The following is a 57,671-nucleotide window of genomic DNA, read 5'->3' as shown; positions in this document are numbered from 1 at the left end:
GTACATTTCGGCGGTATCGATCAACGTCATGCCCTCGTCGATCCCCAATTGCAGGGCCGAAACTTCGGCGCGGTGATGATCGGGATTTTCGCCCATGCGCCAGGTCCCCTGGCCGATGACAGGGACGGGAACACCCGCCAGATCAATGGTACGCATGACAACCTCCTGATGGGTTCAAGACTTAAGAGTGTGGCATTAACTGGACAGCAGGGTTCAATCGAAGGATGGTTACTTCCTGTCAATTCGCCAGGAAGTTTCTGCAATGCTGTTTGTGGTCATGCTCGGGGGCAAGCACCCTCGGGCGAAAATCGAAGTACATGATGTGGTGTTTGCCGCAGCGGACACGTTGCAAGCCTCCTACCCGCAACTACGCGATGGCTGGTTTGGCAGCCCTAAAGGTGTGCATATCGACGGGTGGATGGCAGTAGACGGTGTCGATGGTTGGAAGGTCGAATTCAGCAATCTGGCCCCCGAGGCGCACGCGCACCACCTTTACTTCATCAACCTTGGCGGTTATGAGGCCAATAGCTTTGGTGAGGCACACCATTACTTGCTGGTGGTCGCCCGCAACAAACAAGAAGCCAAGAACAAGGGCAAGCAACAGATGCTGCGCCAATGGTCCCAGGCCCACACCGACGCCGTGATGGACGTTGACGACTGCCTGCCCATCGACCTGGTCGATGGACGTTACATTCACTTGGTGCAAGGCCCGCACCATCCGATCATCCAGCACAACGACTACATCGTGCTGCCTTGAACCCTACCCGAACGGGGTATGGCGCCCACCCGCCACCTGCCTGACAGTGCAATCAGTCCCTGCGCCTGATAACAAGCACAACTAACGGTGGGTCCCCATGCATAAAACCTTGATCGCCCTGTTCAGCGTTGTACTGCTAGCCTCATCCCCGCAGAGCCAGGCCGCCGATGACCCAGGCAATACCTTGCGCATCTACAACTGGGCAGACTACATCGGCGACACCACCCTGGCTGACTTCGAGAAGGCCACGGGTATCAAGGTGATCTACGACACCTACGATTCATACGAGACCGTGCAAGGCAAGTTGCTGTCCGGTCGCTCCGGCTATGACCTGGCGTTGCTCAACGCCTCACTGGTGCCCCTGCTGATCAAGGGCAAGGTGTTCCAACCCCTTAACAAAAGCTTGTTGCCCGACTGGAACAACCTCGACCCCTTGGTGCTCAAGAGCCTGGAGGCCCATGACCCCGGCGTCACCTATTCAGCGCCTTACACCTGGGGCAGCAACGGCGTGACCTACAACGTCGACATGATCAAGGCGCGCATGCCGGACGCCCCCGTCGGCTCCTTGGCGATGATCTTCGATCCCAAGATCGTGTCGCGGTTTGCCGATTGCGGCATTACCTTCATGGACTCCCCCACCGACATGATCCCGCTGGCCCTGACCTACCTCGGCCTAGACCCCAACAGTGCCGCGCCCAAAGACCTCAAGGCCGCCCAGGAAGTGTTGATGGCGGTGCGTCCGTACATTCGAAAATTTGATTCCAGCGGGTTCATCAATGGCCTGGCCAATGGCGACCTGTGCATGGCCACCACCTGGTCCGGCGACTACGCCACCTCCCAAGCGCGAGCAACGGAGGCCGGGGCCAAGGTCAAGCTGGACTACTTCATTCCCAAGGAAGGCTCGCTGATCTGGTTCGATAACTTCTACATTCCCGCCGACGCGCCCCATGTGGCCAATGCCCACAAGTTCATCGAATTCCTGCTGCAACCGAGCACCATGGCTGGGGTCAGCAACACCATTCACTACGCCAACAGCAACCTCGCGTCCAAACCCTTGCTCAGCGCCGATGTCCGCGATAACCCGGCGATCTACCCCGACCCAGCGACCATGCAGCGGCTGTTCACGCAGAAAAGCCAGCCCCAAGCCGCCGTGCGCCTGATCACCCGTACCTGGAATGCCGTCAAGACCGGCAAGTAAACCCAGCCATTGAAGGTAAATGCCATGACTCTGCCAAATCCTGCTTTCTTCGCCCAGTTCGACCACGCCAAGCTGGACGCCGCCGACAAAGCCCACTACATGCACGGTTTCCACATGTTTGACGAACACCGTGAACAAGGTTCGCTGAATATCGCAGCGGGCAACAGCGCCTACATCTACGACACCCATGGCAATCGCTACCTGGATGCGGTCGGTGGCATGTGGTGTACGAATATCGGCCTTGGCCGCGAGGAAATGGCCGAGGCCATCGCCAACCAAGTGCGTCAGTTGGCGTACTCCAACCCGTTCTGCGACATGGCCAACGTCACGGCCATCGAATTGTGCGCCAAGCTCGCCAGCCTGGCCCCCGGCGACCTGGACCATGTGTTCCTCACCACCGGCGGCTCGACTGCGGTGGACACGGCGTACAGGCTGGTGCAGTTCTATCAAAACAGCCGTGGCAAACCGACCAAGAAGCACATCATCTCGCGCTTCAGTGCGTACCACGGCAGTACGTTCCTGACCATGTCCATCGGCAATAAGGCCGCCGACCGCGCGCCAGAATTCGACTTCATGAGCGACCTGTTCCACCACATCTCCTGCCCCAACTATTACCGGGCGCCAGAGGGCATGAGCGAGGCGGATTTCCTCGACTTCCTGGTCAACGAGTTCGAAGACAAGATCCTGACCCTGGGCGCCGATAACGTGGCCGCGTTCTTTGCCGAACCGATCATGGGCTCGGGCGGCGTGATCATTCCGCCCAAGGGTTACCACCGTCGTATGTGGGAAATCTGCCAGCGCCATGACCTGCTCTATGTCGCGGATGAGGTGGTCACCTCGTTCGGGCGCCTGGGTGCATTCTTTGCCTCCGAGGACGTGTTCGGCATGCAGCCCGACATCATCACCACCGCCAAGGGGCTGACTTCCGGCTACCTGCCCTTGGGCGCGTGCATTTTCTCGGAGCGTATCTGGCAAGTGATTGGCGAGCCGGGCAAAGGTCGTTGCTTTACCCATGGGTTTACCTACAGCGGCCATCCGGTCAGTTGCGTGGCAGCCCTGAAAAACATCGAGATCATCGAGCGTGAGAACCTGCTGGCCCATGTGGAAGACGTCGGCGTGTACCTGGAGCAACGCCTGCAAACCCTGGCCGACCTGCCGTTGGTGGGTGACATCCGCTGCCAACGCCTGATGGCCTGCATCGAATTCGTCGCGGATAAACGCAGCAAGGCGCTGTTGCCGGATGCGGTGAACATCGGCGAAAAAATCCACCTGCGTGCCCAGGCCAAGGGTTTGCTGGTGCGGCCCATCGGCCACCTGAACGTGATGTCGCCGCCACTGATCATCACCCATGCCCAAGTGGATGAGGTGGTGGAAACCCTGCGCCAGTGCATCCTCGAAACGGCTGCTGAACTGCGCCAAAGCGGCGAGTATCAGGGCCGATGAGCCAAAGCGCCGAGCCCGTCTCGGCGTTTTTGCCTGGGCACGGGCCGGCGGGTAGACTGGCGGTCATGACCACAGCCCGCCCCTCCCCAACCCTCGACGCACTTGAAGCCTGGCACCAAGCCCTGGCCCAGGCGTTTATCCATGTGGACGAGACGTCGTTTCTCGAACACCTGGCCAGCGCGCTCTGCACGCTTACCCCCATCGAATCGATGATGATCAGCCTGGAGCGCCAGGGCCAGCCGCCGCACCTGCTGTACCAGCAAGGCATTCCCCGCGCTTATCAGGATGAAATCATCCACCGCTACTTTTCCCGGGGTTATCTGCTGGACCCGTTCTGCCTGGCGGTGGACAAGGGCCTGGCCGAGGGTTTCTACCACCTGGCACAGATCGCCCCGGACGACTTCTTCAACAGCGAGTACTACAAGACCTACTACCTGCGCAGTGGCGGCGCCCAGGAGAGTTACTACATCGTCGACCTGTGCCCCCGGAGCAAGATCTCGCTGTGCATGTTCCAGGGCTTGAGCGCCGGGCAGTTCAGCGCTGATCAACTGGCACTGCAGAAATCCACCCAGGCCATGGTGCGTGCCTTGCTACGTCGATTCGGCACCACCGGCGGCCTGGCTAAGGTAATCAGTGACGAGGCGTTTACCCAGACCCAGGCTCATCAACAGATCGAAGCCGCATTCATGGGCTTTGGCAGCGGCGTGCTCACCGTGCGAGAGCGCGAGATTGCCCACTTGATCCTGCGGGGCCATTCGGTAAAGTCCACCGCACAAGTGCTGGGCATTTCACCGGAAACCGTGCGCATGCACCGCAAGAACCTCTACACCAAGCTGGCGATCAACTCCCAGGCCGAGCTGTTCGCGCTGTTCATCGAATGGCTGACCCGCAGCGGCGCCATGGCCCGGGCTTGATCCACTCATGCAATCGGCGGGAACTTTGCCAGGAAATAACCGCCTGAATCCGGTAGGCTCACCCTTTTTACTCAAGGAGTTATTCCCCATGGCCAAAGCCACCGCCCGTCACATCCTCGTTTCCACTGAAGACAAGTGCAACGAACTCAAGGCCCAAATCGAAGGCGGCGCCGATTTCGCAGAAATCGCCAAAGCCAACTCCAGCTGCCCATCCAGCCGCGACGGCGGCAACCTGGGTTCGTTCGGTCCAGGCCAAATGGTTAAAGAATTCGACACCGTCGTATTCAGCGCCCCGGTCAACACCGTACAAGGCCCGGTAAAAACCCAGTTCGGCTACCACCTGCTGGAAGTCACCAGCCGCCAGGACTGATCCCGTCTGCGCTGATGCTGTAAACAACGGCCCGCCTTTTGGTGGGCCGTTGTGCATGTGATGACTGGCGACGCGCAAGCCTATAGCGTACAAATCCCTATTCTTATACACGCGGCGTACAAGGCTGATAATGCGACTGGCTTTTTCTACCCTGTTTAGCTCCACCCTGGCCCTGCTGCTGGCCAGCACCGCCGTGATCGCGGCGCCCCAACCGTACCTGACGGTGTACGGCGAACCGGCCAAGTACCCCGCCGGCTTCAGCCATTTCGACTACGCCAACCCCAATGCCCCCAAGGGTGGCACCCTCAAGCGCTCGGCCATTGAGATCGGGCGTTTTGACCATGTGCTGCCGTACATCGACAAAGGCATCGGTGTATCCCAGGTCGACGGCTGGCTTTATTCGCCCCTGGCCCAACGCTCCCTGGATGAGCCGTATACGGTCTACGGCCTGGTCGCCGAGAAGATGGAGCGCGCCGACGACGGTCTGTCGTTGCGGTTCTACCTCAACCCCAAGGCGCGTTTCGCCGACGGTACGCCCATTACCGCCGAAGACGTGCGCTACAGCTTCGACCTGTTGATGACCCAAGGCCGGCTAGGCTTTCGCACGCTGTTTGCCGACGTCAAGCACGTCGAAGTCGAAGGCGAGCGCCAGGTCCGCTTCGACTTCTCCAGCAATGAAAACCGCACCCTGCCCCTCGACCTCGCCACCCTGCCCGTCCTCCCCGAGCACTGGTGGAAAACCCGTGACTTCGCCAACGGCGGCGGCTACGAAATCCCACTGGGCAGCGGCCCGTACAAAATCAGCAAGATCGACTCCGGCAACACCATCACCTTTACCCGCGACCCTGACTGGTGGGGCAAGGACTTGCCCGTCAGCCGCGGCCTGTACAACTTCAACCACTTAAGCCTGGAGTATTTCGGCGATACCGAAGTAGCGCGCCAGGTTCTGCGGGGTGGCGCATTCGATTTCAACCGCGAGTTTTCTGCCACCGGTTACTCCATCGGCTACAACGGCCCGGCCCTCGACGATGGCCGCCTGCAACGCGACCACTTGGCCAAGGAGATGCCGCAACCGGCCCAGGGGTATGTGTTCAACGTACAAAAACCGATGTTCAAGGACCGCCGCGTGCGCGAGGCACTGGCGATGCTGTGGGACTTCGAATGGGCCAATCGGCAGATGATGCGCACGATGTACATCCGCCAGCAGAGTTTTTTCTCCAACAGCCCGCTGGCCGCCAGCCAACTCCCGACCAAGGAAGAACTGGCGATTCTTGAACCGTTGCGCGGGCAAGTGCCCGACGAGGTATTTACCCAGGTCTTCAAAGCCCCGGTCACCGACGGCAGCGGCATGATCCGCGACAAACAACTGCAAGCCCTGGCCCTGCTGGAAGAGGCGGGCTGGACACCCAAAGGCGACAAGCTGGTCAATGCCGAGGGCGAGCCGCTGGAGTTCACTTTCCTCAATGCCCAGGCCGGCATGGAACGCCTGTTGCTGCCCTACAAGCGCAACCTGGCGCAGATCGGTATCACCCTGAACATCCGCCGCATTGACCCTTCCCAGTACGTTAACCGGATGATGGCGCGCGATTACGACATGATCGTCATCGGCTTTCCCGTCACCACGTCGCCAGGGATGGAGCTTTACAACTACTTCGGTTCGGACGCCGCCTACGACCCTGGCGCCAACAACTACATGGTGCTCAAGGACCCGGCCGTCGACAGCCTGATCAAGGGCTTGGTCAAGGCCAATACCCAGGCGCAGATGCTGACCTACGCCCACGCCCTGGACCGGGTGCTGCAATGGAATTACCTGTGGATTCCCAATTACTACCCGCCGGGCACGTCCGCCGCTTGGTGGAACCGCTTCGGCCGGCCGGCCATCGAGGCGAAGAACGATGAAGCCCTGGAAACCTGGTGGGAAATCAGCCCTGTGCCGTTGACCAATGAACAAATGCAAGCCGAGCTGAAAAAACGCGGAGGGGCGCGCTGATGTTTGCCTATATCGTGCGTCGCCTGCTGCTGATCATCCCGACGCTGGTGATCATCCTGCTGGTGAATTTCGTGATTGTGCAGGCTGCGCCCGGCGGGCCGGTGGAACAAGCCATCGCCCATCTGCAAGGCATCGGCGGCGGTAGCGTCGGCGGTTCTTCCGGTGACGGCATCAGCGGCGGCTCCCGTGCCAGCCGTGGCCTGGACCCCAAGCTGATCAAGGACATCGAAAGACAGTACGGCTTCGACAAGCCCGCGCCGGAACGCCTGTGGCTGATGCTCAAGAACTACGCCCACCTGGATTTCGGCAACAGCTTCTTTCGTGGCAAGAGCGTGATCGACCTGATCCTCGAAAAAATGCCCGTCACCATCTCCCTCGGCCTGTGGGCCACGCTGATTACCTACCTGGTCTCGATTCCCTTGGGGATTCGCAAGGCGGTGCGCCATGGCAGCAGCTTTGACGTATGGAGCAGCACCGCCATCGTCATCGGCTATGCGATGCCGGCGTTCCTGTTTGCGATGTTCCTGATCGTGGTGTTCGCTGGCGGCACATCGTTGAACTGGTTCCCCGTACGCGGGTTGGTGTCGGAAAACTTCGAAGAACTGAGCACCGTGGGCAAGATTGCCGACTACTTCTGGCATCTGGTCTTGCCGGTGACGTCGCTAGTAATTGGCGGATTCGCCACCTTGACCATCCTTACCAAGAACTCGTTCCTCAATGAAATCACCCGCCAATACGTAGTGACCGCACGCGCCAAAGGCCTGAGTGAACGACGGGTGCTGTACGGCCATGTGTTCCGCAATGCCATGCTACTGGTGATCTCCGGCATTCCCCAGGCGTTTATCGCCGTGTTCTTCGCTGGCTCCTTGCTGATCGAGGTGATCTTCTCCCTCGACGGCCTGGGTCGTATGAGCTACGAAGCCGCCCTCTCTCGGGATTATCCGGTGGTGTTCGGCTCGCTGTTTATCTTCACGTTGTTCGGCCTCTTGATAAAACTGATCGGTGACCTCTGCTACACCCTGGTGGACCCGCGTATCGACTTCGCCGCGAGGAACGCCTGATGCTCAATCTGTCTCCTGTTGCACGCCGACGTTTCGAGCGTTTCAAGAAAAACCGTCGTGGCTGGTGGTCACTGTGGCTGTTTATCGGCCTGTTTATCCTGACCCTCGGCGGCGAGTTGATCGCCAACGACAAGCCCTTGGTGCTGAGCTTCAAGAACGAGCTGTATTTCCCGGTGTTCAAGCGCTACACCGAGCAACAGTTCGGCGGCCAGTTGCCCTTCCAGGCCGACTACCGCAGTGACTACGTGCAAAAGCTGATCAAGCAGGACGGAGGCTGGATGCTGTTCCCGCCGATCCCGTTCAGTGAAGACACGCCCAACTACGAACTGACCCGCCCTGCCCCCAGCCCGCCCTCGGCGGTGAACTGGCTGGGCACCGATGACCAATCGCGGGATGTATTGGCGCGGGTGATCTTTGGCGCACGGGTGTCGATCCTGTTTGCCCTGGCGCTCACCGCCATCAGCGCGGCCATCGGCATTGCGGCGGGTGCGTTGCAGGGCTACTACGGCGGTTGGGTCGACCTGATAGGCCAGCGTGTGCTGGAAGTGTGGTCGGGGCTGCCGGTGCTGTACCTGCTGATTATCCTGTCAGGGTTTGTGGAGCCGAACTTCTGGTGGCTGCTGGGGATCATGGCGCTGTTCTCCTGGTTGGCACTGGTGGACGTGGTGCGCGCCGAGTTCCTGCGCGGGCGCAACCTGGAGTACGTCAAGGCCGCACGGGCCTTGGGCCTGGGGGACGCCAAGATCATCCGCCGGCACATCCTGCCCAATGCGATGACTGCCACCTTGAGCTACCTGCCGTTTATCCTGACTGGGGCGATTTCTACGTTGAGCGCCCTGGATTTCCTTGGCTTTGGCATGCCCGCCGGCAGTGCGTCACTGGGCGAGCTAATCGCCCAAGGCAAGCAGAACCTGCAAGCACCGTGGCTGGGCCTGACGGCGTTTTTCACCTTGGCGCTGATCCTGTCGCTGCTGGTATTTATCGGCGAGGCGTTGCGTGATGCCTTCGACCCCCGTTCATGAGTGAATCCGTATGAGCGACAACCTGATCGAGATCCGCGACCTCAGCGTCGCCTTCAGCGGCCAGACTGTGGTGCGCAATTTGAGCCTGGACGTGCGCCCCGGCGAGTGCCTGGCGCTGGTGGGCGAGTCGGGCTCGGGCAAGTCGGTGACGGCCCATTCGATCCTGCAATTGCTGCCCGAGGCCGGCACGCAAACCACCGGTTCCGTGAAGTATCGCGGCCAGGAGCTGGTGGGCGCGTCGGCGGCCACCCTGCAAAAACTGCGCGGCAACCGCATCGCGATGATCTTCCAGGAGCCGATGACCTCCCTGAACCCCTTGCACAGCATCGAAAAACAGATCGGCGAAACCCTGCTGCTGCACAAGGGCCTGGGTGGCAAGGCCGCCCAGGCGCGCATCCTGGAACTGCTGGAACTGGTGGGCATCCAGAAACCCCAGGAGCGGCTCAAGGCCTACCCCCACCAACTCTCCGGCGGGCAACGCCAACGGGTAATGATCGCCATGGCCCTGGCTTGCGAGCCGGAATTGCTGATCGCCGATGAACCCACCACCGCGCTGGACGTGACGGTGCAGCGCAAGATCCTGCTGCTGCTCAAGTCCCTGCAACAACGTTTGGGCATGTCATTGCTGCTGATCAGCCACGACCTCAACCTGGTGCGCAGCATTGCCCAGCGTGTGTGCGTGATGCGCGCTGGCGAGATCGTCGAGCAGGCCGATTGCCAAACGCTGTTCACGGCACCGCAACACCCTTACAGCCGCCTGTTGCTGGACGCGGAGCCGGCGGGCGATGCCCTGTGCAGCGACGCGCGCGAAACGGTGTTGCAGGTGGATAACCTGACCGTGCAATTCCCGCTCAGCGGCGGCTTGTTCCGGCGCAAAACCTATTTGCGTGCCGTGGACGGCATCAGCCTCAGCGTGCAACGCGGCAAGACCTTGGGGATTGTCGGCGAGTCCGGTTCGGGCAAGTCAACGTTGGGCCAGGCGATCCTGCGTTTGCTGGACTCCACCGGCAGCATTCGCTTCCAGGGCGAAGCCCTCGACCCGCTGAACAATCAGCAGATGCGCCCATGGCGCAAGCAGATGCAGGTGGTGTTCCAGGACCCTTACGGCAGCCTCAGCCCGCGCATGTCCGTGCAGCAGATCATCAGCGAGGGCTTGGAAGTGCACGCCCCATGTAGCCTGGCCGACCGCGATGCGCAGGTGATCCAGGTGCTCAAGGACGTGGGCCTCGACCCCGAGAGCCGTCACCGTTACCCCCATGAGTTTTCCGGCGGCCAGCGCCAACGCATCGCCATCGCGCGCGCCCTGGTACTCAAGCCCGCGCTGATGCTGCTGGATGAGCCCACCTCGGCCCTCGACCGCACCGTGCAGAAACAAGTGGTGGCGCTGCTGCGTGAGCTGCAAGAGAAATACGGCCTGACCTACCTGTTTATCAGTCACGACCTGGCAGTGGTGCGTGCGATGGCGCATGACATGATCGTGATCAAGGATGGCAAGGTGGTCGAGGCCGGGGCGAGCCATCAGGTGTTCGACGCACCGCAGCACCCCTACACCCAGGAATTGCTGGCAGCCGCATGCGGGTTGTCGACATGAATACCCGCCTCACGGACTACCAACAGGTTCGCGGCCTGGCCATCCAGTCGCTGTTCGAGATCATCGAGCAGTCCAGCGAAGGCACGGTGATTGTCGACCGCGACGCGAATATCGTGTGGATGAACGAGCGCTACGCCAAGCGCTTCGGCCTCAAAAGCGCCGATGAAGCCATCGGCCAACCCTGCGAGCAGGTGATTTCCAACAGCCTGTTGCGCCAGGTGGTGCGCAACGACCAGCCAATTCTGCTGGATATCCAGGACACGCCCAAGGGCCCGTTGGTGGTGATGCGCCTGCCGATCCACGACGATGCTGGCGCAGTGATCGGCGCGATTGGGTTTGCGCTGTTTGATGAACTGCGCAACCTGTCGCCATTGATCGAGCGTTACCTGAGCATGCAGCAGGAGCTGGCCTCCACTCGCTCGCTGCTGCGCTCGCGCCAGAGCAAGTACAACTTCGCGCATTTTATCGGCACCAGCGCTGCCAGCCTGGAGGTCAAACGTCGTGCGCGGCGTAGCGCGAGTGCCGAATCTCCGGTGTTGTTGCTAGGCGAAACCGGCACCGGCAAGGAGTTGCTGGCCCAGGCGATTCACGGCGCCTCACCTCGAGCGCACAAGGCGTTTGTCAGCATCAACAGTGCAGCCATTCCGGGCGACCTGCTGGAAGCCGAGTTTTTTGGCACCGCGCCGGGCGCGTTTACCGGTGCCGACCGCAAGGGGCGTCCCGGCAAGTTCCAGATTGCCCAAGGCGGTACGCTGTTCCTCGACGAAATTGGCGACATGCCCCTGCCACTGCAAAGCAAGCTGCTGCGGGTGTTGCAAGAAAAGGAATTTGAACCGGTGGGCTCCAACGAGATGCTGCACAGCGATGTGCGGGTGATCGCAGCCACCTCCATGGACCTGGAAGCCGCGATCAAGCGCGGCGAGTTTCGGGCGGATTTGTATTACCGGCTCAACGTGCTGCCGATCCAGGTGCCGCCGTTGCGTGAGCGACTGGAAGATATTCCGGCGTTGAGCGAGGCGATTCTGGAGGAGCTGCGCAGCCAACACGAACTGGACCGTGAAGCCCTGGCGCTGCTGGCACAACACGCCTGGCCAGGGAATATCCGCGAGCTGCGCAATGTACTGGAGCGGGCGGCGTTGTTGAGTGATGACCTGGTGTTGAATGCACAGGAAGTCCGCGCGGCGATTGGGACGTTTACCCCCGTGGAACGCAGTGCCGTGGCGTCGGTAGCCGGTGAAAGTTTCAGCGCGGCGCGGGAGCGGTTTGATCGGCAGCTCATTGCAGCGGCGTTGAGTGAATGCGAGGGGAATGTGGTGGAGGCGGCCAAGCAGCTGGGGCTGGGGCGGTCGACGTTGTATAAGAAGATGGTGGCGTTGGGTATTGCCCCGTCTCCAAATTGAGATTTAGATCTCAATATCAAGATAATCTCATGTGGGAGCGGGCTTGCTCGCGAATGCGGTGCATCAGCCAACATATTTGTGTCTGATGCACCGCATTCGCGAGCAAGCCCGCTCCCACAGTTGATCTTCACTTGTCTCTGATTTGAGACGCCACTCAAGATTTTCGTCCTAAAAACAAAAATTATCCTTATATTTCAGCTATTTAACATCTTGGCACACATCTAGCTATAGCCCCTTCCTACAGCAACACCCCACAAAAATAACAATTCGATCTGGAGACACTCCATGAGTGTAATCATCGCCCTGGCAGCCCTCGCGCTGCTGATGCTGGCTGCCTACCGTGGCTATAGCGTTATCCTGTTTGCCCCCATCGCCGCCCTCGGTGCTGTCCTGCTCACCGACCCATCCGCCGTTGCGCCTGCCTTTACCGGGGTGTTCATGGAGAAGATGGTCGGCTTCATCAAACTGTATTTCCCGGTGTTCCTGCTCGGTGCGGTGTTCGGCAAGCTGATTGAGCTGTCGGGTTTCTCGCGCTCCATCGTTGCCGCTGCGATCCGCCTGCTCGGCACGCGTCAGGCGATGCTGGTGATCGTGCTGGTCTGCGCCCTGCTCACCTACGGCGGCGTGTCGCTGTTTGTGGTGGTGTTTGCGGTGTACCCGTTTGCGGCGGAGATGTTCCGCCAGAGCAATATTCCCAAGCGCCTGATCCCGGCGACCATCGCCCTCGGTGCGTTCTCATTCACCATGGACGCCCTGCCCGGCACGCCGCAGATCCAGAACATCATCCCCAGCACCTTCTTCAACACCACCGCCTGGGCCGCGCCCTGGCTGGGCCTGATCGGCACGATCTTCGTGTTCTGCACCGGCATGCTGTACCTGGCACGCCAGCGCAACAAAGCGCAGCGCGCCGGCGAAGGCTATGGCACGGAGCTTCGCAACGAACCCGAAACCGCTGACAACCTGGCACTGCCCAACCCATGGATCGCGCTGTCGCCGCTGATTCTGGTGGGTGTGATGAACCTGTTGTTCACCCACTGGATTCCGCAGTGGTATGGCAAGACCCACAGCCTCGCCTTGCCAGGCATGAGCGCGCCAGTGACCACCGAAATCGCCAAGCTCACGGCGATCTGGGCGGTGCAGGCGGCGTTGTTGGTGGGCATTGTCATGGTGCTGGTGTTCGGCTGGTCGGCGATCAAAAGCAAGCTCGCCGAAGGCAGCAAAAGCGCGGTAAGCGGTGCGTTGCTGGCGGCGATGAACACCGCGTCGGAATACGGTTTTGGTGCGGTGATCGCCTCGCTGCCGGGCTTTCTGGTGCTGGCGGACTGGCTCAAGGGCATCCCCAACCCACTGGTCAACGAAGCGATTACCGTGACCCTGCTGGCCGGTATCACCGGCTCCGCGTCGGGCGGCATGAGCATTGCCCTGGCGGCCATGTCCGAAAGCTTTATTTCGGCGGCCCATGCGGCCAATATTCCCCTTGAAGTGCTGCACCGCGTCGCGGCCATGGCCAGTGGCGGCATGGACACCCTGCCCCACAACGGCGCGGTGATCACGCTGCTGGCGGTGACCGGCTTGACGCACCGCGAAGCCTACAAGGACATTTTTGGCATCACGATCATCAAGACCCTCGCGGTGTTCGTGGTGATCGGTACTTTCTACGCCACCGGCATTGTGTGAGGTTTCTATGACGACATTGAACGGCAAGACAGCCCTGGTTACCGGCTCTACCAGCGGCATCGGTTTGGGCATTGCGTTGAGCCTGGCAGAGGCCGGCGCCAACCTGATCCTCAACGGCTTCGGTGATGCCAGCGCAGTGATCGCCCAGGTGCAGGCATTCGGCGGCAAGGTCGGCCATCACCCGGCCGACGTCAGCGACCCGGCGCAGATCGCCGACATGATCGCCTACGCCGAACGTGAGTTTGGCGGCGTGGACATCCTGGTGAACAACGCCGGTATCCAACATGTGGCGGCGGTGGAAGACTTCCCGGCGGAGCGCTGGGATTCGATCATCGCGATCAACCTGTCGTCGGTGTTCCACAGCACACGCCTGAGCTTGCCGGGGATGAAAGCCAAGGGCTGGGGACGTATCGTCAATATTGCCTCGGTGCATGGCCAGGTCGGTTCGGTGGGCAAGGCGGCGTATGTCGCGGCCAAGCACGGTGTGATCGGATTGACCAAGGTGGTCGGCCTGGAGACGGCCACCAGCAACGTGACGTGCAACGCGATCTGCCCAGGCTGGGTGTTGACACCACTGGTGCAGAAGCAGATTGATGATCGAGCGGCCAATGGTGTGGATCCGCAGCAGGCGCAGCATGATTTGCTGGCGGAAAAGCAGCCGTCGCTGGAGTTCGTGACGCCGCCGCAGTTGGGTGAGTTGGTGTTGTTCCTGTGCAGCGAAGCAGGCAGCCAGGTGCGCGGTGCCGCGTGGAACATTGATGGCGGCTGGCTGGCCCAATAAACGCAAACCTCGACAACAATGAAGATCTAAGGTGGGAGCGGGCTTGCTCGCGAATGCGCCTTATCAGCCAGCACAACTGGGCCTGGCCCGACGCATTCGCGAGCAAGCCCGCTCCCACATTGGACCTGTGTTGCCCGGCAGACTCAAACAAAAACTCGAGATCTCGCAATGTCCGACATCCTCTGGCGCCCCTCCCCGGCACGCATCGCCAACACGCGCATGGACCAATTCCGCCGCTACATCAACGAACGCTACAGCCTGCAACTCGCCGACTACCCCGCCCTACACCAGTGGAGCATCGACCGGCGCCCCGACTTTTGGCAGGCCATCGTCGCCTTCTTCGACGTGCAATTTCGCAGCCCAGCCAACGCCGTGCTGATTGAAGACGCCGAGATGCCCAGCGCCCAATGGTTCCCCGGCGCCACCCTGAATTTTGCCGAACACTTGCTGCGTCGCCGCGACGATCACCCGGCAGTGGTCGCCATCAGCGAAGACGGCCAGCGCGAACAATTGACCTACGCCGAACTGGCCGCACACGTCGCTGGACTGCAAAAAAGCCTGCGGGCCGCCGGTGTGACCCGCGGCGACCGCGTCGCGGCCTGTATGCCCAACACTTGGCAAACCCTGGTGGGCATGCTCGCCACCACCAGCCTCGGTGCGATCTGGTCGTGCTCATCCCCCGACTTTGGCACCCAAGGCGTGATCGACCGCTTCGGCCAGATCGAGCCCAAGGTGCTGATCACCTGTGCCGGTTACCGTTACGCCGGCAAGGAGATTGACCAAACCGCCAAGCTCAATGAAATCCTCGAACGCTTGCCGTCCCTGGAACAGTTGATCATCGTGCCGTACGCCCGGCCCCAGGCGCAGGTCGAGGACTATCAAACTCCAGCCAACGTCAGCTTGTGGAGCGACTTTTACCAACCCGGTGGCGAGCCGGAATTCGTTGCGGTGCCCTTCGACCACCCGCTGTACATCCTCTACTCCAGCGGCACCACCGGCGTGCCCAAGTGCATCATCCACGGCACCGGTGGCGTATTGCTCACGCACCTGAAGGAACATGGCCTGCATGCCGACCTGGGCCGCGAGGACTGCCTGTTCTACTACACCACCTGCGGTTGGATGATGTGGAACTGGCTGGTCTCGGTACTGGCCATCGGGGCGACGGCAGTGCTGTATGACGGGTCGCCATTTCATCCGGGGCCGGAGCGCCTGATCGATCTGATCGACGCGGAACACATCAGTGTGTTTGGCACCAGCCCCAAGTTCCTCGCCACCCTGGAAAAAGCCGGGTTGCAACCGCGCCTGAGCCATGATCTGGGCAGCCTCAAAGGGCTTATTTCCACCGGATCGCCGCTGTCGCCCCAGAGTTATGACTACGTTTATCGCGAGATCAAGGGCGAGCTGTGCCTGTCCTCCATGTCCGGCGGCACCGATATCGTTTCCTGCTTTGTGATCGGCAACCCGGTGCTGCCGGTACGGCGCGGCGAGATGCAGTGCAAGAGCCTGGCGATGGCCATCGAAGTGTGGGACGACAAGGGCCAGCCCCTGATTGGCGAAAAAGGCGAGTTGGTCTGCACGCGGCATTTTCCGGCCATGCCCATCGGCCTGTGGAACGACCCAGACCAGAAGAAACTGCGCGCCTCGTATTTCAGCCAATTTCCCGGCGTATGGGCCCAAGGCGATTACGCCGAGCAGCGGCCAAACGGCAGCCTGTTGATTCATGGGCGCTCCGACGCCGTACTCAACCCCGGCGGCGTGCGTATCGGTACGGCAGAAATCTATCGTCAGGTAGAAAAAGTGCCGCAAGTCCTAGAAAGCCTGGCCATCGGCCAACGCTGGCAGGATGACGTGCGGGTGGTGCTGTTCGTGCGCCTCAACGAAGGCGTCGCACTGGATGAGGCGCTGGAGCAGCAAATTCGCCAGGTGATCCGCGCCAACACCACGCCGCGCCATGTGCCGGCCAAGATCCTCGCTGTCACCGATATCCCCCGCACCATCAGCGGCAAGATCGTCGAATTGGCGGTGCGTAACGTGGTGCATGGCGAGCCCGTAAAGAACACCGATGCCCTGGCGAACCCGCAGGCGCTGGAGGAATTTCGCAACCGTCCCGAACTGGCCTGAAGATGAAAGGTTTCAGCCCTGACGTACTCATTTGAAGACAAAACGCCAATGCATGCTATTTTTCGGGGGTAGTCAGCCGCTCCCGAGTCACGGGATAATCGGCGTTTGTCATATTTCAAAGCGTTACGCTCAGGGCTTTTTCATGAATGGAACATCCACCGTCAGCGAAGCCGCCGCATTGATTGCGCGGCTGGACTGGGCGCAAAGCCCACTCGGTGAGGCCAACGATTGGCCGCAAAGCCTGCGCACCGCCGTGGATATCGTCATCCACTCACCGATGCCGATGCTGCTGCTGTGGGGCAACGAGCTCACCCAACTCTACAACGATGGCTTTGCGCAACTGGCGGGCAACAAGCACCCCGAGGCCTTGGGCCAGCCTGCGCACCAGACCTGGCCGGAACTACAGAGCTTTACCGCGCCGATCTACGACGCAGTGCTCGCCGGCCAAGTGCGCACTTTCACCGAACAGCGCTTTGTGCTGCAGCGCAATAACCGCGACACAGAAATCTGGCTGGACCTGACCTACAGCCCGATCCGTGATGAAAGCGGCAGTGTGGCCGGGATCCTGGTCACCGCCATCGAAACCAACGAACGTCGCAAAGCCCGGCACAACACCGAGCAACGCCTGCAGCTTGCACTGGCGGCAACGGACGCGGTGGGCACCTGGGATTGGGATATCGGCGAAGACCGCTTTATCGCCGACGCCCACTTCGCCTACCTGCATGGCGTCGACCCGAGCGAGGCCGGCCTGCTGCCCATCAGCGACTACCTGCAAGGCGTACACCCCGAAGACCGGGGCATGGTGGCGCGCAGCATCAAGCACTGCATCACCTTCGGCACCGAATACGCCGAGGAATACCGCCTGCAACAAGCCGATGGCACGGTACGCTGGGTGTTTGCCCGGGGGCGATGCTACAAGGATCACCATGGCCGCCCGGCCCGTTTCCTCGGTGCGGCGCTGGACCTCACCGAGCGCAAGCACACCGAACAAGCCCTGCGCCAGAGCCAGACCGAGCTGCAACTGATCATCAACGCCATGCCGGTGCTGATCGGTTATGTCGACCACGAGCAGCGTTTTCGCCTGAACAACAGCGCGTACCTGGAGTGGTACGGCATGACGCCCCAAGAGCTGTATGGCAAGACCATCCGCGAAGTCCTCGGCGACGAGGTTTACGCCGGGCGCGAAGACAAGATCACGGCGGCGCTCAGGGGCAAGGCCTGCAGTTTCATGACCGTCACCCCACACCGCGATGGACGCCCACGCCACGCGCTGATGAAGTACCTGCCGCGCTTCAGCAATGAAGGTTCGGTGAATGGGTTCTACATCTTTGTGATCGACGAAACCGAGCGCAAGCTCACCGAAGAAGCCCTGCGTCACCTCAACGAAAACCTTGAAGAACGCGTGGCCCAGCGCACCCAGGCACTGGCCGAAGCCAACCAGCGGCTGCAAAACGAAATGTTCGAACGCGAGCGCGCCGAAGACGCCCTGCGCCATGCGCAGAAAATGGAAGCGGTGGGCCAACTCACCGGCGGCATCGCCCATGACTTCAACAACATGCTGACCGGCATCATCGGCAGCCTCGACCTGATGCAGCGATATATTGCCGCCGGGCGCAGTGACGAGATTGGCCGTTTTACCGATGCGGCCGTGTCCTCTGCCCATCGCGCGGCCGCCCTCACCCACCGTTTGCTGGCGTTCTCGCGCCGGCAGTCGCTGGACCGCCGCCCGCTGGATCCGAACCAGTTGGTGATGTCCCTGGAAGACCTGTTTCGCCGCACCAAGGGCGCGCATATCGCCCTCAAGTTGCAACTGGGTCACGATATCTGGCCAGTCAATACCGACGCCAGCCAACTGGAAAATGCCCTGCTCAACCTGGTGATCAACGCGCGCGACGCCATGCCCGACGGCGGCGAGCTGAGGATCGAAACCGCCAACAGCTACCTCGACGGCACGGACATCACCACGCTGGAGCCGGTAAAGGCCGGCGACTACGTGATGCTCGGCGTATGCGACAACGGCACCGGCATGACGCCGAAGATTCTGGCGAAAGCCTTCGACCCGTTTTTCACCACCAAACCCATCGGCCAAGGCACTGGGTTGGGCCTGTCTATGATCTACGGCTTTGCCCAGCAGTCCGGCGGCCACGTGACCATTCACAGCGAACCGGGCCAGGGCGCTTGCGTGCGCCTGTACCTGCCGCGCCTGTATGGCACCGCACTGGAAAGCAGCCTGCCGCAGCATCTGGGCGAAGCGCCATTGGCACTGGCCGGCGAAGCCGTCGTGGTGGTCGAAGATGACCCTGCCGTGCGCATGCTGGTGGTCAATGTGCTCGACGAACTGGGCTACACCGCGCACCAGGCCGCCGATGCGCGTACCGCACTGCCGTTGCTGGAATCGGATTTACGCGTGGACTTGCTGGTAACCGACGTGGGCCTGCCGGGCATGAATGGCCGGCAACTGGCGGAAATCGCCCGCCAGCATCGCCCAGGCCTGAAGGTGTTGTTCATGACCGGCTACGCGGAAAAAGCCGCCGAGCGCCAGGGCTTCCTCGAAGACGGCATGGACATGGTGGCCAAACCATTTTCGATCGACCTGCTGGCCACGAAAATCCGCAGCATGATCAACGTCGACGAATGAGTTCAGGCATAATCGCGCGCCGTCGCACACCTGGTAGAGATCAATGAAAGCCCAAGCCCGTCACATCCTGGTGAAAACCAGTGAAGAAGCCGAACAACTCAAGCAGCGCATCGCCAAGGGCGAAGCCTTTGATGTGTTGGCCAAGAAATACTCCACCTGCCCGTCGGGCAAGCGCGGTGGGGACTTGGGTGAGATTCGGCCGGGGCAGATGGTGGGTGCGATTGATGCGGTGATCTTCAAGAAGCCGCTGCGGGTGGTACATGGGCCGATCAAGAGCAAGTTTGGGTATCACTTGGTGCAGGTGTTTTACCGGGATTAGTGGAGTGGTTTTAGACCGCTTTCGCGAGCAAGCCCGCTCCCACATTCGATCGCATTCTTTCAGTTAAAACGCGGTCAAGTGTGGGAGCGGGCTTGCTCGCGAACCGCCAAAGGCGGCCATTCACCGAGGAATCAAAGCCCCCGCCACCTGAATGACCCGACTCGCCAACTCATGCCCCGCCACGGCAGCCTGCTCAGGCGAGCCCCCCTTGAGCCGACTGGCCAGATAGGCCGCACTGAACGAATCCCCCGCCGCCGTCGTATCCACTACCTTCTCGACCTTCACTGCCGGCACCGAAAAGCGCTCACCCGCATAGCGAATCAAACAGGCATCCGCGCCACGCTTGAGCACCACTTCCTCAATCGCCGGGTACGCCGCAAACACCTGCTCGCTGTCGGTAAAACCGAACAACGCCAACTCGTCATCCTCGGTCAGCAAGGCGATATCGACCTGTGCTATTACCGCGTGATACGCCGCCCGCGCGGCCTCGACGCTGGCCCACAGACGTGGCCGGTAGTTGTTGTCGAACACCACCTTGCTGCCACGCCGGCGAGTTTCGATCAGGGTTTGCAGCAAGCGCTCACGCCCAATTTCCCCCAGCACCGCCAGGGTAATGCCGCTGAAATACACCACGTCATATTCCGGCAGCGAGGCCAGGATGGGTTCGGCGGCAGGCGTGGTGAAGCAGTCGCGCACGGCGGCTTCGTTGCGCCAGTAAAGGAATTTTCGCTCGCCCTTGGCATCGGTCTGGATGCAGTACAAGCCCGGCAAGCGGCCAGCCAGGCGCTGGACCATGCCGAGCCCGAGGCCTTCGTCGATCCATTGTTGGCACATCGCGTCGCTGAAGCTGTCGTCGCCCAGCGCCGTCACGTAGTCGACGTTGCCGATATCGCCCAGCTCGCGGCGCAAGTACACCGCCGCGTTCAAGGTATCGCCGCCGAAGCTTTGGTGCAGGCTGCCGTCGGCGCGGTGTTGCAGTTCGATCATGCATTCGCCGATGAGGGCGACGCGGGGTTGGGTGGTCATGGCTAGCATCTCGGGTGTGGCTGATGGCCTCTTCGCGAGCGAGCCCGCTCCCACAGGGGACCGCATTCTTTCAGATAAAACGCGGTCAATGTGGGAGCGGGCTTGCTCGCGAAGGGAGCGACTCGGTTCAGAAGCAGGTATGCAGACTCTCGATCACCTGCAACTGCTCATCCACCAGGCAACCCACCTGCCATTTGTCGAAGGTCAGGCAAGGGTGCGAAGTCCCAAAGGAAATGATGTCGCCAATACGCAACTCAACCCCCGGTGCCACGGTCATGAACGCATGTTGGTCCATTACGGCCGTGACCTTGCACGCGCCAACGTCATCGCCCTCTGCCGGCAAGATACCCGCCTTGTAGCGCTTGAGCGGCACCGGCAAACCGGCGTCGTAGGCCACGTCGCGCTTGCCCAGGGCGATCACGGCAAAGCCCGGTTCTGGCAGCGATTGCACATGAGCCCAGACTTCCAGCGCCGGGCGCAGGCCTTCGCTCAGGTCGCTGCGGCGGTCGAGCACGCAGCATTGCGCTTCTTTGTAGATACCGTGGTCATGGGCCACGTAGCTGCCCGGACGCAGCACACTGAGGAAGCGGCCCGCGGCGTTTTGCTCCTCGAAAGACTCTGCGATCAGGTCGTACCAGGCCGAACCCGATGCGGTGACGATGGGCTTGGGCAGGTCGAAAGAACCGTTGTTTTGCAGGTCGACCGCCAGGCGCACCAGGCTGGCAGCGAAATCGCGGATACCGCTGATGGCGTGCTCGCCGTGGATCACGCCTTCGTACCCCTCGATACCGGTAAGGGCCAGGGCTGGCTGGGCCTTGATTGCCTTGGCCAGCTCGCGCACTTCCTGCTCGCTGCGGCAGCCACAACGCCCGCCAACAACGCCGTACTCGATCATCACGTTGAGGCGCAGGCCACGGGCAGCGAAGAACAGGCCCAGGTCGGCAACGTTGTCCGGGTGATCGACCATGCAGTGGAAATCAAAATCCTTGTCGGCCAGCAGGTCGGCAATCAACGCCATGTTGGGCGCGCCCACCAGTTGGTTGGCCATCAGTACGCGGCGCACGCCACCGGCATAGGCTGCGCGGGTCTGCACGGCATTGGCCAGGGTGATGCCCCAGGCGCCAGCGGCGAGTTGGCGCTGAAACAGCGCCGGCATCATGCTGGTCTTGCCATGGGGCGCCAGTTCGGCGCCACTGTGGCTGACGAAGTCCTGCATCCAGCGAATGTTGTGTTCCAGGGCGTCGCGGTGCAGCACCAGGGCCGGCAGGCTGACGTCGCGGACCAGGTGGGCACCGATGGCAGCGGCGCCCTTTTCAACGGCATTGATGGCAGACATGAAATGCTCCTATTCGTTAATGCGACGGGCCAGGTTGTTGGCGCTTTCGATCAACACCCGGCGATAGTCGTTGTAGTGTTTGATGGCATCGGCCCGAGGGGCGACGATGCACAACGTCGCAATGCTGATGCCTTGCCCGTCCCGCACCGGGGCGGCAAAGCAATGGGTAAAGGTGTCGGCCACGCTGTCGAAGGAAAAGAAGCCATCGAGGGTGGCCTGACGGATTTGCGCCAGGAAGGTGTCCAGCGGCAAACGCTGGCCGTCCGGCAGGATGAAGTCGTCATGATCGATCAGGTCAATGATCTGCTGATCGCTCAAGTGCCCCAGCAGCAGGCGCCCGGAGGCGGTCCAAGGGATCGGCGCGTTTTCACCGATGTCCGAGGAAATACGGAAATGCCGCTCACCCTCGCGCATCAGCGCCACCGTGTATTTGCGCCCGTTGAGCAGGCACATCTGCGCGGTTTCGTGGGTCTGGCTGACGATCTCCTGCAAGGCGTGGTCGGCCTCACGGGTCAGATCAAAATGGCGCAAATGCGCTTGTCCGAGAAAATACAGTTGGCGGCCAAGGTAGACGTGACCATCCTTGCCCACGGTTTCCAGGATGCGTCGCTCCAGCAGAGACGCGACCAATTCGTAGACAGTGGACTTGGGGCTGCCGATGCCGCTGGCAATATCATTCGGGCGCAAGGGCTGGCCGATTTCCTTGAGAAAATCGAGGATATCGAACGCACGGTCCAGTCCTTTGGCGCGGCGCTTGATGGTGTCTTCGGTCATGGCAGTTTCGGTCCCGTTCAAAATATTGCTAACAACACAAATCCCCTGTGGGAGCGGGCTTGCTCGCGAATGCGGTGGTTCAGTGACAAGTGCATTCACTGACAGGCCGCATTCGCGAGCAAGCCCGCTCCCACATTTGATCTGCGCTGATCTCAAGAGTGGGGCATTTAGCCTTTTTTCTTGTAGGCCACGCAATCAATCTCCACCTTGCAATCCACCATCATGTTGGCCTGCACACAGGCGCGTGCCGGGGCGTGTTCCGGGGTGAAGTATTCGCCGAACACCTTGTTGAAACTCCAGAAATCCCGCGGGTCTTCCAGCCATACGCCCACGCGCACCACGTCTTTCAATTCGTAGCCAGCCTCCTCAAGGATCGCGACCACGTTGCGCATGGTCTGGCGGGTTTGCTCGACGATGCCACCGCTGATGATTTCACCGTCCACCGCTGGCACCTGGCCCGAGACGTAGAGCCAGCCGTCCGCTTCCACCGCACGGGCGAAAGGACGAGGCTGGCCGCCGCCGGCGGTGCTGCCGGTGCCGTAACGAGTAATGCTCATAAAATGTGCTCCTGATTAAAAACGAATGTTCTTCAAAAATTCCGCCAGGCGCGGCGATTGCGGGCGTTCGAAGATATCCTTCGAGGTGCCCTGCTCTTCAATGCGGCCCTGGTTCATGAATACGATCTTGTCCGAGACTTCATAGGCAAAGCGCATTTCGTGGGTGACCAGCAACATGGTCATGCCCTCCTCTGCCAGCCCCTTGATCACGCTGAGCACTTCGCCCACCAGCTCCGGGTCGAGGGCCGAGGTGACTTCGTCAAACAGCATCAGGCTGGGGTTCATCGCAATGGCGCGGGCAATCGCCACGCGCTGTTGCTGGCCACCGGAAAGCTGCCCGGGGAAGTGGTTGCGACGCTCCAGCAGGCCGACGCGCTCCAGCCATTTTTCTGCCAGGGCCACGGCTTCGTCCTTGCCCATCTTCTTGACCTTGAGCAGGCCGAGGGTGACGTTTTGCAAGGCAGTCAGGTGCGGAAACAGGTTGAATTGCTGGAACGCCATGCCGGTCATTGCGCGGTGCTGGGCAATCACCCGCTCAGGATGGCGCACACGCTTGCCGGCGACTTCGCTGTAGCCGATGGACTCGCCATCCAGCGTGATCTGGCCACCCTGGAATTCTTCCAGCAAGTTGACGCACCGCAGCAAGGTGGTCTTGCCCGAGCCGCTGGAGCCGATCAACGTCACCACGTTGCCGCGCTGCATGGACAGGTCGACGCCCTTGAGCACTTCGACCTCGCCATACTGTTTACGCAGGCCACGGATGTTCAGCAGCGGTTGGTTGGTTTGAGGTTGGTTCATGGCAAGGCCACCCGCTTTTCAATGTAGCGCCCGAATAACTCGATGGCGTAGTTGATGACAAAGAACAGAAAACCCGCGAACAGGTAGAACTCCAGCGTCATGAACGTGCGCGCGATGACTTGCTGGGTACTGAGCAGCAACTCGGCTACGCCGATTACCGACAACAAGGTCGAGGCCTTGACGATTTCCGTGGAGGAATTGACCCAGGTCGGCAGGATCTGGCGCAACGCCTGGGGCAGCAGCACATAGCCGAGGGACTGGTAGAACGTCAGGCCGATCGCCTTGCCCGCTTCCAGTTGCCCACGGGGAATGGCTTGCAGCGCACCGCGCACGATTTCCGACACGTGTGAGCCACAGAACAATGTAAGCCCGACCGCACCGGCCTGGAACGCAGTGATCTGCCAACCGAGTGCCGGCAGCATGTAGAAACACGCCAGCACCAGCACAAACACCGGTGTGCCACGGATCAGATCGACATACAGGCGAAACGGTGCACGCATCCAGAACTTGCCGTAGGTCAGGATCAACCCGGCGACAATGCCGATCAGGGTGCCGAAGATAATCGCCAGCGCAGAGACATAAACACTGGCTTGAAAGCCCGCCCACAGGGTATCCCGGGCGATCCACAACTCATGCAGCCAGCTTGGGGACTCGTACATGAAAGCCCTCCTTAACGACGGATCGCCAGACGCTGTTCCAGGTAACGGAGCAGCATGGCAATGAGGTAACAGGCAGCCACGTAGAGCGCCGTCGTGACCAGCCAGGTTTCAATCACCCGGTAGCTTTCGACGTTGATCTTGCGGGCGTAATAGGTCAGCTCCGGTACCGCAATCGCAGCAGCCAGCGAGGTGTCCTTGAACAGCGAAATGAAGTTGTTCGACAGCGCGGGCAGCACGTTGCGCAGCATCACCGGTACGGTGATGTAGGCGCGGATACGCCATTCGCCCAAGCCGATGGCCAACCCGGCTTCACGCAAACCCTTGGGAATATTCAACAGCCCGGCGCGGAATACTTCGGTCAGATAGGCACCGGCGTACAACGACAGGGTGATGATGAACGAAGGGATTTTGTCGAGACGAATCCCAAGGCTCGGCAACGCAAAGTAGATCAACAGGATCAGCACGAGGATCGGCGTATTGCGGATCACCGTCACGTACACCGAAGCGAAGATTCGCAACGCGCGGTGCTTGGACAGCATGGCAAACGCCATCATCAAACCGATAACGCAGCCGATGGCGATCGACAACAGCGCCAGCTCTAGGCCCAGGCCGAGCCCCGCCAGCAAGCTGGGGAAGTCGCGCCACACGGCGGCAAAGTTCAACTGATAGTTCATGGTCGGCAGTACCTGAATGAGGCGCCGTCGGCGGCGCCCCAGCGTTTACGATTTACTTGAACTCAACCGGGAAGCCGATGGCCGGCTCCGGCAGGTCCACGCCAAACCATTGCTTGAACGAGGCCTTGTAAGTCGGGAACTCCACACCGGTCATGGCTTCATGCAGGGCGGTGTTGACGAAGTTCAACCAGTCCTGGTCGCCACGCTTGACCGCGCACGCGTAGGTCTGTGGGCTCCACGCGTAGGTCGGGCTGCGGTAGCGGCCAGGGTTCTGCACCATCAGGTACTTGACCGAGGACTGGTCGGTGGCAGCCGCATCGGCGCGACCGGAGTTCACGGCCTGGTACATCAGGTCGACGCTGTCGTACTGGTCGACCTTGGCTTTGGGCAGCGCCTGGTGCACCAGCTCTTCGGCATACACGTTTTGCAGCACGGCCACGGTCACGCCGTCGCCGGCGGCTTGCAGGTCTTCGATCTCTTTGTATTTGCTGTTGTTCGGCAGCAGCAGGCCCACGCCTTCGCGGTAGTACGGCAGGGTGAACGCGACCTGCTGTGCACGGCTGGCGGTGACGGTAATGAACTGGCAACTCATGTCGACCTTGTCGGTCAGCAGGTTGGGAATCCGTGCGTCGGAAGACTGCACCACAAACTCGACTTTGCTCGGGTCGTTGAACAAGCCCTTGGCCACAATTCGGCCGATGTCGATATCAAAACCTTGCAACTTGCCATCCGCTCCCTGGAAGTGCCACGGCGCATTGGTACTGCCTGTACCCACGATCAGGTGCCCACGCTTGAGCACATCATCGAGCTTGCTGTCCGCCGCCTGCACTACGCTTGCGAGGGAAGCCGATGCGGCGAAGAGAAAAACACACGCTTTAAACACGGAAGGTCGGTGATGCATGACAAGCACTCCAGGAGTTGTGTATTCCGCTATACCGGAACTTAGTATGTAACAACGGAATAAACAGCAGAAAGTGTGCCACACGCCGTAACAGAAAAATATGATCGAAATAAAATGCTTATAAATCAGATACATAGAGTGTCATGGCGAGTACGGCGTTACGCCAGCACGAGAATTCACATTGCTACCCAAGGCCCCACACTGGGGTGACAGGCCCCACCCGAGTGCGCCACAACGGCGTAACCGCGCACCATTGCAGTGCGCTCGCGGCGTGGAAAAATCCCCATGCTGGACTAGCCTTGGCACATCCCTGCCGACAAGGACCGTGCCACGATGAAGTGTCGACTCACTCTGCTAGTACTCTGCTTTCTGGTCGCCGGCAGCGCCACCGCCAGCAACGACCGCCGCGATTGCAAGGAAGAACTGCGCAAGCTCCACGACGTCTTGAGCACCAACTACACCGGCCAGAACCACCACGGCTACCGCAAGGCCAAGGCCTCCCGGGACAATGAGGAATACAAGAAATGCGCGAACCAGGCGCGCAAGGAACGCGAACGACTGGAACGCGACACCGACCTGTGAAGGTTGACAGTAGACGGCTGCGATACCCCAGCTTAGCGTTGGCAAAAACCCGCGACGCATAAGGGAGATCTCCATGGGGATTGCCACAGCCACCATTGCCAATACCGAACAGTTTCAACGGTTACTGAAGACGCCACACCCGGTGTTCCTGCTGTTTGTCTCAGAGCATTGCCCCGCTTGTGCCGATGCCGGCCCCTTGTTCGAATTGATCGCCAGTAAATACCCATGGGTGGTGAGCCTGGTGCTCGATTGCGCAGAAACCCCCAGGCACCCCGAAGTAACAGGCACGCCGACTTTGCTCGTCTACCTGGACGGCGTGCTGATGGAAAAACTCAAGGGGTTCGGCCCCGAAGAGGGTCAAGCGCAATTGGTCGAACAAACCTTCAAGCGCTATACCAAGGCCCGTCAACCGACAAAACCACGCCTTGCACGCCCCTGACCACGGTCTACGCTGCTCATAGCAGTCTCAGCCGAACCAGGGTCAGCAATGCTCAAGACCATTGAAGCCGAAGTCCTGAAGAAACACCCCTCGCCCGCCTTGCAACGTGAGTTCGCCCAGCATGATTTCGAGCGACTCAAGCCGTTCTGCCTGCTGGTCTATGGCGCGAGTATCAGTATCTGGCTGGCGTTCAACCTGATCGTCAGTTTTCCCGGGCAGCAGGGTTTTACCTTCTACTCGATGATCTTTCTCAGCGTCTTGGTGATCAACCTGCTGGTACTGGCCTTCAACCGGCGCGTGCGCTACTTCCAATGGATCAACCTGGCCTTTGTCAGCATTATCGCGACCGGCATTCGCTTGGTGATCGAAGGTTTGCCGATGGTCCTGCACCCCGGCTGGCTGATTCTCGGTGCCTCGACCATCCTTTACAGCGCCTCGGTACTGCCGCTGAGCCGCTGGTCCTTCGTGACCGCGCTGCTGATCACTTGGGGGGTGCTGAACCCGTTCTACCTGACCGAGACCTCGCTGCTGGAAGTCAAAGGCACCATGGTGCTCTTCTACGCAGTCTTCCTGAGCGCACTCACCCTCTACAGCTTCTTGAAGCTGCGCCAACTCAAGTTGAGCAACTACATCATGGCCAAGCTGCTGCTGGAGCAGGCCTACGTCGACCCGCTGACCGAGATCCCTAACCGCCGTTCTTTCATGACCAGCGCCGGACAGAAGCTCGACCATCAGCCACGCACCCATGACCATTACCTGGCAATGATCGACATCGACAATTTCAAGAAAGTGAACGACGTGTATGGCCACGATATTGGCGACGAAGTGCTTAAACGCGTGGCCCAAGACATCAAGGGCGTGATGGTCGACTTTGACTACGCCCGCCTGGGCGGCGAAGAGTTCGGGATCTATCTGGCAGGAGTGCGACACGACGACGTCGAGCAGTTGGCGGCCCTGCTCTGTCGCCGCGTGCGTGAAGAACCCAGCCAACACCCGGTGACCATCAGCATCGGATTGGCCCGGGTGGAGGATGGTGAAACCTTGAACCAGGCGATGATCAAGGCAGACCAGGCGCTGTATGAGTCAAAGCACACGGGCAAGGACCGTTTTACGTTTCACGTGCCATGAACACCTGAGTCACCCGGCGCTCTTCGACAGCCGCGACCGTCAGGCGCCATCCTTCATGCACCAGGCTGTCGCCCACCACCGGCAGGCGGTCCAACAGGCTCATCACCAGGCCGGCCAGGGTCTGGTAGTCCTCGGTGGCCACCGCCTGGAAGCCAGTGCGCTGGCGGACCTGGTTGAGGTTCAAGGCGCCATTGACGCGGAACCCCTGCCCCTCCTCGACGATGTCTGGCCCCTCGATTTCGCTGGCGTCAGGCAGCTCACCGGCGATGGACTCAAGAATGTCGGTCATGCTCAACACGCCCATGAAGTCGCCGAACTCGTTGATCACGAACGCGATGTGGGTCGATTCCTGACGCATCTGCTCAAGGGCATTGAGCACCGAGAAGCTGTCGAGCAGGTTGATCGCCCGACGCGCCAGATGCTCAAGGTTGGGCTCGTTGCCGGCCAGGTATTCCTTGAGCAGTTCCTTCTTGTGCACAAAGCCCAGCGGCTCATCCACCGCGCCGTTGCGGATCAGTGGCAGACGCGAGTAGGACGAATGCATCAGCTTCAGGCGAATGCTCTCGGGGTCGTCGGCCAGGTCGATGTAGTCAACCTTGGCGCGTGGCTTCATCAAGCTGCGAATCGGTCGCTCGGCCAATTGCAGTACACCGCTGATCATCACGCGCTCGCGACGGTCGAACAGCGGGCCTTGCACGGCGTCCGGTTCGCCCAACAGGTCGGCAACGTCTTCGCCCACCTCTTCCACTGCCAGGCTGCGGCCGCCCAGCAAGCGCATCACTGCGTGAGCAGTTCGCTCTCGGATCGGCAACGTGCCCTGCGCCGATTTCTTGCGACGAGCGCGGGCAATCTGGTTGAACACTTCGATCAGAATCGAGAAACCAATGGCCGCGTACAGGTAGCCCTTCGGAATATGGAAACCCAGGCCTTCGGCGGTCAGGGCAAAACCAATCATCATCAGGAAGCCCAGGCACAGCATGATCACTGTGGGGTGCGCGTTGACGAAACGGGTCAACGGCTTGCTCGCGACAATCATCAAGCCAATGGAAATGATCACAGCGATCATCATCACTGCCAGTTCATCCACCATGCCCACGGCGGTGATCACCGCGTCCAGGGAGAACACGGCGTCGAGCACTACGATCTGCGCCACGATCGGCCAGAACATCGCATAGGCCGCATTGCCAGTGCGCTGGGCCACATGGCCTTCCAGGCGTTCGTGCAATTCCATGGTGGCCTTGAACAACAGGAACACACCACCAAACAGCATGATCAGGTCACGGCCGGAGAAACTCTTGTCGAACACTTCGAACAGCGGCTGGGTGAGGGTCACCAACCAGGAAATACTCGCGAGCAAGCCCAGACGCATCAGCAACGCCAGGGACAAGCCGATCAAGCGCGCACGGTCGCGCTGCTCAGGTGGCAATTTGTCCGCAAGAATCGCGATAAACACCAGGTTGTCGATGCCCAGCACCAGTTCCAGCACAATCAAGGTCAACAGGCCGAGCCAGGCCGTTGGATCCGCTAACCATTCCATTTATTGAGTCTCTTCAGTCGATTTTCAGAATGCCGGGCACGGCAAGGCGCGGTCAGTGGACCGGTACAAGGCTAGCAGTCGGAATACGGGATGTTTCAGAGAGAACGGCGGCAGTGGGTGTCTTGGGGAAAGACGACTGGGAGGCTCCGAGAGGGTGTTCATGCAAGTCCTGCAATGAGAAAAGGACTTGAATCGTACAGTCGAAACAGAAAATGCCCACAGCGCAAAACTATTACAAGATCTGTAAACCGTAGCATAACGAATCGATCATATGATCAGACAGTGAAATTAATAACAGAGAGAAACCAACAAAATTCGTGCCATACGCACAGAGAAAATCCACAAAACCCTTTAATTTGCCTATTTTCAAGTTTTACGCAAAATGATTTGACTGATCAGATTTTCATTTGATAAACATATGTTCACGACAAGGCAATGAATGAACGACTGACTACAACAATAAATGGGGTGCTCATCATGAAACTTGGTACGACCTTCGCCGCCGCTGCGGCCCTCTCCCTGCTTGCCAGCAGCATCGCCCTGGCCGCCGATGGCAAGACCTACAAGGTCGGCGCCGCGGTCTACGGCCTCAAGGGCCAGTTCATGCAGAACTGGGTGCGTGAACTCAAGGAACACCCTGCCGTAAAAGACGGCACCGTGCAGTTGACGGTGTTCGATGGCAACTACGACGCGCTGACCCAGAACAACCAGATCGAAAACATGGTGACCCAGCACTACGATGCCATCCTGTTCGTGCCCATCGACACCAAGGCCGGCGTCGGCACGGTGAAGCAAGCCATGAGCAACGACGTAGTCGTGATCGCGTCGAACACCAAGGTCGCCGCCCCCTCGGTGCCCTACGTGGGCAACGACGACGTCGAAGGCGGTCGCCTGCAGGCCCAGGCCATGGTCGACAAGCTCAATGGCAAGGGCAATGTGGTGATCATCCAGGGCCCAATTGGCCAGTCGGCACAGATCGACCGCGAAAAAGGCGAGCTCGAAGTCTTGAGCAAACACCCCGACATCAAGATCATCGAGAAAAAGACCGCCAACTGGGACCGCGCCCAAGCCATGACGCTGACTGAAGACTGGCTGAATGCCCACCCTAAAGGCATCAACGGCGTCATCGCACAAAACGACGACATGGCCCTCGGCGCCGTACAGGCGCTCAAGTCCCACGGATTGACCTCCAAGGACGTGCCCGTCACGTCCATCGATGGCATGCCGGATGCGATCCAGGCGGCCAAGAAAGACGAAGTCACGACCTTCCTGCAAGACGCCCAGGCCCAGTCCCAGGGCGCATTGGACGTAGCCTTGCGCGCCTTGGCCGGTGACGACTACAAACCCAAGTCAGTGATCTGGGAACGCTACGCCAAGGACGTTAAATGGGGCGACGGCACCGCGAAGAACTACATCCTGCCTTGGGTACCGGTGACCAATGCGAATGCCGACGCGCTGTACAAGCAAGTCAGCGGCGCCAAGTAACCCACTGCCGGTTGATCGCTCCCCTCGCGCGGGAGCGATCCGTTCATTCTTGTTGTGAGGTCTGCCATGTCCACCGTCACCGAACGCCCGCAAGAACAACTGCTCCCCACCATTCCGAAAACCATGCAGGCTGTCGTCTGTTACGGCCCGGAAGACTATCGACTGGAAACCGTCGACGTGCCCACACCCGGCCCCGAGGAGATCCTCACCAAAGTCGAGCTGTGCGGTATCTGCATGGGTGACATCAAGACCTATCGCGGCGCCCCCTCGTTCTGGGGCGATGCCGAGCAACCGCGCTACGTGAAACCGCCGATGATCCCCGGCCACGAGTTCGTGTGCCGCGTGGTTGCCCTTGGCCCCGGCGCGGAAAAGCGCGGCGTAAAGGTCGGCGACCGCGTCATCTCCGAACAGATCGTGCCGTGCTGGGGCTGCCGCTTCTGCAACCACGGCCAATACTGGATGTGCCAAAAGCACGACTTGTATGGGTTCCAGAACAATGTGCAGGGCGCCATGGCCCAGTACATGATCTTCACCAAGGAAGGCATCATCCATAAAGTGCCGGATTCGATCGCGCCTGACGAAGCGATTCTGATCGAACCCCTGGCCTGCTCGCTGCATGCCGCCGAACGCGCCAACGTGGACTTCGACGACGTGGTGGTAGTCGCCGGCGCCGGTACGTTGGGCCTGGGGATCATCGGCGCAGTGCGCATGCGCAACCCGAAGAAACTCATCGTGCTGGACATGAAGCCCGAACGCACCGCCCTCGCCCTGCGCATTGGCGCCGATGAAGTGTGGAACCCGGCCGAAGTGGACGTGTTGGCGAAGATTCGCGAAATCACCGACGGATACGGTTGCGACATCTACATCGAAGCCACAGGTCATCACAAGGCGGTCAACCAGGGCCTGGCGATGCTGCGCAAGCTGGGGCGATTCGTCGAGTTCAGTGTGTTCAATGACGAGGCCACGGTGGACTGGTCGATCATTGGCGACCGCAAGGAGCTGGATGTACTCGGCTCGCACCTGGGGCCTTACATGTACCCGCGCGCCATCGACTTTATCGGTAACCGCAAGATCGACATGCGCGACGTGGTCACCCACAAGTTCGCCCTGGCAGACTTCAAGGAAGCGTTTGCGGTGATGGAGCGTGGCGACAAGTCGCTCAAGGTTGTGCTTGAGCCCTGACCTGCTGGATATACCGCGCCACCGCCGGCGCTTTCTCAAAGCGCCGGTGAATCAACGAAAGCCAGGATGACGCCTCGTTGTCTTGCACAGTGCGGTACACCACCCCCGGCAAACTCACATGCCCCACCACCGACGCCGGTACCAACGCAACGCCCTGCCCCAATGACACCAGCGCCACCACTGCCACCAAGCCACCTGGCTGCGGGCCAAGACGTGGCGCAAATCCACCCTGGGCCGCCACCTGCAAGGTGCCGCTGATCTGCTCCGGCAAAATGAACGTCTCGTTTTGCAAATGCTCGCAACGAATGGCTTTCAAGCCCAGCAGCCACGAATCCTGGGGCAAGGCCAGCACGAACCCTTCGCTGTCCAGGCGTACCGCTTCTACTCCCTCCGGCAAGGTCATCGGCGAGCGGATATAGCCGATGTCACAGCGCCCATCCGCCACTGCGCCTGGCAACGTGGCCATCGCGCATTCGCGCACGTTCACGCTGACATCGGGAAAGGCTTGGCAAAACGACTGCATTTGGCGCTGCAACACCCCGGAGTACACCGCCGAGGCCACATAGCCCACTTCGATATGGCCGATCTCGCCACGCCCGGCACGCTGGGCATTGCGCTGGGCACATTCGAACTGGCGCACGGTGGCCTCCGCCTCGATCAACAGCGCGGCGCCAGCCTCGGTCAGGCTCACCTCGCGCTGCTGGCGAATGAACAGGCGCGTGCCCAGGCTGGCTTCCATGTCCTGGATTTGCCGGCTCAAAGTTGGCGGGGCAATACCCAATTGCTCCGCAGCGCGGGTGAAGTTGCGCTGCCGGGCGACGGCAAGGAAGTAGCGAAAATGACGGATTTCCATCTCAGGATTAGCTCAAAGGTAATGAAGTGCTTCGGCTCGACTAACAAAGACACCGCTAGTCACGCGTAAGCTGGGCTGACTAGAACAGTAGAGAGCCCTTGCGATGTCCGTCAACTGCGTTCCACCTATTGCCCTGTGGGTAATCCAGTCATGAGCCGCGTCAGCCCACGCCTCACCTTGCTGACCGCGTCCGGCGTCTGCTCGCTGATCGTGCTCGACACCAATATTGTCGCCGTGACCCTGCCGAGTATCGCTCGCGACCTGGGGGCAAACTTCGCCGACATCGAGTGGGTGGTCAGTGCTTACATGTTGGCATTCGCCGCCTTGCTACTGCCTGCCGGAAGCATCGCCGACCGCTTCGGACGCAAGAAAACCCTGGTCTGGGGGCTGAGCATTTTCATCCTCGCGTCCCTGGGCTGTGGCGCAGCGCCCACTGCACTATTTCTGGACATCGCCCGCGCCATCAAAGGCGTTGGCGCGGCGTTGCTGCTGACATCCGCGCTGGCATCCATCGGCCATACCTTCCACGACGAGGTCGAACGGGCCAAGGCCTGGGCCTTCTGGGGCGCCTGCATGGGCGTGGCCATGACCGCCGCGCCGACCCTGGGTGGGCTGATCACTCAATACCTGGGCTGGCGCTGGATCTTCTACCTCAACTTGCCTGTCGGCTTGGTGCTGATGGGCCTGGTGCTGCGTGCTATCCCGGAATCCCGCGATGCCCAATCGGCCAGGCTCGACCCTTGGGGCAGCCTGGCCTTCAGCGCCAGCCTGTTGTGCCTGATCTGGGGTTTGATCGAGGCCAACCGCATCGGCTGGAATAACCCGCTGACCTACGCGCGACTTATCGGCGGCGCGGCATTGCTGGGTGTATTTGTCGTCGTCGAGCGCGTGCAGCAACGGCCAATGGTCGACCTGCAACTGTTCCGCCATCCGCGCTTTATCGGCGCCCTGTTGGGGATGTTTGCCTACGCCGGTTGCGCCCAGGTGATGATGACGCTGCTGCCGTTTTACCTGCAGAACGGCCTGGGCTTTTCCGCGATTGCCTCCGGCTTGGGCATGTTGCCGTTTGCCTTGACCATGCTGATCTGCCCGCGTATCGGCGCACGCCTGGCAGGACACTTTGCACCCGCGACGATGATGGCTGCCGGCTTGACACTCGTGGGCTGCGGCAATCTATTGAGCGCCTGGGCAGTGCACATCGGTGGCTATTTACCGTTTGCCTTGGCAATAGCCGTTACCGGCGCCGGCGCGGGATTGCTCAATGGCGACACCCAGAAAAACATCATGGCCTGCGTACCACGGGATCGGGCGGGGATGGCGTCTGGCATGAGCACCACGATGCGATTCAGCGCAATCATGTTGGCGATTGGGGTGTATGGCGCCTTGCTGAGCAGCCATAGCGAGCAACTGTTGAGCGCGAGCATTGACGGGCAGTGGCAGGCGCAGGTGGCCGGGATCGCGTCACGCGTGGTGGCCGGGGATATGCCAGCGGCCATGGGCTTGCTGCCGGAAGCGGCGCGAGCAGTGGTTCAGCCGTTGGCACGGCAGGCGTTTGTAGGTGGGTTTGGCGGGGTGTTGTGGGTGGCGGGGTTGTTGGGCTTGCTGGGGGCGTTGGTGGTGGGGATGTTGATGAGGAAGCCAATTCCCGCTGTTCAGCAACCTTCATTGCTGACGCGATAGTCGATACACCATACAAACCAATGTGGGAGCGGGCTTGCTCGCGAAATCGCTAAATCAGTCTCACACGTATCGACTGAAACACCGCTTTCGCGAGCAAGCCCGCTCCCACAAGGGATCAGTTACCAGAAGCGCTGCTGGGTCAAACGGCTCCACCAGGTCAACAGCACCCGATCCACCGACCCACTGGCCGCCAGCCCTACGCGCTCCTGCAAGCTCTTGCGCTCGGCGTAGTGCAGGTGGAACACCTCGGCGGTCTTGGCCTTGGTGGCCAGGTACTCGTCGCTGGTTTGCAGTTCGTCCACCAGTTGCTTATCCAGCGCTGCAACACCCAGCCACACTTCTCCGGTCGCGACTTCATCAATCGCCAGTTGCGGACGGTAGCGCGACACGAAGTTCTTGAACAGTTGGTGGGTGATGTCCAAGTCTTCCTGGAACTTCTCGCGGCCCTTCTCGGTGTTTTCGCCAAACACCGTGAGGGTGCGCTTGTATTCGCCGGCCGTCAGCACTTCAAAGTCGATGTCGTGCTTTTTCAGCAGGCGGTTGACGTTGGGCAACTGCGCCACCACGCCGATGGAGCCGAGGATGGCAAACGGCGCGCTGATGATCTTCTCACCGATGCACGCCATCATGTAGCCACCGCTGGCCGCGACCTTGTCGATGCACACGGTCAAGGGCACGCCTGCTTGGCGGATACGCGCCAGTTGCGAAGACGCCAGGCCGTAGCTGTGGACCATGCCACCGCCGCTTTCCAGGCGCAGTACCACTTCGTCCTTCGGCGTGGCCAGGCTCAGCAGCGCGGTGATTTCATGGCGCAGGCTCTCGGTGGCCGAGGCTTTGATATCGCCGTCGAAATCCAGCACGAACACCCGAGGTTTGGCCTCGGCCTTCTGCTTGCCCTTCTTCTTTTCGGCCTTGCCTTCGGACTTGCGCAGGGCTTTGAGTTGGTCCTTGTCGAGCAAGGTCGACTCCAGGCGCTCGCGCAGGCCCTTGTAGAAATCGTTGAGCTTGCTGACCTGCAATTGGCCGGCGGACTTGCGACGACCTTTGCTGCGCAAGGCCGCGAAGCTGATCAGTACCACCAGAATAGCGACCACCAGGGTGACGGTCTTCGCCAGAAAGCTCGCGTATTCGGCCAAAAAATCCATGTTGCTCCTTACAAGTGCAGTGCGCCAAGCGCGGATTGCCCCAGCATACCGGCGGCACCGCGTTGGAGCCAGCGGTCAAACCGCCAGCAAGCAGCGCTCCAACGAGCTTTTAAAACAAGCGTATGTTTTTTCATTGACAGCTCGCAGGCATCCTCATAACCTCGCCAGACTTTCAACGTACCGGGAAAACGGACGTGGGCAGCATCTATCTGATTCGACATGGCCAAGCCTCCTTCGGTGCAGACGACTACGACGTGCTGTCGCCCGTTGGCGTGGAACAAGCCCAAGTGCTGGGTCGCCACCTGGCGGACATGGGCCTGGTGTTCGACCGTTGCGTGGCCGGCGACCTGCGCCGCCAGCAGCACACCGCCACGGCGGCCTTCGATCAGTACAGCGCCCTCGGACTGCCGGTACCGGCGCTGGAAACCGACAGCGCGTTCAACGAATTCGATGCCGACGCGATCATCCGCGCCCTGCTCCCCGACCTGCTCAACAGCGAACCCGATGCCCTGGAGATCCTGCGCAATGCCGCGCAGAACCGCAGCGAATTCCAGCGTATCTTCGCCTTGATCATCGAACGCTGGCTGGCGGGCACCTATGATCCGCCGGGCCTGGAAAGCTGGCTGGGATTTGTCGAGCGTGTTCAGGGTGGCTTGCAACGCATCCTTGAAGCCGCGGACAACACGCAGAAAATCGCGGTGTTCACCTCCGGCGGCACCATCACTGCCCTGCTCCACCTGATTACCCAGATGCCTGCCGCGCAGGCGTTCGAACTGAACTGGCAAATTGTTAACACCTCGCTCAACCAGCTGAAATTCCGCGGTCGCGAGGTGGCACTGGCTTCCTTCAACAGTCATGCCCACTTGCAACTGTTGAAGGCGCCGCAGCTCATCACGTTCCGATGAACTGCGGCCAACCGTGACCCCAAGGTCACTGGACTCTACCCTAAAGGATCGAAACCATGACTGACGTAGCCAAAGCTGTAGAAGCAATGAAAGCCAAATTCAACCCAGCCGCTGCCGACGGCCTGGACCTGGTGTTCGGTTTCCGTATCGACGACACCCAGAACTTCTCGCTGGTGGTGAAAAACAACACCTGCGAACTGCTGGAAGGTGAAAACCCAGACGCCCAGGTGACCTTGGTGACCGACGGCGAAACCATGGAAGGCATCGTCAGCGGCGAGACCAACGGCATGCAGGCCTTCATGAGCGGCAAACTGCGCACCGAAGGCGACATGATGCTGGCGATGAAGCTGAGCGAGCTGTTCCCAGCTTGATTGACAGCTGATCCTGAATCCCGTCTTTCGAGGCGGGATTTTTTTTGCCCCGAATATTGAAGCCTGTAGTGAGCGGGCTTGCCCCGCGCTGGGTGGCGCAGCCGCCCCAACCGAGTCACCGCGGTGTTTCAGTTAAACCGAGGTGCCCGGGTTTAGGGCGGCTTCGCCACCCAGCGCGGGGCAAGCCCGCTCACTACAAGTTTCGCTGGCAATTCGACGGATTGAATCCGCTTAGGTCATGCGGTTTTGGGTTGCAGTAATAATGCGACCAACGCACTCCACCCCGTCTGATGCGATGCCCCCAACCCACGCCCGGTGTCCCCATGAAAATACTCATGGAACAGCACCAGATCGCGGCTCGCCGGGTCGGCCTCCAACTGTGCATACCCCGCCATCGACGGTCGCAGGCCATTCTCATCCCGCAGAAACAACCCGGTCAGTCGCTGACTGAGGCTGTCAGCCACCTCTTCAAGAGACGACAGATACCCACTGCCTGTCGGGTACTCCACCGAGAAATTGTCCGCGTAGTAGCGGTGAAACTCGCGCAGCGATTCAATCAGCATGTAGTTCACCGGCATCCACAACGGCCCGCGCCAATTGGAGTTGCCGCCGTACAGGCGTGAGTCGGATTCGCCGGGTTGGTAGCTGGCACACAAGGTGTTGCCGTTCATCTTCAACGCCAACGGCTGCTCGGCGAAAGCCTTGGACAGTGAGCGCACGCCAAACGTCGACAGGAACTCACGGTCATCCAGCATGCGCCGCAGCAGGTCCTTGGTACGCTCACCCCGCAGCAGCGCCAGCAACAGCCGATTGCCCTGCCCCGGTTCGTTCCAGCGTGAGACCAGTTTGGCCAGGTCGGGCCGGTGCTTCATGAAACCCAATAGACGTTCGCGCAAACCCTCCAGGCCTTCATGCTCGCGCTGCTCCAGCACCAACACGGCGAACAGCGGCATCAGCCCGACGATGGAGCGTAGACGGACCGGTTCGTTTTGCCCGTCGGGGCGGTGCAGCACGTCGTAGAAAAACAGGTCCTGCTCGTCCCACAAGCCTTCGGCGCTGTCGTCCACCCGGTTGATGGCCCCGGCGATATACAAGAAGTGTTCAAAAAACTTCACCCCGATATCGACGTAGACCGGATTGCGCTTGGCCAGCTCCAAAGCAATACGCATCAAGTCCAGCGCGTACGCCGCCACCCATGCTGTTCCGTCCGCCTGGTCGAGCTGATAGCCCTCAGGCAACGTGGCTGAGCGGTCGAACAGGGCGATATTGTCTAACCCGAGGAACCCACCCTGGAACAGGTTGCGCCCCTCGGCGTCCTTGCGGTTGACCCACCAGGAAAAATTCAGCAGCAGCTTGTGGAAGATCCGTTCAAGAAAATCCATATCGCCTACGCCGTTCAGCGCCTTGTCCTGCTGATACACCCGCCAACTGGCCCACGCATGCACCGGCGGGTTGGCGTCATCGAAACGCCACTCATAAGCCGGCAACTGGCCATTGGGGTGCATGAAGCGATCCTTCACCAGCAATAGCAATTGCTGCTTGGCGTACCCCGGATCGATCAACGCAAACGCCACCGCCTGAAAGCCCTGGTCCCACGAGGCGTACCACGGGTACTCCCAGGTGTCTGGCATCGAGAGAATGTCGAAGTTGGACAGGTGCCGCCAATGGGTATTGCGAATATGCAGGCGCTCGGGCGGTGGTGCCGGTTGGGCCGGGTCGCCGTCGAGCCATTGGTTCACGTCGAAATAGTAGAGCTGCTTGGACCACAGCAACCCGGCCAGGGCCTGGCGCTGTACGTTGCGTGCGTCCGCATCGACCAGGTTGTGTTGCAGTGCGGCGTAGAAGTCCTCGGTTTCCTGGCGGCGTTGTTCGAACAACTTGCGTGCGTTGACCTCCGGCGCGTCCACGGGCGCGAAACGCAGGTACAGGGTTTTGCTTTCCAGGCCTGCCAGTTCAAGGATAAACCGCGCAGCGACCTTGGTGCCGTGGTCCCGGCGAATTGCTCCCTCGCACCCATCCACCACGTAATCGTTGATCCCATCCTTGAACGGTCCCGGTGCCGCTTGCCCATCGAGCAATGGATAGTTGCTGTCGTTTTCACAGAACAGCCATTGCCCTCCCTCCTGACCCCAGGCACTGAGGTAACGATCAGGTAACTCATGATGCCGGGCCAGCACGGACTCGCCCTCCATGCTCAGTTGCGGCCTGGGCGCATCAGCGGTCCAACTCCAGTCATTGCGCGCCCACAATTGAGGCAGCACCTGCAGGCGCGTTGGCTGGTCCGAACGGTTGTGCACGGTGATCCGCATGAAAATATCGTCGGGCTGGTGCTTGGCGTATTCGACGCTGACATCGCAATAGCGGTTGTCTTCGAACACTCCGGTATCGAGGATCTCGTACTCGGCGTCGGCCAACCCACGGCGGGCGTTTTCGTTGATCAGGTCGGCGTAGGGGAATGCGGCATGGGGGTATTTGTAGAGCATGCGCATGTAGGCATGGCTCGGTACGCCATCGACGAAAAAGTACAGTTCCTTGACGTCTTCACCGTGGTTGCCCTCGGCGTTGTTCAGGCCGAACAGGCGTTCCTTGAGGATGGTGTCACGCTCGTTCCACAGAGCCAGGCCCAGGCACCAGCGTTGCGCCTTGTCACTGAAACCAGCCAAGCCATCCTCGCCCCAACGGTAGGCGCGGCTGCGGGCATGTTCATGGGGGAAGTAAGCCCAGGCATCGCCATCGGCGCTGTAGTCTTCGCGCACCGTGCCCCATTGGCGTTCACTTAGGTATGGGCCCCACTCACGCCAACGCTCGGCTTCTTGGGTTGCCAGGCGTTGGCCTTCAATCGTGTCGAGAATTCGGGTTACGGGCGTGGCCGTCATTGGGTCCTCCATCTCCTACAAAGAGAGGAGCAGTGTAGAACCCATCCACGCCCGTGTGCACATGAAGGTTTAGAAGATTGCGTAGGTGTAGTTGAAGATCAGGCGCGTTTGATCCTGGTCCGCGGTGCCGGTGTTTTTACCGTGATACGTACCCGTACGCAGGGTGGTACCGAAGCCTTTCAGAGGACCGGCTTGCACGACATAGTCCAGGCGGAAGTCGGTTTCGTTTTCTTTCTGGTCAGGGCCACCGGCCACAGCCGACTTGATGTCCTTGCCGTCCAGATACGCCACGGATGCTTTCAAGCCTGGAACGTAGGCCTTGAAGTCATACGCGTACTGGCCAAAGTTGACCTGCTCGCCCGCACGGGAGAACTGGCCCACCACCGCATCGGTGAACAGGTAGAAGTCGCTGCCCCCTGCGCCCTGTGCATGGGGATCCGCAAGGCTGCCCTGGTTGACCCAGACGAAGCCGCCATCGCCGCCCACACCGATATGGCCGAGCATCAAGCTGCTGCCGCCCAATTGGTAAGTGAAGGCCGCACTGTAGGTTTTGTTGTCGACTTCGCCGGCGTGCTTGGCATAACCACCGTTGTTGTTGAACTTGTAACCGGTTTCGCCGTTCTGGCCGTCGCTGGTGCTGTCGAAGTAGCGCAGGTCGGTCTTGAACGACTGGTCATTGCCCAACGGCAGTACGTGGACCAGGCCGACGTAGTTCTGTTTGTAGAAGTCCTCAAGGTTGGCGTAGTAGTACTGCAACGTCAGGTTCTTCGCGATGGCGTTGTCGGAAGAGCCAAAAGGTTTGTAGTCCACACCACCAAACTTGAAGCTGTTGCTGTCGCGGGTGCCGCCGGCAACGCTCAAGCCGGTGGAGTTGCTCGACGCACGGCCCTGGGCATGGTTCAGCTCACCACCGGTGAAGGTGACGTTGGGAATGTCATTCGACGTCAGGATGCCGCCATCAAAGGTTTGCGGCGCCACGCGGCTGTCGTTGGACACCAGGATTGGCAGTACCGGCGCCAAGCCGCCACCGACGTGCAACTCGGTTTGGGAGATACGGAACTTCACGTTGCCTGCAGCACGGCCGAAGGAATCGGCAGGTTCGGTGCCGTTGTTCTTGGTCGGGAAGAAGCTGTTGCCGTTACCCGACAGGCCTGCGCCTGCGGTGTGGCCGTCGCCACCGTCAAGGCGCAAGGCACCGAACGCCATCACGTCGAAACCGACGCCAAGGGTGCCTTGGGTGTAGCCGGACTTGTAGTCAAAACGCAGCGCTGTTGCGGTTTCGCGCAGGTCGTTGTTGGTGCCCGAACGGTTGTCGGCGCTGTAGTACATGGTCCGTGAACTGACGGACGCATGGCTGTCTTCAAGGAAACCGCTGTGACCGGTGCCCGTGCCCAGTGAGCCAAGCCCGAAGTCGTCCGCATAAACTTGTTGTGCAAGAACGGCGGCGGTGATGGATAACGCCAGTGTAGAAATTTTCATTAACGACGGCCCCTAAACATTTTTTTATGTGTGCGATGTGCAAAACGGCGTTTTCATCCCTGCGAACGTGACGATTCTTTCATGCCGGGTGGGGCCGACTCCGTGAAGAATTAGTTAGGAAAACCGCCGGAAAATGAAATTTTCAAAAGGCCGTTTTTTGTCATATTCACGTCATCTCATTCATTTGCAGAATGAAGTCCTGAAGATTCTTCGTTTGCACGCACACCGCCAGCCCAACAAAATCCTGGCATCGGCTATTTCACCGCCCTTGCTATCAGGAATTTTTCTATGCCAACCGCCGCACATATCAGCCCAGACGAGATCCGCAAGGGCTTTTCCAAGGCCATGTCCGATATGTACCGAGATGAAGTTCCACTCTACGGCGCGTTGATGGAGCTGGTAGCCGAGACCAATACCCGCGTGCTCGATAGCGAACCGGGCCTGGCTCAGCAGCTGCAACGCACCGGCGAAATCCAGCGCCTGGACCTCGAACGCCACGGTGCCATCCGCCTGGGCACGCCTTATGAGCTGACCACCATTGGCCGCCTGTTTGCGGTGATGGGCATGCAGCCGGTGGGCTATTACGACCTGACCCCAGCGGGTGTGCCGGTGCACTCCACGGCCTTTCGCGCCGTGCATGAGCGTGCGCTGCAAACCAGCCCGTTTCGCGTGTTCACCTCATTGCTGCGCCTGGAACTGATCGAAAACCCAGACCTGCGCGCCTTTGCCGAAACCGCCCTGGCCAAGCGCGCAATCTTCACCCCCGGCGCCCTGGCGCTGATCGAACAGGCTGAGAACGATGGTGGCCTCAACGCCACCGACGCCGATGAATTCATCCGCCAAGCCCTGGAAACCTTTCGCTGGCACCACACCGCCACCGTCACCAGCGCCCAGTACCAGCAACTCAGCGACCAGCATCGCCTGATCGCCGACGTGGTGGCCTTCAAGGGCCCACATATCAATCACCTGACTCCGCGCACCCTGGACATCGACCAGGTCCAGGCCGCCATGCCCGGCAAAGGCATCACCCCCAAGGCCGTGATCGAAGGCCCGCCGCGCCGCCACTGCCCGATCCTGCTACGCCAGACCAGCTTCAAGGCGCTCGACGAGCCCATCGCCTTCACCGATGCCAAAGGCAGCCACAGCGCACGCTTCGGTGAAATCGAACAGCGCGGCGTGGCGCTCACGCCTAAAGGCCGTGCGCTGTACGACCAACTGCTGAACGCCGCGCGCGACGAACTGGGCGCCTTCCCCAATGAGGGCAACGCCGCGCGCTATATGCAGTTGATGGAGCAACACTTCCAGGCCTTCCCGGACGATCACGCACAGATGCGCGAACAGGGCCTGGCGTACTTCCGCTATTTCCCCACCCAACAAGGCTTGGCGGCACGCGGCACAGCCGCTCAACCGCGCACGCTGGACGCACTGATCGCTGCAGGGCATGTGGAGGTGGAACCGTTGGTGTACGAAGATTTCCTGCCGGTAAGTGCAGCGGGGATCTTCCAGTCAAACCTGGGGGAGGCGGCGCAGAGCCACTACGCGGCCAATTCGAACCAGGCCGAGTTCGAAAAGGCGCTGGGCCGCCGGACGATTGATGAACTCAAGCTGTATGAGCAGACGCAACAGCGCTCGATGGATGAATGCACCCAAGCGCTGCTGGCATAAAAGAAGGTGCCCGCCCGGCTCACCAGCGCAATCCTTGCGCCGCAACAGTCCCCAGAGCCGGGTGGACGGTGGGCATCATAGGGAGCGAATCGAACGCTGTCCCTTAGACAATTCTGAACAAATATGACCAGATGCCGGAACGTTGGCTCAACCCAACTGCTCCACAATCTTGTCTTTGACCAACAGCCGCTTTTTCTTCAGTTTCTCCACATCCTCATCACTGGCGCTTGCCGATTCCGCCTTCAACACCTCCCCGTCGGCGGCGTCGTACTGAGTGAGCAGTGAGTCCAGGCGTTTGTCGCTCGCCCTGCGTTCGTGAACGACTTCCTTGCTCAACCCCAAGTCCTGATACAGGTCGTGTTTCACTGGCATGACGTACCTCCGCATGTTGATCAATGGCCTACGCCCTTGAAGCTAGACCATTGCGAGGGGTCTTGTCATGTCCGAGGTCAATACGCTCCGTTCGTCGCTGCGTGCGCGTTGGGATCAAACCTTTACCCCGCCCTGCCCTCCACTCTAGATAGACACCTGAGGGAGACCGGTTTCATGACTCACGCCGCCACCGCAGTCGACACCCAATGCATCAACACGATCCGCACCTTGGCGATGGACGCCGTGCAGAAGGCCAACTCGGGCCACCCCGGTACGCCCATGGGCTTGGCGCCGGTGGGGTATACGTTGTGGAGCCGGTTCCTGCGTTACCACCCCGAACATCCCGACTGGCCCAACCGCGACCGCTTTGTGTTATCGGTGGGGCATGCCTCGATGTTGTTGTACTCGCTGCTGCATCTGGCCGGTGTGGTTGAAATTGACGCCCACGGCAAGCGCTCGGGCCTGCCGGCGATCAGCCTGGACGATATCAAGCAGTTCCGGCAGATGGGTTCCAAGACCCCCGGCCACCCTGAATACCGCATGACCACCGGCGTGGAAACCACCACCGGTCCCCTCGGCCAGGGCTGCGCCAACAGTGTGGGCATGGCCATGGCCGGGCGCTGGCTGGGGGAACGCTTCAACCGTGACGGCCAGGTGCTGTTCGACTACAACGTCTACACCCTGTGCGGTGACGGCGACATGATGGAAGGCATCAGCAGTGAAGCGGCGTCCATGGCCGGACATTTGAAGCTGGATAACCTGTGCTGGATTTACGACAACAACACCATCAGCATCGAAGGCCACACCGAACTGGCCTTCAGCGAGGATGTGATCAAGCGCTTCCAGGCGTATGGCTGGCACACGTTGCATGTCACGGATGCCAACGATCTGGCTGCGTTGAGTACGGCCCTGGAAACCTTCAAGACCAACACCGGCGCGCCCACCCTGATCGTGGTCGACAGCGTGATCGGCTACGGTTCGCCCCACAAGCACAACACCGCCGCAGCCCATGGCGAGCCGTTGGGTGATGAAGAAATTCGCCTGACCAAGGCCGCCTATGGCTGGCCTGAGGACTCCAGCTTCCTGGTACCTGATGAAGCGCGCACGGTACTGCGCGACGCGCTACTCACGCGTGCCGAGCCGCTGTATCAACAATGGAACCAGACCCTGGCGAACCTCGACCCACAACGGGCGGATGAACTGCAGCGGATGCGCGCCGGGGAAATGCCTGAGCAGTGGCAGGCCCATCTGCCTAGCTTTGCCGCAGATGCCAAGGGCATCGCCAGCCGCGCGTCTGGTGGCGAAGTGCTGAATGCCTTTGCGCAACACATCCCCTGGCTGCTGGGCGGCTCGGCGGACTTGTCGCCCTCGACCAAGACCAATCTGACGTTCGACGGTGCCGGGCGTTTCAGTGCCGAGGACTACAGCGGCCGCAATCTGCATTTCGGCATCCGCGAACACGCCATGGGGGCGATTGCCAACGGCATGGCGTTGTCTTACCTGCGGCCTTACACCTCGACGTTCCTGGTATTCAGCGACTACATGAAACCGCCGATCCGCCTGGCAGCCATCATGGAATTGCCGGTGGTGTTCGTGTTCACCCATGACTCGATCGGCGTAGGTGAAGATGGCCCGACGCACCAGCCGATCGAGCAACTGACCCAATTGCGCGCCACGCCGGGGTTGTTGACCCTGCGCCCCGGCGACGCGAATGAAACCCTGGAGCTGTGGAAGGTGGCGCTCGCGCAAACCCATCGGCCCAGTTGCGTGGTGTTGTCGCGCCAGGCACTGCCGACGCTGGATCGAACGAAGTACGCGGCGGCGTCGGGGGCAGCCAAGGGGGCGTATGTGTTGGCCGGCGCGGATAAGCCGCAGGTGATTCTGTTGGCAACAGGCAGTGAAGTCAGCCTCGCAGTGGCGGCCTATGAGCAATTGAAAAACGAAGGGGTTGCCGCGCAAGTGGTTTCAATGCCGAGCTGGGAGCTGTTTGAAGACCAGGACCAGGCCTATCGCGACAGCGTTTTACCGCCAACGGTTACGGCGCGGGTTGTGGTGGAACAGGCGGGTCCCTTGGGTTGGGACCGGTATGTGGGACAGACAGGAGCCAAGGTGGTGATGAACAGCTTTGGCGCGTCGGCGCCGTTGGCCAAGTTGCAGGAGAAGTTTGGCTTTACCTTGGAGAATGTGGTGAAACAGGCCAAAGCGCAGATCCAACTGACCCAACACTGATCAAAATGTGGGAGCAGACTTGCTCGCGAATGCTGTAGTTCAGTACCAGATGCAGTGACTGACACCCTGCATTCGCGAGCAAGCCCGCTCCCACCTTTGATCTGCATTGTCTGTTAGATAAGCTCGCGGGCCAGGAAGGGTGCGGTGCAGCTGGCTTTGCTTTTGGCGACTTTCTGCGGCTTGCCGCAAACAACGACCTTGCCCCCCAAGTCCCCCGCCCCCGGGCCGATATCGATCACCCAATCACTCTGCGCCACTACGCGCATTTCATGCTCGACCACAACCACCGTATGCCCAGCCTCCACCAAGTGATTCAACTGGCTTAGCAAACGATCCACGTCCCGTGGATGCAAGCCGGTGGTTGGCTCATCCAGCACATACAAGGTGGCGCCCCGCGCATTGCGTTGCAGTTCAGTGGCGAGCTTGATGCGCTGCGCTTCACCGCCGGACAACTCTGTAGCCGGTTGACCCAAGCGCAGATACCCCAAGCCGATATCCCGCAGCACCTGCAATGAGCGCAGCACCCCAGGCTGCTCGGCGAACACCTCGACTGCCTGCTCCACCGTCAATCCCAGCACTTGGGCAATGTTCAAGCCTTGCCATTTGATCGCCAGAGTTTCGGGGTTGTAGCGCGCACCGTGACAGGTTGGGCATGGCGCATACACGCTGGGCATGAACAGCAGCTCGACGCTGACAAAACCTTCGCCTTCACAGTTGGGGCAACGGCCCTTGGCGACGTTGAAGGAGAACTGCCCGGCGTCGTAGTGACGTTTCTTGGCCGCCGGCGTGGCCGCAAACAGTTTGCGTACGTTGTCGAACAACCCTGTGTAGGTCGCCAGGTTGGAACGAGGCGTGCGGCCGATGGGCTTCTGGTCCACTTGCACCAGGCGTCGGACGTGCTCCAGCCCGGCACTGATTCGCCCGCCGCTGGTTTGCGGTGCGTCATCTTCCAGGCTCGGTTCTTCGTCGATTTCCAGCACGCGCCCCAGGCCACTGCCGACCAGTTCCAGCAGTGCCTGGCTGACCAGGCTGGACTTGCCGGAACCTGAAATCCCGGTCACCGACGTGAAGCAACCCAACGGGAAATCCACGCTCAAGTCCTTGAGGTTATTGCGGGTCACGCCTTCCAACTTCAACCAGCCGCTGGGCTCGCGACGCAACGGGTTCGACACACGCTTCTCGGCAAACAAATACTCGCGGGTCTGTGACGTTTCAATCTGCGCCAAACCGGCCGGCGGCCCGCTGTACAACACTTGCCCACCGTGCTCGCCGGCCGCCGGGCCGACATCGATCAGCCAGTCGGCGCGGCGCATGGTTTCCAGGTCATGCTCCACCACAAACAACGAATTGCCTGCCGCTTTCAGACGATCCAACGCGCTAAACAGCGCCTCACCATCGGCGGGGTGCAAGCCTGCGGAGGGTTCGTCCAGCACGTAGATCACGCCGAACAACTGCGAGCCCAATTGCGTGGCCAACCGCAGTCGCTGCAACTCTCCGGACGACAAGGTCGGTGTACTGCGCTCAAGGGACAGGTAGCCCAAGCCCAATTCGGTCAAGGTGCTGACGCGCTCCAACAAGTCCTGGGCAATACGCTGTGCAGCCAAGCGTTTTTCCACCGACAGTTTCATCTTGTCCTGCCCCGCCGCCACCGGGCGCAGCAATTCAGCCAGCTGTGCCAGCGACAGTTGCGACAACTCACCAATGTCCACCCCGGCAAACTTCACCGACAGCGCAGCCTTGTTCAGGCGCTTGCCCGCGCACGACGGGCAGGCGCTGCCCTGCATGAACTGCGACACGCGCTTTTTCATCAGCGCACTTTGGGTGTGGGTGAAGGTATGCAAGACATAACGCCGTGCGCCCATGAACGTGCCCTGGTAGCTCGGCTCCAGCTTGCGTTTCAACGCATCGCGGGTTTGTTCCGGAGTAAAGCCCGCATACACCGGTGCAGTCGGTGTTTCTTCGGTGAACAGGATCCAGTCGCGCTGCTTTTTCGGCAGGTCGCGCCACGGAATGTCTACGTCATAACCCAAGGTCACCAAGATGTCGCGTTGGTTCTGGCCTTGCCACGCCAGCGGCCAGGACGCCACCGCGCGCTGGCGGATGGTCAGCGAGGGGTCGGGCACCATCAGCGCTTCGGTCACTTCATACACACGTCCCAGGCCATGACACTGGGGGCAGGCGCCTTGTGGCAGGTTGGGCGAAAAGTCCTCGGCATACAGCATCGCCTGCCCCGGCGGGTAACTGCCAGCACGGGAATACAGCATGCGGATCAGGCTCGACAAGGTGGTAACACTGCCCACCGACGAGCGCGCACTCGGCGTGCCGCGCTGCTGTTGCAGGGCCACGGCGGGGGGAAGGCCTTCGATGGAATCCACGTCCGGCACGCCGACCTGATCAATCAGCCGCCGCGCATACGGCGCCACCGACTCGAAATACCGCCGCTGCGCCTCGGCATACACCGTGGAAAACGCCAGGGACGACTTGCCCGAACCCGACACCCCAGTGAACACCACCAGGGCATCGCGGGGAATGTCCACATCGACGTTGCGCAGGTTGTGTTCGCGGGCGCCACGCACCCGCACGAAACCGAGGTGTTGGGGGATGTTGCGCTGTGAAGTCATGGTCAACCTTATCGAGCGGTGAGCACACTGCGCACCCGATGCGTCAGGGCTTCGGGGCTATAGGGTTTGCTCAGCAGATGAATATCAGGGCTCAGCAGGTGATTGCTGGAAAGAATGTCGCGGGTGTGGCCGGAGGTGAACAGCACCGCCACCGGCGGCTGTTGCGCGCGAGCCCAATCGGCCAGGTCGGTACTCTTGAGGCGGCCAGGCATGACCACATCGGTAAAAATCAGGTCGGGCTGCAAGCCGCCTTGCAGCGCCAGCATGGCGCGGTCGCCGTCTTCGGCGGTGAGTACGGTGTAACCCGATTGTTCCAGCAACTCGACGACGGTCAGGCGCACACCTTCGTTGTCTTCCACCACCAGGATGGTTTCCTGTCCGCCGCTGTGGGGCACCTGGTCGATCGGCACGTCGAGGCTCTCCGGCTCCAGGCTGTGGGGGAAATACATCTGCACCACCGAGCCTTTGCCCTCCTCGCTCCACATTTCCACATGCCCGCCGCTCTGGCGCACAAAACCAAACACCATGCTCAGGCCCAGGCCGGTGCCGTGGCCTTCGCGCTTGGTGGTGAAAAACGGTTCAAACGCGCGCTTGAGGATTGATGGCGGCATGCCGACGCCGGTGTCCGTTACCGCCAGGCGCACGTACTCGCCGGGTTTGATGCTTTTACCCGCGCAATCGGCGGGGTTGAGGATAATGTTTTCGCCGGTAATTCGAATCACGCCCTCGCCCTTCATGGCGTCACGGGCATTGATCGCCAGGTTGAGCAGCGCGTTTTCCAGTTGGTTGCGGTCGACGTTGATGCACCAGGAGTCCTGGGGCAGTTGCACGTCGATATGGATGGTTTCGCCCAGCGCCCGTTGCAACAGCTCGCCCAGGCCCGCGTAGATGCGCTGCGGGTTGTAGACGGCAGGAGACAACGGTTGGCGCCGGGCAAACGCGAGCAGTTGCGACGACAGCTTGGCGCCGCGTTCCACTGCTGCAATGGCGGCGGCGACACGCCGCTGTACCTGGGCGTTGTCCGGCTCATGACGGGCCAGCAGGTGCAGGTTACCGGCGATCACTTGCAGCAGGTTATTGAAGTCGTGGGCCACGCCACCGGTGAGGCCGCCAATGGCTTCCAGCTTCTGCGACTGGCGCAACTGGTCCTCGGCGGCGGAGCGTGCTTGCACCTCGGCGGCTACCCTCTGCTCCAGGTTATGGGTCAATTCCTGGCGCAGGCGTTCTGAGTGAACGTGTTCAGTGGTTTCCACCACAATTGCCAACACACCGGCCGGCTGCTGGTTATCGCCAGCGACCGGGCTGTAGTAGAGGTCCAGCCACACATTCTCCGGTTTGCCATTGCGCAACAGCACCAGGTCCTTGTTGTTGAACAACAGAGTGCCGCCCGCCAGGCAGGTGTCCACCACATGCCGATTGAAATCGGCCACTTCCGGCCAACCCAACTCCACCGGCGTGCCCAGCAAATAGGGGTGCCGACCACCCGCAAAAACTGAATAACTGTCGTTGTAGATCATGTAGCCCAACCGCCCCCACAGCATCACCATCGGTACAGGTGATGCCAACATCATCTGCACGGTGCACGCCAGGCTGGTGGACCAGCGGTCGATGGGGCCCAGGTCAGTGGCCGACCAATCGAACGCGCGGATCCGCTGGGCCATTTCACCGGCCCAGCCTTCACAGCCGTGGGGGTTGGATAAGAATTGCATCGTTGGGCTCTGCGCAAAGGGAAGACGGTCGCAAAATTTGGAGCGCACCACGGGCGGATGGTTTCATCCGATATAACTTAGGGGGTTACGGGCGCTGACGCCACTGGCCTCAGTGAAAATCCCGGCTGCGCACATTAATCCCTTCCAGCAGCGGCGTAAGGTCGGTAAGACGCCCCGCGATCAGGTGCCGCACCTCGCCCACCGCCTCCCAGCGCCCGTCCACTTTCAGCAACCGCGAGCCTACCAGCGCCTGGCGCTGGCGTTCGGCCAGGTCGCGCCAGACCACCACATTGAGGTTACCGAATTCATCTTCCAGGGTGACAAAGGTCACGCCGCTGGCAGTGCCCGGACGCTGACGGCCGGTGACCAAGCCCACGATGCTGACAGTGCGCCCATGCTCCACCGCCATCAACTCAAGAGAGCTGCGGCAACGTCGTTTACGCAGCTCGGCGCGCAACAACGCCAGCGGGTGTGGGCCAAGGGTGGTACCGACCGTAGCGTAGTCTGCCTGCAGGTCTTCGCCCACCGTCGGTACCGGCAGCTCCACCACCGCTTCATCGGGGCTGGGCAAGCCGGCAAACAACCCAAGTTGCTTGTGCACCCCCGCCACTTCCCAGCGCGCCCTGTGCCGGTTGCCGGCCAACGCACGCAAGGCGCCCGAATCTGCCAATAACGCTTGAGCGCGAGCATCCAGCCCGGCGCGTTCATCCAGGTCGGCGATGTCGCTGAATACCTGGCGCTGGCGCGCCGTTTCGATGCGCCGCCCATCCTCCTCGCGAAACCCCGAGATCATGCGCAAGCCCATGCGGATGGCCGGTTGCGCACCGTCGATGGGTTCCAGGCTGCAATCCCAGTCGCTGGCCAGCACGTCCACCGGGCGGATCTGCAGTTTGTGGCGCCGCGCATCCTGCAGAATCTGATCCGGGCTGTAGAAACCCATGGGCCAGCTGTTGATCAGCGCGCAGGCGAAGGCCGCCGGTTCATGGCACTTGAGCCAGCAACTGGCGTAGGTCAGCAAGGCGAAACTGGCAGCGTGGGATTCGGGAAAACCGTAGCTGCCAAAGCCTTTGATCTGCTCAAAAATCTGCGCGGCAAACGCTTCGCTGTAACCATTTTTCAGCATGCCGCTGCGCAGGCGCTCCTGATGCGGTTCCAGGCCGCCGTGGCGCTTCCAGGCGGCCATGGAGCGGCGCAACTGGTCGGCCTCGCCGGGGCCGTAATCAGCAGCAACCATGGCAATCTGCATCACTTGTTCCTGGAACAACGGGATGCCCAGGGTGCGTTCCAGCACAGCTTTCAGTTGTGGCGAGGGATAGGTGGTCTCCTCCTCCTTGTTCCGCCGGCGCAGATACGGGTGCACCATGCCGCCCTGGATCGGCCCCGGTCGCACAATCGCTACCTCAATCACCAAGTCGTAAAAGGTTTGCGGCTTGAGCCTGGGCAGCATCGACATCTGCGCCCGCGATTCGATCTGGAACACACCGATGGTGTCGGCCTTGCTGATCATCGCGTAGGTGGCGGCGTCTTCCTTGGGAATGCTCGCCAGGGCCAGGTCACGATTGCGATGGCGACGCAGCAAGTCAAAGCAGCGGCGGATCGCACTGAGCATGCCCAGCGCCAGGATGTCCACCTTGAGCAGGCCGACCGCATCCAGGTCGTCCTTGTCCCACTGGATGATGGTGCGCTCGGCCATGGCGGCGTTTTCCACCGGCACCAGGGTGTCCAGCGGGTATTCGGAGATCACAAAGCCGCCAGGGTGCTGGGACAGGTGCCGGGGGAAGCCGATCAATTGTTGGGTAAGCGTAAGCACGCGGCGCAGCAGCGGGCTTTCGGGGTCGAAGCCGCCTTCACGCAAACGCTCCAGCGGTGGCGCATCGTCGCTCCAGCGTCCGCAGCAGTCGGCCAGGGCGTTGATCTGGTCCGGCGGCAAGCCCAGGGCCTTGGCCACATCGCGCACCGCGCCAGCGGCGTGGTAACTGCTGACCACCGCCGTCAGCGCCGCGCGGGTGCGGCCGTAGCGCTGGAACACGTACTGCAGCACTTCCTCGCGGCGCTCGTGTTCGAAGTCCACGTCGATGTCCGGCGGTTCGTTGCGCTCGCGGGACAGGAAGCGTTCGAACAACATGTTCATCAGGCTGGGGTTGATCTCGGTGATGCCCAGGGCAAAGCACACCGCCGAGTTGGCCGCAGAACCTCGGCCCTGACACAGGATCGAGCGGCTGCGGGCGAAGCGCACGATGTCGTGCACGGTGAGGAAGTAGCTCTCGTAACCCAACTCGCTGATCAGCTCCAGCTCATTGTTGATCTGCTGCAAGGTCTTGGTATCCACGCCCTCTGGCCAACGTAGGGCGATGCCTTCTTCGGTCACCGCGCGTAGCCAGGATTTGGCGTCGTGGCCAGCGGGCACCAACTCACGCGGGTAGTGGTAGCGCAACTGGCTGAGGTCGAAGGTGCAGCGGCGAGCGATGGCCTGGGTTTCATCGAGCAAGGCCTGCGGGTACAACGCGGCCAAGGCATCCAGGCTGCGCAAATGCCGCTCGCCATTGGGGTGCAGGCGCGTACCGGCTTCGGCCACCGGCACGTGGTGACGGATGGCGGTCATGGTGTCTTGCAGGGCGCGGCGGCCACGGGCATGCATGTGCACATCGCCACAGGCCACCGCCGGGATATGCAGGCTGGCAGCCAACTGCAAGCGTTGCTCCAAATGACGCGCATCGTCCTGGCCGCAGTGCAGGTGCACCGCCAGCCACAGGCGTTCGCCGAAGGTGCGGCGCAGCCATTGGATATCGGCCTGGGTGTTGCTGTCTTCGGCGACCCACAGTGCCAACAGGCCGGGCAGTGGTTGTTCGAAGTCCTCTTGCAGCAGGCGGTAACTGCCCTTTTCTGCGCGGCGTCGGGCCAGGGTAATCAAGCGACACAGGTGCTGGTAGCCACTGAGGTCTTCCACCAGCAGCACCAGTTTCGGACCGTTTTCGAGGCGCATCTCACTGCCGATAATCAGCGGCAAGCCCACCGCTTTCGCCGCTTGCCAGGCGCGCACAATGCCCGACAGCGTGCATTCATCGGTGATCGCCAGCGCGCTGTAGCCCTGATGCTTGGCGCGCTCGAACAACTCCAGCGCACTCGACGCTCCGCGCTGGAAGCTGAAATTGGAAAGGCAATGCAGCTCGGCGTAGCTCATGCAAACCAGCCTTGCAGCCACAGTTCATCACTTTGCCCCACGGTGCGGAACGCCCACCCTTGCTGGCCGGCACGGGTCTGGACCAGGTAGTAGTCACGACGAATATCGGCGCCGTCCCACCAGCCGGACTCGATGCGCTCCGGGCCCATCAGGATTTGGAGGCCGTGCTCGGTCAGCAAGGTCGGTTCGTGCAACAACCAACCGGGACGCTGGACTTTATTCAGGGTTGTCCCAGGACGGCTGTCAGTCGCCGCTTGCCAGGCGCACTCGGGGCGATGGTCGGCGTGAAAGCGCAGGCCTTGTACGGCCTCATCCCCCAGGCGCGCGCGCAGGCGTTCGCGCAGTTGCTCCCAAGGCAGGGTTTGTTGTGGGCGGTCGTCGAACAGGTCCTGGCGCTGCGGCACGAACACCGGCAGGTCCTGGGCCACCAGGCGAAAGCCGCGCACGGGTGACGTCACCTGTACTTGCTCCAGGCGCCCACGGGCCAACTCGAACAGCATCGCCGGCTCACGCTCGGCACTGAGCAGGCCGACCTTGATCACACTGTCGGGTGCCTGGGCATGTTCCAGGTGCAGGTCAAAACGCTGCACACCACTGTCGCGCCCGCACAGGAACGCGGACAAATCACCGGTCAAGCGCCGCAGGGGAAACAGCAGGGCCTGATGGGATTGCACGTCGTAATTCAACTCGATGCGCACATCGAACTGGTCCGGCGGCTGATAGAACGCCAAGGCCAGCGGGCGCTGCCCGGCCAAGGCATCCAAGTGCTTGAGCAGGTCGGCCTCGAAACGCCGCGCCAAGGTGTGTCGGGGCAACGCCTGCACCTGGGCCAGGGTGCGCAGGCCCATGCGCGACAAGGCGGTAGCCGCCTGCGGGTCAAGACCGGCACGGTCGATGGGTAATGGCGCCAGTGCCTGCATCAACTGTCCATCATCGGCCACCGCCAGGCCATCGTAGAGATTCGCCAGCACCCGCGCTGCCGCCGGGTTCGGCGCGGCGACGATGCGGTGACGAAAACCCAGCTCGGTCAGCTCCTTGCGCAAGCGCGCTTCAAACTGCGGCCATGGCCCGAACAGGCCCAGGCTCGACTCGATCTCGAACAGCAAGGCTCGTGGGTAATACAGGCTGACCTGAGAGCTGAAACGGTAGGCCCAGGCCGCGAGAAACTGCTGCCAGCGCTCAATCTCGGCAGGGTCGTATTCGGCGCTGGCGAAGGTCTTGGCGAGGGCATGGGCGGCGGTCAGGGATTGCCCTGGGCGCAGGCCCAAGGCGCGGGCCGCCTCGTTGACGGTTTGCAACACGCGCCGTTGCGGCGTACCGGCCAGCAGGACCAGGGGCTGGTCCGGCTCGGGATGCGCACGCTGCACCCCGTCCAGCGCCAATTGCGGGAAGACAATACACACCCAGCGCATGGCAACCTCAATGCCCCGCCAAGGCAATCGGCGCCGGATGGGCCAACCCGCCCCGGCACTTGAGCACCCGCACTTGCGCAGGCTTGGCCTCGACCGCCAGGCGCAATGCAGCCGGTGACGAGTTGATCGCCTCGCTCAAGGCGCGCCAGGCAAACGCCAGGGTCTGCCCGGTTTCCGCCGCCACCTGCAAGCGCCGCAACGCACGGTCATCGGCCTTGCGCGGCCAGCACAGCACCGCGCCGCAACTGCCGGAACGCAGGCATTGCTCCACCGCCCACAGCGCGTCACGTTCCTCGGCCTGGATCACCGAGAGCAGGCGCAAATCCACCCCGGCGTTCTGCCAGGCATGGGGATACGGCGTGTAAGGCGGCGCCACCAACACAATCCGCTCGCCTGCCTTTGATAAGCGCGCCAGGGTCGGCAGCACCAGTTGCAACTCGCCCACGCCCTCTTTCGCCATCAGGATTTCACTCAAGGCCGACTCCGGCCAGCCGCCCGTGGGCAACACTGCATCCAGCGCCTTGAGCCCCGTGGGGTGCACACTGGCAGGTGGCGCGGCAGGCCGGCCTTTCCACACGCGGCCGCCATTGAACAGCGTGTCCAGTGCAACGACGGCGCCCATCAGCCTTGCCTCACCAAACCGCAAAACACCCCTTCGATGGCCAGGTCCTGATCGGGCCCTACCACGATGGGTTGATACGCAGGGTTACGCGGCAGCAGGCGCACACTGTCGCCATTGCGTTCAAAACGTTTGATGGTCACTTCACCGTCCAGGCGTGCCACCACAATCTGCCCGTTCAAGGCTTCGGCACTGCGGCGCACGCCCACCAGGTCACCGTCGAGGATGCCGTCCTCGATCATCGAGTCGCCCTGCACCCGCAACAGGTAATCCGGAGTTTTCACAAACGTGGCGGGATCGAGTTGCAAGCGGCTGTGCACCTCGGCATCGGCGCCGATGGGCAAACCTGCGGCAACACGGCCAAGCACCGGCACATCCAGCCATTCCGGGCGTGCCGGTTGGTTGAGCAAGCGAATGCCCCGGGCCTGGTTGGGGTTGACCTCGATAAAGCCGGCGTCGGTCAACGCCAGCACATGCTTGCGCGCCACGCTGCGCGAGGCAAAACCGAACGCCTCGGCGATCTCGGCGAGGCTGGGAGACTGGCCTTGCTGCGCGATACGGTCGCGGATGAAGGTCAGGATGGCGGTGCGGCGGGGAGTGAGAGTCGTCATGGAGTACATTTGTACTCCTGTGGGAAATTTCTGACAATAGCCGCTAGTCGAGTGGAGGTATCGAAACGTCCCACATAATCGCCGGATAAGCTCTACTCCCCCGCCCTGAGATCCTCTGCAAAGTCCCACGCCTGAATACACAGTGCGAGGGATTGCAGATGGATTTTCTTGTTGAACAGGCTCACTCGTGAACCCGGCCATTGGCCGGCTGGCCCTGACCCCCATGAATGTGAAGACGGTCGATGTCGAGGCCGTCTTTCGTGATTTTCGCGAGTGCCTGAATACCTTTGACGCGTGGGCTGAAAGCTTTTGGAGCTTTTCGGCACTGGAGGTGGAACAGGTATTCAAGGTCGGCGACGAAGTGGCGCTGATCGCGCCGATCAACCGTTCCCTCACTCCCAATACCACCACGGCAATGTGCGGCGCGAGCGGCACCTTGACGCTGGTGCATCTGTTCCAGAGCACGCGCTTTGTGCCTATAGGCGATACGCCGGTGGTGCTGCAACGCGTCGACCCCAACGGCGGCCCACTGGGTGAACCCCTCCACAAGACCATCGGTCCGAGCGGCATCCTCGAAATCAACGAGTGTGATCGCAACCAGCAGTACCGGGTCAGTTTCTATCCCAATGTTTCCAAGGATCACGTCAAGGCGCTGTATGCGTCTTATCAGGTGGTGATCCAAGACCTGGAAGTGCGCCTGCGCCAAGCGTGGACGGACACCTTCCAAGCGCAGTGGAAAACCGTCACCAACGCCAACCCAATCGACCAACGCCGCATGCTGGAGACAGCGTTCCTACGCGGCATGGGCACAGCGCTTTACAGCCTTTGGGACAATTTCAAGCAGCTGTATGCCCTGCTTGCGGACATCAAGCCCAACAGTGAAAAGCTGCTGCAGTACGTGTCTCAGGCGGAGCTGGATGAGCTGTTGAAGCTGGGTAGCGAATCGATTGCCAAGGGATTGTTGGTGCTCAGTGATGAGCCGCTGATGTTCATCTACCTGTCGGCGATATCGAGTTGGATTCGGATGTTGCCGCCTCAGGACATGAATGAGGTGATGGGGGAAATCACTGGCGAGGTGTTGATCAGCCTGCTGCTGTTGAGGGTTTTTGGCGCCATGGGTGTGGCGGTGCGCCTGGGTGCGCAGGTGTTGAGCCATATCAAATCCAGTCGAGCGCGGCAATTGTTGACGTTACTGTCCGAGCAACTGGTGTCGCCGCATTTGGCCTCGCATGCCGATGCGGTAAAGCCTCTGTTGTTGAGTGGTCCGGCGAGATCGATCAAAACGATTCCGGCGGTGCCATTGAAGGCGGGAGATCAGCTGGTTTCAAACCCGGTGGCGATGGCTCGGGACAAGGCGGCGCAGCGCACGGCGTTGGTTCGGCAGGAGCACGTGGATGACGTGCCCGTTTCGGGGAAAAACCCGAACGGGGATGCCGCTTCGAGTGCGGATAAAACCGCCACTAATGGCTGTCCGGTGTCGATGGTGACCGGGGAGGAATTGCTCACCCTGACCGATGGTGCGCTGGACGGGATTTTGCCGTTTGAGTGGACCCGGTTGTACCGCACCAGTGCGGTGGAAGTGG

At 60.9% G+C, this 57,671-nt stretch carries 47 protein-coding genes (1 of these 47 running past the window's edge); 26 read left to right on the top strand and 21 right to left on the bottom strand.

Going from position 1 to position 57,671, the window contains the following annotated elements:
* Positions 1 to 156, bottom strand: partial view of an aldo/keto reductase gene (locus tag HF257_RS30870; RefSeq protein ID WP_185705486.1) — the 5' portion only. The gene continues 666 nt to the left of window position 1, outside the view; only the first 156 of its 822 coding nucleotides appear in the window; it begins with the start codon at positions 154 to 156; its stop codon lies off the left edge, out of view.
* 106 nt (positions 157 to 262) lie between these two features.
* Between HF257_RS30870 and HF257_RS30865 the strand changes: the two genes are divergently transcribed.
* From HF257_RS30865 to HF257_RS30795, 15 genes are all read left to right on the top strand, one after another.
* A complete protein-coding gene (locus HF257_RS30865; protein ID WP_185705485.1) occupies positions 263 to 757 on the top strand; it encodes a DUF1543 domain-containing protein in 495 nt (164 codons plus the stop codon).
* A gap of 97 nt (positions 758 to 854) precedes the next feature.
* A complete protein-coding gene (locus HF257_RS30860) occupies positions 855 to 1,955 on the top strand; it encodes a polyamine ABC transporter substrate-binding protein (RefSeq protein ID WP_185705483.1) in 1,101 nt (366 codons plus the stop codon).
* A 24-nt stretch (positions 1,956 to 1,979) separates the two neighbouring features.
* On the top strand, positions 1,980 to 3,398 hold the full coding sequence (locus HF257_RS30855; RefSeq protein WP_185705481.1) for an aminotransferase: 1,419 nt from the start codon (positions 1,980 to 1,982) through the stop codon (positions 3,396 to 3,398).
* Positions 3,399 to 3,463: 65 nt separating this feature from the next.
* On the top strand, positions 3,464 to 4,312 hold the full coding sequence (locus HF257_RS30850) for a response regulator transcription factor (RefSeq protein WP_185705479.1): 849 nt from the start codon (positions 3,464 to 3,466) through the stop codon (positions 4,310 to 4,312).
* Positions 4,313 to 4,400: 88 nt separating this feature from the next.
* Positions 4,401 to 4,682, top strand: coding sequence for a peptidylprolyl isomerase (locus tag HF257_RS30845; RefSeq protein ID WP_010210937.1), 282 nt, complete (start codon positions 4,401 to 4,403; stop codon positions 4,680 to 4,682).
* A gap of 130 nt (positions 4,683 to 4,812) precedes the next feature.
* On the top strand, positions 4,813 to 6,672 hold the full coding sequence (locus HF257_RS30840) for an extracellular solute-binding protein (RefSeq protein ID WP_185705477.1): 1,860 nt from the start codon (positions 4,813 to 4,815) through the stop codon (positions 6,670 to 6,672).
* Entirely contained in the window at positions 6,672 to 7,733 is a 1,062-nt protein-coding gene (locus tag HF257_RS30835; protein WP_185705475.1) for a microcin C ABC transporter permease YejB, read from the top strand. Before HF257_RS30840 ends, HF257_RS30835 begins: the two co-directional genes overlap by 1 nt.
* The gene (locus HF257_RS30830) at positions 7,733 to 8,755 is read left to right on the top strand and encodes an ABC transporter permease (RefSeq protein WP_185705473.1); all 1,023 of its coding nucleotides are present in this window, start codon (positions 7,733 to 7,735) and stop codon (positions 8,753 to 8,755) included. Before HF257_RS30835 ends, HF257_RS30830 begins: the two co-directional genes overlap by 1 nt.
* 10 nt (positions 8,756 to 8,765) lie before the next feature.
* Positions 8,766 to 10,346: an ABC transporter ATP-binding protein gene (locus HF257_RS30825; RefSeq protein ID WP_185712141.1), complete on the top strand. Its 1,581-nt coding sequence runs from the start codon at positions 8,766 to 8,768 to the stop codon at positions 10,344 to 10,346.
* A complete protein-coding gene (locus tag HF257_RS30820) occupies positions 10,343 to 11,746 on the top strand; it encodes a sigma-54 interaction domain-containing protein (RefSeq protein ID WP_185705469.1) in 1,404 nt (467 codons plus the stop codon). Before HF257_RS30825 ends, HF257_RS30820 begins: the two co-directional genes overlap by 4 nt.
* A 285-nt stretch (positions 11,747 to 12,031) precedes the next feature.
* On the top strand, positions 12,032 to 13,423 hold the full coding sequence (locus tag HF257_RS30815) for a GntP family permease (RefSeq protein WP_185705467.1): 1,392 nt from the start codon (positions 12,032 to 12,034) through the stop codon (positions 13,421 to 13,423).
* A 7-nt stretch (positions 13,424 to 13,430) separates the two neighbouring features.
* Positions 13,431 to 14,204, top strand: a complete 774-nt coding sequence (locus HF257_RS30810; RefSeq protein WP_185705465.1) for a 3-hydroxybutyrate dehydrogenase — start codon at positions 13,431 to 13,433, stop codon at positions 14,202 to 14,204.
* A 168-nt stretch (positions 14,205 to 14,372) separates the two neighbouring features.
* A complete protein-coding gene (locus tag HF257_RS30805) occupies positions 14,373 to 16,325 on the top strand; it encodes an acetoacetate--CoA ligase (RefSeq protein ID WP_185705463.1) in 1,953 nt (650 codons plus the stop codon).
* A 142-nt stretch (positions 16,326 to 16,467) separates the two neighbouring features.
* Positions 16,468 to 18,963 (top strand): PAS domain-containing hybrid sensor histidine kinase/response regulator, encoded by a 2,496-nt coding sequence (locus HF257_RS30800; RefSeq protein WP_185705461.1) that lies wholly within the window; start codon positions 16,468 to 16,470, stop codon positions 18,961 to 18,963.
* A 43-nt stretch (positions 18,964 to 19,006) separates the two neighbouring features.
* Entirely contained in the window at positions 19,007 to 19,282 is a 276-nt protein-coding gene (locus HF257_RS30795; protein ID WP_034098324.1) for a peptidylprolyl isomerase, read from the top strand.
* Positions 19,283 to 19,402: 120 nt separating this feature from the next.
* On the opposite strand, the gene HF257_RS30790 is transcribed toward HF257_RS30795, so the two are convergent.
* From HF257_RS30790 to HF257_RS30755, 8 genes are all read right to left on the bottom strand, one after another.
* Entirely contained in the window at positions 19,403 to 20,308 is a 906-nt protein-coding gene (locus tag HF257_RS30790; protein ID WP_185705459.1) for a sugar kinase, read from the bottom strand.
* A 127-nt stretch (positions 20,309 to 20,435) separates the two neighbouring features.
* Entirely contained in the window at positions 20,436 to 21,644 is a 1,209-nt protein-coding gene (locus HF257_RS30785) for an amino acid deaminase (RefSeq protein WP_185705457.1), read from the bottom strand.
* A gap of 9 nt (positions 21,645 to 21,653) precedes the next feature.
* Positions 21,654 to 22,418: an IclR family transcriptional regulator gene (locus HF257_RS30780; RefSeq protein ID WP_185705455.1), complete on the bottom strand. Its 765-nt coding sequence runs from the start codon at positions 22,416 to 22,418 to the stop codon at positions 21,654 to 21,656.
* Positions 22,419 to 22,585: 167 nt separating this feature from the next.
* On the bottom strand, positions 22,586 to 22,975 hold the full coding sequence (locus tag HF257_RS30775) for a RidA family protein (protein ID WP_005788829.1): 390 nt from the start codon (positions 22,973 to 22,975) through the stop codon (positions 22,586 to 22,588).
* A 15-nt stretch (positions 22,976 to 22,990) separates the two neighbouring features.
* Positions 22,991 to 23,773, bottom strand: a complete 783-nt coding sequence (locus HF257_RS30770) for an amino acid ABC transporter ATP-binding protein (RefSeq protein ID WP_185705453.1) — start codon at positions 23,771 to 23,773, stop codon at positions 22,991 to 22,993.
* Positions 23,770 to 24,432 carry an amino acid ABC transporter permease gene (locus tag HF257_RS30765; RefSeq protein ID WP_025857548.1) on the bottom strand — a complete coding sequence of 221 codons (663 nt, stop codon included), beginning with the start codon at positions 24,430 to 24,432 and terminating at the stop codon, positions 23,770 to 23,772. The genes HF257_RS30770 and HF257_RS30765 overlap by 4 nt, the downstream gene beginning before the upstream one ends.
* 11 nt (positions 24,433 to 24,443) lie before the next feature.
* On the bottom strand, positions 24,444 to 25,106 hold the full coding sequence (locus HF257_RS30760; protein ID WP_185705451.1) for an amino acid ABC transporter permease: 663 nt from the start codon (positions 25,104 to 25,106) through the stop codon (positions 24,444 to 24,446).
* 52 nt (positions 25,107 to 25,158) lie between these two features.
* Positions 25,159 to 26,007: a transporter substrate-binding domain-containing protein gene (locus HF257_RS30755; RefSeq protein ID WP_065907736.1), complete on the bottom strand. Its 849-nt coding sequence runs from the start codon at positions 26,005 to 26,007 to the stop codon at positions 25,159 to 25,161.
* A gap of 333 nt (positions 26,008 to 26,340) precedes the next feature.
* Here HF257_RS30755 and HF257_RS30750 point away from each other — a divergent pair, with 333 nt between their 5' ends.
* The 3 genes from HF257_RS30750 to HF257_RS30740 all read left to right on the top strand — a co-directional run bounded on the left by HF257_RS30750 (position 26,341) and on the right by HF257_RS30740 (position 28,156).
* Positions 26,341 to 26,589: a hypothetical protein gene (locus HF257_RS30750; protein ID WP_185705449.1), complete on the top strand. Its 249-nt coding sequence runs from the start codon at positions 26,341 to 26,343 to the stop codon at positions 26,587 to 26,589.
* Between the two features lie 73 nt (positions 26,590 to 26,662).
* A complete protein-coding gene (locus tag HF257_RS30745; RefSeq protein WP_185705447.1) occupies positions 26,663 to 27,028 on the top strand; it encodes a thioredoxin family protein in 366 nt (121 codons plus the stop codon).
* A gap of 48 nt (positions 27,029 to 27,076) precedes the next feature.
* The gene (locus tag HF257_RS30740; protein ID WP_185705445.1) at positions 27,077 to 28,156 is read left to right on the top strand and encodes a GGDEF domain-containing protein; all 1,080 of its coding nucleotides are present in this window, start codon (positions 27,077 to 27,079) and stop codon (positions 28,154 to 28,156) included.
* On the opposite strand, the gene HF257_RS30735 is transcribed toward HF257_RS30740, so the two are convergent.
* Positions 28,137 to 29,693: a TerC family protein gene (locus tag HF257_RS30735; RefSeq protein ID WP_185705443.1), complete on the bottom strand. Its 1,557-nt coding sequence runs from the start codon at positions 29,691 to 29,693 to the stop codon at positions 28,137 to 28,139. The genes HF257_RS30740 and HF257_RS30735 overlap by 20 nt on opposite strands.
* 477 nt (positions 29,694 to 30,170) lie before the next feature.
* On the opposite strand from HF257_RS30735, the gene HF257_RS30730 reads away from it, so the two are divergent.
* Positions 30,171 to 31,178 (top strand): substrate-binding domain-containing protein, encoded by a 1,008-nt coding sequence (locus tag HF257_RS30730; RefSeq protein WP_185705441.1) that lies wholly within the window; start codon positions 30,171 to 30,173, stop codon positions 31,176 to 31,178.
* Between the two features lie 66 nt (positions 31,179 to 31,244).
* Positions 31,245 to 32,360, top strand: a complete 1,116-nt coding sequence (locus HF257_RS30725; RefSeq protein WP_185705439.1) for an MDR/zinc-dependent alcohol dehydrogenase-like family protein — start codon at positions 31,245 to 31,247, stop codon at positions 32,358 to 32,360.
* On the opposite strand, the gene HF257_RS30720 is transcribed toward HF257_RS30725, so the two are convergent.
* Positions 32,338 to 33,213 (bottom strand): LysR family transcriptional regulator, encoded by an 876-nt coding sequence (locus tag HF257_RS30720; RefSeq protein ID WP_185705437.1) that lies wholly within the window; start codon positions 33,211 to 33,213, stop codon positions 32,338 to 32,340. The genes HF257_RS30725 and HF257_RS30720 overlap by 23 nt on opposite strands.
* Before the next feature lie 150 nt (positions 33,214 to 33,363).
* Here HF257_RS30720 and HF257_RS30715 point away from each other — a divergent pair, with 150 nt between their 5' ends.
* A complete protein-coding gene (locus HF257_RS30715; RefSeq protein WP_185705435.1) occupies positions 33,364 to 34,893 on the top strand; it encodes an MFS transporter in 1,530 nt (509 codons plus the stop codon).
* A gap of 119 nt (positions 34,894 to 35,012) precedes the next feature.
* Here HF257_RS30715 and sohB read toward each other — a convergent pair whose 3' ends face one another.
* Positions 35,013 to 36,038 carry a protease SohB gene (gene sohB, locus HF257_RS30710; RefSeq protein WP_185705434.1) on the bottom strand — a complete coding sequence of 342 codons (1,026 nt, stop codon included), beginning with the start codon at positions 36,036 to 36,038 and terminating at the stop codon, positions 35,013 to 35,015.
* A gap of 194 nt (positions 36,039 to 36,232) precedes the next feature.
* Between sohB and HF257_RS30705 the strand changes: the two genes are divergently transcribed.
* Positions 36,233 to 36,943 (top strand): histidine phosphatase family protein, encoded by a 711-nt coding sequence (locus tag HF257_RS30705; RefSeq protein ID WP_185705431.1) that lies wholly within the window; start codon positions 36,233 to 36,235, stop codon positions 36,941 to 36,943.
* A gap of 56 nt (positions 36,944 to 36,999) precedes the next feature.
* Positions 37,000 to 37,314, top strand: coding sequence for an SCP2 sterol-binding domain-containing protein (locus HF257_RS30700; protein WP_185705429.1), 315 nt, complete (start codon positions 37,000 to 37,002; stop codon positions 37,312 to 37,314).
* A gap of 236 nt (positions 37,315 to 37,550) precedes the next feature.
* Here the strand turns inward: HF257_RS30700 and HF257_RS30695 are convergent, their stop codons facing one another.
* Both HF257_RS30695 and HF257_RS30690 read right to left on the bottom strand, forming a co-directional pair.
* Complete coding sequence (locus HF257_RS30695) at positions 37,551 to 40,190, bottom strand: MGH1-like glycoside hydrolase domain-containing protein (RefSeq protein WP_185705427.1); 2,640 nt, start codon at positions 40,188 to 40,190, stop codon at positions 37,551 to 37,553.
* A gap of 69 nt (positions 40,191 to 40,259) precedes the next feature.
* On the bottom strand, positions 40,260 to 41,669 hold the full coding sequence (locus tag HF257_RS30690) for an OprD family outer membrane porin (RefSeq protein WP_185705425.1): 1,410 nt from the start codon (positions 41,667 to 41,669) through the stop codon (positions 40,260 to 40,262).
* Between the two features lie 288 nt (positions 41,670 to 41,957).
* On the opposite strand from HF257_RS30690, the gene hglS reads away from it, so the two are divergent.
* Complete coding sequence (gene hglS / locus HF257_RS30685; protein WP_185705423.1) at positions 41,958 to 43,334, top strand: 2-oxoadipate dioxygenase/decarboxylase HglS; 1,377 nt, start codon at positions 41,958 to 41,960, stop codon at positions 43,332 to 43,334.
* Positions 43,335 to 43,481: 147 nt separating this feature from the next.
* Here the strand turns inward: hglS and HF257_RS30680 are convergent, their stop codons facing one another.
* Positions 43,482 to 43,706: a DUF465 domain-containing protein gene (locus HF257_RS30680; protein WP_185705421.1), complete on the bottom strand. Its 225-nt coding sequence runs from the start codon at positions 43,704 to 43,706 to the stop codon at positions 43,482 to 43,484.
* Positions 43,707 to 43,880: 174 nt separating this feature from the next.
* Between HF257_RS30680 and tkt the strand changes: the two genes are divergently transcribed.
* The gene (gene tkt / locus HF257_RS30675; RefSeq protein ID WP_185705418.1) at positions 43,881 to 45,935 is read left to right on the top strand and encodes a transketolase; all 2,055 of its coding nucleotides are present in this window, start codon (positions 43,881 to 43,883) and stop codon (positions 45,933 to 45,935) included.
* A gap of 113 nt (positions 45,936 to 46,048) precedes the next feature.
* Here tkt and uvrA read toward each other — a convergent pair whose 3' ends face one another.
* The 6 genes from uvrA to lexA form a co-directional block, all read right to left on the bottom strand.
* Positions 46,049 to 48,556, bottom strand: coding sequence for an excinuclease ABC subunit UvrA (gene uvrA / locus HF257_RS30670; protein WP_185705416.1), 2,508 nt, complete (start codon positions 48,554 to 48,556; stop codon positions 46,049 to 46,051).
* Between the two features lie 8 nt (positions 48,557 to 48,564).
* Positions 48,565 to 50,265 (bottom strand): ATP-binding protein, encoded by a 1,701-nt coding sequence (locus tag HF257_RS30665; protein ID WP_185705414.1) that lies wholly within the window; start codon positions 50,263 to 50,265, stop codon positions 48,565 to 48,567.
* 109 nt (positions 50,266 to 50,374) lie between these two features.
* Complete coding sequence (locus HF257_RS30660) at positions 50,375 to 53,467, bottom strand: error-prone DNA polymerase (protein WP_332872211.1); 3,093 nt, start codon at positions 53,465 to 53,467, stop codon at positions 50,375 to 50,377.
* Positions 53,443 to 54,858, bottom strand: a complete 1,416-nt coding sequence (locus tag HF257_RS30655) for a Y-family DNA polymerase (RefSeq protein ID WP_185705410.1) — start codon at positions 54,856 to 54,858, stop codon at positions 53,443 to 53,445. Before HF257_RS30655 ends, HF257_RS30660 begins: the two co-directional genes overlap by 25 nt.
* 7 nt (positions 54,859 to 54,865) lie before the next feature.
* Entirely contained in the window at positions 54,866 to 55,480 is a 615-nt protein-coding gene (imuA, locus tag HF257_RS30650) for a translesion DNA synthesis-associated protein ImuA (protein WP_185705408.1), read from the bottom strand.
* The gene (gene lexA / locus HF257_RS30645) at positions 55,480 to 56,097 is read right to left on the bottom strand and encodes a transcriptional repressor LexA (RefSeq protein ID WP_185705406.1); all 618 of its coding nucleotides are present in this window, start codon (positions 56,095 to 56,097) and stop codon (positions 55,480 to 55,482) included. Before lexA ends, imuA begins: the two co-directional genes overlap by 1 nt.
* Positions 56,098 to 56,275: 178 nt before the next feature.
* Here lexA and HF257_RS30640 point away from each other — a divergent pair.
* Positions 56,276 to 57,671: DUF6531 domain-containing protein (locus tag HF257_RS30640; RefSeq protein WP_408635760.1), on the top strand; the 1,396-nt coding region annotated here is incomplete at its 3' end.

The sequence above is a fragment of the Pseudomonas cremoris genome (genome assembly GCF_014230465.1).
This window is presented reverse-complemented; position numbering and strand designations above follow the sequence as displayed.

What these genes read in the sequence shown, in the direction of transcription:
- HF257_RS30865 (WP_185705485.1), top strand. Translation starts at nt 263, where the DNA reads ATGCTGTTTGTGGTCATGCTCGGGGGCAAGCACCCTCGGGCGAAAATC.
- HF257_RS30860 (WP_185705483.1), top strand. Translation starts at nt 855, where the DNA reads ATGCATAAAACCTTGATCGCCCTGTTCAGCGTTGTACTGCTAGCCTCA.
- HF257_RS30855 (WP_185705481.1), top strand. Translation starts at nt 1,980, where the DNA reads ATGACTCTGCCAAATCCTGCTTTCTTCGCCCAGTTCGACCACGCCAAG.
- HF257_RS30850 (WP_185705479.1), top strand. Translation starts at nt 3,464, where the DNA reads ATGACCACAGCCCGCCCCTCCCCAACCCTCGACGCACTTGAAGCCTGG.
- HF257_RS30845 (WP_010210937.1), top strand. Translation starts at nt 4,401, where the DNA reads ATGGCCAAAGCCACCGCCCGTCACATCCTCGTTTCCACTGAAGACAAG.
- HF257_RS30840 (WP_185705477.1), top strand. Translation starts at nt 4,813, where the DNA reads ATGCGACTGGCTTTTTCTACCCTGTTTAGCTCCACCCTGGCCCTGCTG.
- HF257_RS30835 (WP_185705475.1), top strand. Translation starts at nt 6,672, where the DNA reads ATGTTTGCCTATATCGTGCGTCGCCTGCTGCTGATCATCCCGACGCTG.
- HF257_RS30830 (WP_185705473.1), top strand. Translation starts at nt 7,733, where the DNA reads ATGCTCAATCTGTCTCCTGTTGCACGCCGACGTTTCGAGCGTTTCAAG.
- HF257_RS30825 (WP_185712141.1), top strand. Translation starts at nt 8,766, where the DNA reads ATGAGCGACAACCTGATCGAGATCCGCGACCTCAGCGTCGCCTTCAGC.
- HF257_RS30820 (WP_185705469.1), top strand. Translation starts at nt 10,343, where the DNA reads ATGAATACCCGCCTCACGGACTACCAACAGGTTCGCGGCCTGGCCATC.
- HF257_RS30815 (WP_185705467.1), top strand. Translation starts at nt 12,032, where the DNA reads ATGAGTGTAATCATCGCCCTGGCAGCCCTCGCGCTGCTGATGCTGGCT.
- HF257_RS30810 (WP_185705465.1), top strand. Translation starts at nt 13,431, where the DNA reads ATGACGACATTGAACGGCAAGACAGCCCTGGTTACCGGCTCTACCAGC.
- HF257_RS30805 (WP_185705463.1), top strand. Translation starts at nt 14,373, where the DNA reads ATGTCCGACATCCTCTGGCGCCCCTCCCCGGCACGCATCGCCAACACG.
- HF257_RS30800 (WP_185705461.1), top strand. Translation starts at nt 16,468, where the DNA reads ATGAATGGAACATCCACCGTCAGCGAAGCCGCCGCATTGATTGCGCGG.
- HF257_RS30795 (WP_034098324.1), top strand. Translation starts at nt 19,007, where the DNA reads ATGAAAGCCCAAGCCCGTCACATCCTGGTGAAAACCAGTGAAGAAGCC.
- HF257_RS30790 (WP_185705459.1), bottom strand. Translation starts at nt 20,308, where the DNA reads ATGACCACCCAACCCCGCGTCGCCCTCATCGGCGAATGCATGATCGAA.
- HF257_RS30785 (WP_185705457.1), bottom strand. Translation starts at nt 21,644, where the DNA reads ATGTCTGCCATCAATGCCGTTGAAAAGGGCGCCGCTGCCATCGGTGCC.
- HF257_RS30780 (WP_185705455.1), bottom strand. Translation starts at nt 22,418, where the DNA reads ATGACCGAAGACACCATCAAGCGCCGCGCCAAAGGACTGGACCGTGCG.
- HF257_RS30775 (WP_005788829.1), bottom strand. Translation starts at nt 22,975, where the DNA reads ATGAGCATTACTCGTTACGGCACCGGCAGCACCGCCGGCGGCGGCCAG.
- HF257_RS30770 (WP_185705453.1), bottom strand. Translation starts at nt 23,773, where the DNA reads ATGAACCAACCTCAAACCAACCAACCGCTGCTGAACATCCGTGGCCTG.
- HF257_RS30765 (WP_025857548.1), bottom strand. Translation starts at nt 24,432, where the DNA reads ATGTACGAGTCCCCAAGCTGGCTGCATGAGTTGTGGATCGCCCGGGAT.
- HF257_RS30760 (WP_185705451.1), bottom strand. Translation starts at nt 25,106, where the DNA reads ATGAACTATCAGTTGAACTTTGCCGCCGTGTGGCGCGACTTCCCCAGC.
- HF257_RS30755 (WP_065907736.1), bottom strand. Translation starts at nt 26,007, where the DNA reads ATGCATCACCGACCTTCCGTGTTTAAAGCGTGTGTTTTTCTCTTCGCC.
- HF257_RS30750 (WP_185705449.1), top strand. Translation starts at nt 26,341, where the DNA reads ATGAAGTGTCGACTCACTCTGCTAGTACTCTGCTTTCTGGTCGCCGGC.
- HF257_RS30745 (WP_185705447.1), top strand. Translation starts at nt 26,663, where the DNA reads ATGGGGATTGCCACAGCCACCATTGCCAATACCGAACAGTTTCAACGG.
- HF257_RS30740 (WP_185705445.1), top strand. Translation starts at nt 27,077, where the DNA reads ATGCTCAAGACCATTGAAGCCGAAGTCCTGAAGAAACACCCCTCGCCC.
- HF257_RS30735 (WP_185705443.1), bottom strand. Translation starts at nt 29,693, where the DNA reads ATGGAATGGTTAGCGGATCCAACGGCCTGGCTCGGCCTGTTGACCTTG.
- HF257_RS30730 (WP_185705441.1), top strand. Translation starts at nt 30,171, where the DNA reads ATGAAACTTGGTACGACCTTCGCCGCCGCTGCGGCCCTCTCCCTGCTT.
- HF257_RS30725 (WP_185705439.1), top strand. Translation starts at nt 31,245, where the DNA reads ATGTCCACCGTCACCGAACGCCCGCAAGAACAACTGCTCCCCACCATT.
- HF257_RS30720 (WP_185705437.1), bottom strand. Translation starts at nt 33,213, where the DNA reads ATGGAAATCCGTCATTTTCGCTACTTCCTTGCCGTCGCCCGGCAGCGC.
- HF257_RS30715 (WP_185705435.1), top strand. Translation starts at nt 33,364, where the DNA reads ATGAGCCGCGTCAGCCCACGCCTCACCTTGCTGACCGCGTCCGGCGTC.
- sohB (WP_185705434.1), bottom strand. Translation starts at nt 36,038, where the DNA reads ATGGATTTTTTGGCCGAATACGCGAGCTTTCTGGCGAAGACCGTCACC.
- HF257_RS30700 (WP_185705429.1), top strand. Translation starts at nt 37,000, where the DNA reads ATGACTGACGTAGCCAAAGCTGTAGAAGCAATGAAAGCCAAATTCAAC.
- HF257_RS30695 (WP_185705427.1), bottom strand. Translation starts at nt 40,190, where the DNA reads ATGACGGCCACGCCCGTAACCCGAATTCTCGACACGATTGAAGGCCAA.
- HF257_RS30690 (WP_185705425.1), bottom strand. Translation starts at nt 41,669, where the DNA reads ATGAAAATTTCTACACTGGCGTTATCCATCACCGCCGCCGTTCTTGCA.
- hglS (WP_185705423.1), top strand. Translation starts at nt 41,958, where the DNA reads ATGCCAACCGCCGCACATATCAGCCCAGACGAGATCCGCAAGGGCTTT.
- HF257_RS30680 (WP_185705421.1), bottom strand. Translation starts at nt 43,706, where the DNA reads ATGCCAGTGAAACACGACCTGTATCAGGACTTGGGGTTGAGCAAGGAA.
- tkt (WP_185705418.1), top strand. Translation starts at nt 43,881, where the DNA reads ATGACTCACGCCGCCACCGCAGTCGACACCCAATGCATCAACACGATC.
- uvrA (WP_185705416.1), bottom strand. Translation starts at nt 48,556, where the DNA reads ATGACTTCACAGCGCAACATCCCCCAACACCTCGGTTTCGTGCGGGTG.
- HF257_RS30665 (WP_185705414.1), bottom strand. Translation starts at nt 50,265, where the DNA reads ATGCAATTCTTATCCAACCCCCACGGCTGTGAAGGCTGGGCCGGTGAA.
- HF257_RS30655 (WP_185705410.1), bottom strand. Translation starts at nt 54,858, where the DNA reads ATGCGCTGGGTGTGTATTGTCTTCCCGCAATTGGCGCTGGACGGGGTG.
- imuA (WP_185705408.1), bottom strand. Translation starts at nt 55,480, where the DNA reads ATGGGCGCCGTCGTTGCACTGGACACGCTGTTCAATGGCGGCCGCGTG.
- lexA (WP_185705406.1), bottom strand. Translation starts at nt 56,097, where the DNA reads ATGTACTCCATGACGACTCTCACTCCCCGCCGCACCGCCATCCTGACC.